Here is a 42,164-nt window from a genome sequence, read left to right as displayed (position 1 = left end):
ACATGGAGTATTTTAAGCTTAAAATAATGCAAAAAGTTGGCTACCTAAACAGCCGTTTTGCCCTGCAATGGAAGTATGACCCTGAATCCAATTAAACCCCTATCCCCACAAAAAGAAGAAAGAGGCTTTTATTTGTCATCATTTTAGACAGTAACCAGTGACAATTCGCTATCTTATATCCCATCAAAAATTCAAATAAGACTTCTGTTCGAGCCTATTTACAATGAAACTTTCCATTTATTTAAATTATTTCATATAGATGGACAATTCTGAAAGAAATTTGAAATTAAAATTAATTTTATTTTTAGGGTTAGTCTTTAACGGTATCAGTTATGCAAATGATATTAATTCGAGTGATATTAATTATAAGTTTAGACTGAATGATTCACTTTGATTTAAGTTTTTAACAATTATTTTAATAACCATAGGAGACTAACCATGAAGAATTATAATTATTTGCTAAGTATTATAATTGGAATTTCGAGTTTTAATCTGCATGCGGCAGATATTAAGTCACAAGATAGGATTTTAATATATTCCTATGCTCATATTGATAAAAATAATAGTTACCAAGCTTATAAAGATTTAACTACTTCCTCTGACGAAGCAATAACGTATAAAGTACCAAGCTTAAACTTAAGTGGAGGTAGAATTGTCCCTAGCACAATTTCTGCGCAGACGTCTTGTTTTATTGAACCGGATGGCAAATATTTTAACCCACAGACATTTCCCTCAAATGATATCTCAAAAGTGAACCGTGTCGTTATAACACCAAAGGTTTTAGAAATTAGAGATATTGTAATTAATGGGGATATAAAATATGCAAATTTACACGACTTTAATACTCAGGTTTCTGAAAATCAAATAGTTGATTATAAACTTATCTGCGTTAAATTTAATTCTAAATCAAGAGCATTAGAATACACGTTAGATACTTCAGAAATTCAAACCGCTCTTAAAATTAACGATAGTTCAGGAACATTAAAAGTAATTGCTGAATTCTTGGAGCAAAGTAAATATGATAATAAAATAATAAATGACATCTTGAACAGAAGGGATGATAAAACATTCTCAAATCCCAATCAAAATGGTCCTTTAAGTAATTTCGCACCCTACTTCTTCAAAAACCTATACCTCTAACCTGATTTATTTAACAACGATATTCACTAACTTGTCTGGAACGATGATCACTTTAAGGATCGTCGTTCCTGCGATCAGATCCCCCAAAGTCTCCTTGGCAATCTTCTCTAAGGCTTCCTTGTTTGTTCCTCGCGCCACCTGGGCTCGCTTTCTGGGTTTACCATTAACTGAAATCACTAGCTCGAAATCGGTATCTTCAAGAAATGCAGGATTAAGTTGAGGCCACGATTCATAATCAATTACTTTCTGATGTCCTAATTCCTGCCAAATTTCGGCAGCCAAGTGAGGACAAAATGGCGACAGAACTTTAAGAAAGTTTTCTGCTTGCTGACGATTCATCGCGCTTGATTTTTCAACGGCCGTATTTAAAAACTCCATAAAGCTTGCAATAGCCGTGTTGAAATTAAAATTGATGAAAGAATCATTCACTCGTTTTAAGCACCGATGAAAAGCTCGCTCAAGAATTAACCGATCCGTAGACATTTGGTCATCGTGTTTTAAAAATTGCTTTTTCAGGGTATCATTTTCTTCATGAAAAAAATTCCAAACGCGCTTTAAAAACCTCTCACATCCAGGAAGGCCCTCATCTGTCCAGGGTTTTTCATCATCGAGAGGGCCCATAAACATTTCATAGGCTCGTAAGACATCGCACCCGTGGGACTCAATCACTTCATCTGGGTTTACCACATTCCGAAGGGACTTGGACATTTTGGTGATAAACCTTTCCACTTTTTCGCCGGTGGATTTTCGAATCCATTCCGCACCAGAAGCTTGCACCTCATCGGAGGTTACCAAACGTCCGGTAGAATCTTTAAAGGCAAAGGCGGTGACCATGCCTTGATTGAAAAGTTTTTTGAAGGGCTCAGGATGGGGAACTAATTTTAAATCATAAAAAACTTTGTGCCAAAATCGAGCGTACAACAAATGCATGACCGCATGGGAAGTTCCTCCCACATAAAGATCCACCATTCCCCAATACTTAACTGCTTCTTGAGAAAAAGGTGCTTTGTCATTATTCGGGTCCATAAATCGAAGGTAGTACCAACAAGACCCTGCCCAACCAGGCATGGTGTCTGTGGTGCGCAATAGAGGCACTCCAGGCAATGATTTGGAAGTATGTTGCACCCATTCAGGAACCCGAGCTAGCGGAGCCGAGCCATCCTCATTTGGTTTGAAATCTTTCATATCTGGTAATTCCACCGGGAGCTCTGATTCATGAACGGGAACGATCGATCCATCAGGAGCGAAGGACAAAGGGAACGGTTCACCCCAATAACGTTGTCGTGAAAAAACCCAGTCCTTCAATTTATAAGTGATTTTCTTTTCTCCTAGTCCCACCTTTTCTAATTCTGAGGTGATTTGCAAACGCGCCACCTCTGAGGTCAAACCTGAAAACTGAGCTGAGTTTTGCAACTTTCCATCCTCAGTAAAGCAAGCTTGTTCGTCACTGCAAGCAACCCCTGATGACTGCGTCCCTTCACTCACGACGACACGAATCTGTGGCAAGCCCTGAGTTTTGGCAAAGAGATGATCGCGTTCATCATGGGCAGGAACGGACATCACCGCTCCTGTTCCATATTCAGCAATCACATAGTCTGCAATATAGATTGGAATCTTTTTCTGAGGCAAAAGAGGATGGAATGCGTAGCTCCCCGTAAAAACCCCAGTGATTTCTTTGGCCTCAGCTTTTCTTTCTCGATCGGATTTTGAAGTCGCCTTGAAAATATAACCCTCAACCACAGGCTTTTGGGCTTGAGTGGTTAATTCTCGACTCCAGGGATGCTCGGGGGAAAGCACCACGGCCGTCACTCCGTACAAGGTATCAGGTCTGGTGGTGAAAACTCGAATCTTTTTTTCAGAAGCTTCAACAGGAAAATCGACCTCAGCGCCCTCTGACCGGCCGATCCAATCTACCTGCATTTTCTTGACACTTTCTGGCCAGTCCAAGAGATCCAAATCAGAAATCAGTCGGTCAGCATATTCCGTGATTTTTAAAACCCACTGTTTTAAGGGCCGACGCACACAAGGATGATTTCCTCTTTCGGAGCGTCCCCCGATGACTTCCTCATTCGCTAAGACGGTTTTTAAATCCTCACACCACCACACAGCGACTTCTTTTTGGTAGACTAATCCTTTTTCATATAATTTTAAAAAAAGCCATTGAGTCCATTGATAGTACTCTGGAGTGCTGGTATCGATTTCACGATCCCAGTCATAACTCAATCCTAAATTCTTCAATTGCTTGCGAAAGGTCTGCGCGTTTTGCTCTGTCGTCACTCTGGGATGCTGCCCCGTCTGAATCGCATACTGCTCGGCGGGCAGGCCAAAGGCATCCCAACCCATCGGATGCAAAACATTAAAACCATCCATCCGTTTCCGTCGCGCGATAATATCAGTACCTATATAACCACTTGCATGCCCTACATGAAGACCCGAACCTGAAGGATAGGGGAACATATCAAGGATGTAATAAGAAGGCTTCTGAGGATCAAATCCAAGCTCTCCAGGGTTTTTTGTTTGATAAACCTTTTCTTGTTCCCATCGAGTCTGCCATTTTTTTTCAAAACGTTGAGGGTTGTACTTGGCCATTTGTTATCCTCCAGATGAATCAGATATTATCTAAGCGCGAGTTTGCTGAATTGAGATTAAATCCAATACCCTCTAAAATGCAAGATCAACGATATTCCAACGCGTTGATCCGATTCAGCTCTCTATTGATTCTTCTATACTTTAACAAAAATCATTTTACAGAGGATTTTTCTTAAAGTATATATTGCTCTGTATTTTAACAAAAATCATTTTACAGAGGATTTATTAAATGTCATTTTTAGGAAGAAAATCTGAATTAGCTCTGCTTGAAGAAATTTATTCTCGACCTCATTTTGGCCTTGTAACAGTACAGGGACGCCGAAGAATCGGCAAAAGCACATTGATCCATTTTTTTGCCAAAAAAATGGATTGTAGACTCTATGAGTTTCAGGGCCTGTCCCCGAGGGAGGGACAGACGAATAAAGACCAACTAAATCATTTTGCAAAATCCTATGCAAAATATCTAGGAATAAAATCTATTCAGTTTTCAGACTGGAGCGAGGGGCTTGGGCAATTAGAAAAACTTTGCCAGAAAGATAAGATCATTATTCTATTAGATGAGATTTCATGGCTAGGAGGAAAAGATCCTGACTTCCCTGGAAAGCTTAAAAATACCTGCGATCTATTGAACCGAAAAAACGCTTCCATTTTACTTATTCTCTGTGGCTCTGTTTCTAGTTGGATTCAAAGAAATATCCTTAACAATACAGGTTTTGTCGGCAGAATCTCCAGCGAAATTTTCCTCAAAGAATTAAGCTTATTTGAGGCAAAAAAATTCTTAGTTGAAAGAAATAAGAAAATTAAAACGACTGAAATTATAAAATTTTTGAGTCTCACGGGAGGGGTACCAAAATATCTTGAAGAGATTAACCCCAAAGAATCAGCTGAACACACGATTAATTATTTCTTTATGAATGTGAATGGCTTTTTTTTCACAGAATTTGAAACTATTTTTAATGATATTTTTGGCAAGAGAAATGATCTCTATAAAAAAATTCTTTTGCAACTTAATAAAAAACCAATGACTTTAAATGAAATTACTAAATCATTAAATCTGCCTTTAAATGGTGATTCCACCGATTATCTATTCGATCTAGAACAGGCTGGTTTTATTAAAAAATTTTATTCTTGGAACTTTAAAGGGGGAAATTCGAAAAATTACAAATACCGGATTATAGACAATTACACCCGATTTTACTTAAAATATGTATACCCCAAAAAGAATAGAATTCAGGGCCTGCCACACAAACTTAACAATAAAGAAATCATTCAATGGCCCATTATCTTCGCCTTACAATTAGAAAACCTTATCATCAACAATTTATCCAGTCTGATGAACGTGCTCAAAATTGATGTAAATACCATTGAAAATCTAGGGCCTTATTTCCAGACACAAACTAAAATTAAAAACGGACTTCAAATTGATTTATTAATTCAATGTAAGCGTGGAGTGCTTCATCTCTGCGAGATTAAATCTGGATCTGCAATTGAATTATCCGTTGTTGATGAGGTTAAATTAAAAAATAAAAATCTTAAAAAACCCAAGGGCTTTACTATCTTCAACCACCTTATTCACTTGGGAGCGGTTTCAAATTCAGTCATTGAAAGTGATTTCTTTGATAAAATAATTCCCGTAGAAAAATTACTAGATATAGGTGACGAAGCTTGATAGGTCTAGATTTGAAAGAGACCATAAACGTCTTTGGAAGCGTACTTAATCGTCTAACAATGTTACCAAGGAGCATTGAGTTATTCTTCATTATCAAGAGACCCCCTTTTTATGAGTATTTTCGGTTGATTTAATTATTTCATGAACTTGATTTAGCTTTTTTTCTAAATTTTTCTTAAGTTCAAATGGGTCGAGTGTTTTGTACTGCTCTAGTAAGTCTTGCTTGGTTTGCTCTGTAATGGACTCACAGTCTAATAATCTCTGATAAGGTGTGATTGGTTTGGAATACTTTCTCTTGTACTTTGATCCAACTCTTGTTTTTTGGGTTAACTTGATTTGGGGTACAAAAAAGTTTTGCAATAATCTCCATTCATTTTGATAAATATCGTTCATTAGGAAAACTAAAACCTTTTTTTCAAATCGCTCATATCCAAAAAGTTCTCTAACGTGAGTATAATTTTTTTGCTCTACATAGCATTGATCATTCTTTTTATAAGGTCGCCCTCTCTGTATTTTGATGGTGTTTTTTCCGCGAATTTCTTCGCTTCCAAAATTATCAATTAAAACATTATTCAAAAACTCATTCCCATTATCCACACTTGCCGTGAGGATTTTGAATGGAAGCTTCAGTTCCACTTCCTTTACTATTTCCAATACCCCTCTGCCATATTTTCCCCACATCGAGCCATTTTCAGTCCAGCCGCTAAAAACATCTGTTATCGTCAAACTCCACACAAATATCCCACTCATCGAGTACCCACAGTGGGCTACCGTGTCCATCTCCGTATGACCTGGCTCTGTGACCGTCCAATCAAACGTCTTTAGTGGCACCACCTTCTTTAACAAAGGATTACTCAGAATCATAAAGAATCTTCGAAAGTGACTTAAATGAAGACTTTGTTTGTATTTTAGACAGTTTTATTTGTCAGAAAAATTTTATAGGTCGCCAGCTTGGCCCTAAATTCGAATAGATCTGATTCATATAGATCTGGAAAGCTGAGGTGATTCGATGAACCCTATCCTTACATTCTTTTTATTATTCTCGATAAACGTTTTATCCCAAGATTTGTCTAAAAATTTCTCACCTGGTTTTTCAACAGAGAAGCCCATTTTGAAGCCAGATCCAATTCCTGCTGATGGGCTTGATGGCATTTGGGAAAAGCATGAACTCTATTGCAGGCAACGAAACAACCAAGGTAAAACATTTGAATATTTTCGTGCTCAATTAATTGACTCAGATCCTCAGGTTTTTTATCCTGATGTGGAACTAAAAATCTCTTCTAAAATGAATAGAGATTCTTTGAATAGAGATTCTTCGCCTGGAGGAATTATTCCTGAACGTTATCTTGAAAAAGCTGTGTTAGGTAGCAGTTGCAAATTAAATAAAAACACCCTTCAATCCCCTATTATTTGGTTTAAATCGAAAATACAACTTTTAGAAAAGATTTCAGAAAATGGAATTGTTTATTACACAATGAAAGGCTCCTTGGTTGATAAAAAAATTAATTATCAAGAAATCCTTCGTTGCGGAGAAAATGAAAATGATATTTTAAATTATAAATTTTCGATTCCGGGAATGGTTGGATTAATGGCAGCTCTAGGAACTTTCATTAAAAATGATTTGCCTGAATATTTTAATAGCTCCGGCTATCTCCAAAAGGAGAATCAACGTGACTACGCCGTTTACCATTTTATAGACAACAATCATCAAGATAGACTTCTTCTTGAATTTAAAGAAGAGGAAATTTGTAAAAGCCAAGGGACAGCGGTCATGATCTTTACTAAGAAAAAAGAATAGAATCCGCAACGCTACTAAGTAATTTCAACACATTAATGATTTAAATCATACCCCCACTTCTTACTTAAAAAGTAAGCTTCCTTTTTTGAGGGAGGGTGGCAAATGGATACTGTTTTAGACTTTCGTGCCTTTGATCGTTTGATAAAGCAAAAATTCCAAATTCAAACTGGACCTCTAAACAATTATCAACTGATTTGTGGGAAGTTTTTATTACAAAAAAATCGATACCTCAACATTCTAATTGCTGTGGTATTTGCGGAAACGAGTAGGTAAAATATGTTATCAAAATCACAAGCTAAAGCTTTTTTTCTATTTGGTACGGCACTTTGTTCGGCTGCTTTTATTGGATTAACGCTGGATACATTTCAGCGCCTTCCGGCTCAGACAAAGTCTGAAAATCTCACTCCCGAAGTGATCAGAGGGAAACACTTGTGGGATAAAAATAATTGCATGGGTTGCCACACTCTTTTAGGGGAAGGGGCCTACTATGCGCCGGAACTCACTAAAGTCTATGAAAGACGTGGTGAGAATTTCATTAAGCTCATACTGAAAGACCCTCAAAAGATGTACCCCAATGATCGAAAAATGGTGAACTATCATTTTTCTGATCAAGAAATTTCGGATCTCACTTTGTTTTTAAAATGGATTGGCGAAATGGACTTAAATGGCTTTCCTCCAAAACCCACATTGACCGCCATGAACGGACCTTCTAAGGAAAATACCTCCGCCATGAAACCTGTGGTGTTCACTCAGATATGTGTGGCTTGCCATGCAGTTCAAGAGCAAGGTGGCAAAGTTGGCCCAGCACTTGATGGCGTCGGCAGCAAATTTGATTCCGATTATTTGAGGAAATGGATCTCTGATCCTCAAGCTGTAAAGCCTGATAGCAAAATGCCCAAACTGCCTCTGACCGAAACCGAAATCTCTGAACTGGTTCAATATCTATCTCAACTTAAAGAAGGAGGAAAATAGTTATGAAATTCAAATCCCAAAAAGTCGCCTATTGGTTTTTTGCCGTTTGCATGCTGCTGTTTTCATTGCAATTAGTTTATGGCTTTTTGATGGGCTTTGCCCACATGGGTTTTGATGGTCTCCATGCCATTATCCCCTTCAATGCCGCCAGAGCAACCCACACTAATTTATTAGTTATGTGGCTGCTCGCTGGGTTTATGGGCGCTGCCTATTATATTATCCCTGAAGAAGCGGATCGAGAATTAATTTCCGTGAAGTGGGCCTACGTTCAATTGATTGCCCTTGTGGTTGTGGGTGTGACTGCGATTATTGGTTTTCACTTTAATTGGTGGGAAGGTCGCAAATTTTTGGAAATTCCAAGACCCTTAGATTACCTTGTGGTTGTGGATGTTTTGTTATTCATAGGATTGATCGGCGGAACTATTTTGAAAGGAAAAAGATACACAACAACCAGTTCCGTTCTTTTCTTTGGGCTCTTAATGACTGCCCTTTTGTATTTGCCTGGAATGATAAATACAGACCACCAGTCCATGGATTCTTACTGGCGCTGGTGGGTAGTGCATCTTTGGGTTGAAGGTGTTTGGGAGTTAATTATGGGAGCCATCCTGTCGTTCCTATTGATTAAACTGACAGGGGTTGACAGAGAAATTATTGAAAAATGGCTCTACATCATTGTGGGTTTCACTTTTCTTTCTGGAATCCTCGGCACGGGTCATCACTATTATTATATTGGAACTCCCAGATATTGGCTGATGATTGGTGGCGTTTTTAGTGCTCTGGAACCCATCGCTTTTTTTGCCATGGCTATCTACGCCGTCTCTATGGCTAAAAAAGGTGGCAGAATGCCGGAAAATAAAACGGCACTTCTGTGGACCTTAGGTTGTGCTATCATGTCCTTTGTGGGTGCCGGTCTCCTCGGTTTTGCTCATACCATACCCCAGGTGAATCTGTACACCCATGGAACCCTTGTCACGGCCATGCATGGACATATGGCCTTTTGGGGAGCCTATGCCTGTTTGGTTTTAGCTATTATTACCTACTCCATGCCTCTCATGACAGGCCGAAAATTACAAGATTCGGCAATGAATATTTTTGCCTTTTGGACTTCTAATATTGGAATGACCGCCATGACTGTCGCGCTCGGTATTGCCGGAGTGGCACAGGTCTACCTTGAAAGACGCATTGGCATGGATTTTCTGAGTGTTCAAAAAGAAGTTGAAGTGCATTTTTTGGGCTTAGTTTTGGCTGCCTCTTTATTTACTCTTGGAATTATGGCCTATATTTGGAACTTTATCCGATTTGGCAAACCCGTTGGGGAAGTCAGTCATAAATGACGAGTCCTTTATCTTTAACTGACTCTTTTTATTCCCTTCATCATGAGATCGAAATTTTTGAAAGATGCTTTCGCTCTCGGTTACCTTTGCTTTTAAAGGGACCTACGGGATGTGGAAAATCTCAATTAGTTAGCTATATGGCAAAAAAATTAGAACTTCCTTTGGTTAAAGTGGCCTGTAATGAGGATACCAGCAGTGCGGATTTATTGGGACGTTTTCTTTTAAAAGGCTCGGAAATGATTTGGCAAGATGGCCCCGTCACAAGAGCTGTTCGTCAAGGGGCCTTGCTCTATTTAGATGAGTTGGCAGAAGCAAGAGAAGATGTGATCGTTGCCTTGCACCCCCTCACGGACCATCGAAGAGAAATCTATTTAGATCGAGTGAACGAAGTGGTTTCAGCGTCGAATTCTTTTATGTGTGTTGCAAGCTTTAATCCAGGTTATCAGAAAGGTTTTAAGGAATTAAAACCTTCTACCCGGCAACGATTTATTAATTTAGTGATGACCTATTTAGACCGCGACACTGAAGTCAAACTTCTCTGCGAAAGAACCGGATTATCTGAAGACCTTTCATTAAAACTCATTAAACTCGCTGAAAAAATCAGGAACCTGAGTGAGTTAAACTTAAGAGAAACTGTTTCGACACGCTTGTTGGTCTACGCAGCTATTTTGATAAGAGATGGCATGAACCCTCGGCGGGCTTGTTACTCAAGCATCGCAGAAGTTCTTAGCGATGACCCAGAGGTGATTCAAACCCTCAAAGATCTTGTTGACCTGAGCCTTTAATGGATCTCTTAGAAAAACTTTTTGAAAAAGTATTAAATCGTTATCAACGTCAAAACAAAAACAGTCGCTCCCAATTTGATCTTTGCAAGCACGGCAAGTACCTAAGCGCCATAGCAAGCGCTGTATTTGGAAGCAATCAAGTCCCTTTCCTTTCTGCCTCTAAAGATTTTATTGGTTTGAATCAGAATACTTTATTTTTACCAGAAAAAGTTGATCTCTTTGGCCACGTTGAGGCAAATAAAAAAGTTTATCTAAATTTAATCCTACTCTCCGCTACGGCAAAGAGATTAAATTTAAAACACTCTCCCTCTTTCAGTTCTACCTCCAGCCCTCTGACTTTGAGATTTGAAACACTTCAAAAAATAGGGATTCTCAATAGTTATTTAGATCAGGAATTTGCCAATTTTCATAAACTGCAAAATGAAATTTTCGACGACATGAGCTCCCTCGAAAAAACGGCACATTTTCACCTTTGGCAAGCCAACTTTCTCAAAAGAAATAAGGACTCTGAATTAAATTTTTCCATCCCAAAAACAATTAAAACAAATGAAAAAATCCCTGATTTTATTTTTTACACCCTACCCTGTTTGGAACTTGAGGAAACTCGCAATGCCTTTGCTTTCTCAAACCTAACGACAGAGTCCCCTGCAAAAAACCATTACGATCAGGCCACCACAGAACTCAAAAAGAAAAACAGTGGGGTGACTGAATATGTAGACATAAAAAAGGAAAAAGCCAATCCGGTAACTCATTCTTTTGAAAAACTAGAAACAGCTGATGAATACCAGGGTGGTTACCGATTTGACTCTGGCGAGGATCAATTGAAAGAACATCATCACGCCCTCGATGAGTTGTCTTTATCAAAGGTCACCCGAGGCGGCGAAGCTGCCAAGTCTGTCTACTCTGCGGAAGGTTTGCTGATGATACCCGATAACCTCCCAACGACGCCCGTCTCGGGATTAAAACATTTTTCCTATCCCGAATGGAATTTAAAAGCTGGCAACTATTTGCCAAACCATTGCTTGCTCATTGAACAAAAAGAAAGAACTCAGGCCACCTCTAAAACAACTCCACACTTTGAAAAAAATTTAACAAAAACTCATCAAAGAGAAATTTCTCATTGGAAAAAAATGTTGGCCAGTCTTATAAATTATCCCCTATGGAAAAACCGTTTATACGAAGGCGAAGAGATTGATTTTGATAGTTTTTTACATGACTTTGCTAGCCTCAAAGCAAGTACTTCCGTAAATCAAAGATGGTACTCCAAAAAATGGAAGTCCCAGCAGGAACTGGCTATTTTGATTCTCTTTGATCAATCCATGTCAACCGATTCCTGGGTTCAAAATAAAAGAGTTCTTGATGTCATCATTGATTCCGTCGGCTTAATGGGTTTGATTTTTGATGAGCTGATTCCTCATATCCAAGTCGCAGGAACCTATAGTGAGACTCGCCACCATTGTTATTACCAAATCTACAAAGAAGAAGATCAACCATGGTCAGATTATTTTGGTTCTGCAGATCAAATTCAAGCAAAGGGGTACACACGTCTTGGGCCAGCCATAAGACACGCTATATCAAAACTTCATAACTATAAAGCAGAGAAAAAATTATTGATCCTCATTACCGATGGCAAACCGACGGATCTTGATGGCTACGAAGGAAGATATGGGGTCTCTGATATAAAAAAATCTTGTACCGAAGCCGAAAATTCGGGAATTCTCCCCTTTGCTTTAACCATAGATAAAGAGTCAAAAGAGTTCTTTCCAAAGATGTTTAATTATTATACGGTGTTGAGCTCTCCTGAAAAATTACCTCAGGAATTATACCGTCTTATTTTTAAACTGATGAGGAGCTTAAAATCATGAATGCCATTGAAGCCGCATTGAATGAACTGGCAGGTTTTGAACTGTTCGCTGATTATGAAAAACATCAAATCTTAGAGTTATGTCATTCAGGTCAAATCATCAGCTCTAACCACAGAGAGTTATTATTTCAATACGGCAAAGAGGCCCATTTTTTTGGAATTATTTTAAGTGGTGCCTACAAACTAACAAAACCTTCACCTCTTGGTGAAGATGTTATCGTTCACTTTGCCACCCCCGGAGAAGCTCTGGCTGCTTTTATTATGGCTCAGCCGTCACCGCTCTATCCTGTTTCTGCTATCGCCATGGGACCTTCTCGGTTTTTAAAAATTCCAAAGATAAACTATATCACTTTATGGAAAAAAAATTCGGAATTAATTTTAAGAGTGCAAAATATGCTATCGAACCGAATGAATCTGTTACAAGAACAAAAAGTCATGTCGAAATCCCCATTATCACACAAGATCGCTTCCTTGCTCATTCACCTCATTGATAAAGACCCAGAAAAAGGGATCGCCACAAACGATGTCAAAAGCAATGCTTTAGTTAAATTACCCATGACTCGAAAAGAGATTGCTGATTCTTTGGGTGCCTCTGTCGAATCAGTGATTCGCATTATGAGTGATTGGTCCAAGCAGGGAGTTATTCAAACCGTTGATCAACAAATTTTTATTTTGAAAGTTGATAAAATCATAGAACACTTGAATGAAATTCCTTAGAGAGCCAACCCCCAAAAGGTCATCTACTTCGTTGGACCTTTTGGGGATAGGCTCTTAGAGCACAGTTGAAAATTCTAATATTCAATTCAGAGGTTCATGATGACATAGATCATAAACGATTCTCCTTAACAGACCGTAAAGTGAACTGTTCAAAACAAGGAGTTTTTTATGAAAGCTATCAAACTAGGATTTTTCGTTTTATTTTTGTCTTTAGCGGGACTAACCGAGGCTCCCATTAAAGGCGAAGAAAATGCCGTCTTAACTTCTCCACCGGAAGTGCCACCCCCCATCACGAGGACTCATAATTCCAAAGTGATTGTTAAATTAGAAGTCGTCGAAAAAAAGATGAAAATTGCTGAGGGCGTGGAATACACTTTTTGGACCTATGGTGGAACCGTGCCTGGAAGTTTTATTAGAATAAAAGAAGGGGATCAGGTTGAGTTTCACTTGATGAATCACCCCGCAAACAAAATGCCTCACAATATTGACTTGCATGCAGTGACAGGCCAAGGGGGCGGTGCGGCTGCTTCTTTTACTTCTCCAGGACATGAAAGTGTTTTTTCATTTAAGGCCTTAAACAAAGGGTTGTACGTCTATCACTGCGCTACGGCCCCTGTTGGAATGCATATTGCGAATGGGATGTACGGATTAATTCTGGTTGAACCCAAAGAGGGTCTTTCTAAAGTGGACCGTGAATACTATGTCATGCAGGGAGATTTCTACACAAAAGGAAGCTATGGAAAACAAGGCTATCAGCCCTTTGATATGGAAAAAGCCATAGATGAAAAACCTACCTATGTCTTATTCAATGGCTCTGTCGGATCCCTCACTGGCGAGAAAGCGCTACAGGCAAAGGTTGGGGAGTCAGTGCGTTTATTTGTTGGAAACGGTGGACCAAATTTAGTTTCCTCTTTCCATGTTATCGGAGAAATCTTTGACAAAGTTTATACAGAGGGTGGGGATAAATTTCAGACCAATGTACAAACAACTCTTGTACCTGCCGGCGGTTCTGCCATTGTAGAGTATAAAATAGACGTCCCAGGAAATTATATTTTAGTGGATCACTCCATCTTTAGAACTTTCAATAAAGGTTCTTTGGGTATTATGAAAGCTATAGGCGCTGAAGATAAAACCATATTCTCTGGCAAAACTGCTGATAATGTTTATCTTCCTGAAGGTGGTGCTATTCAACAAGTTAAAGAAAAAGAAGAGCCAACCACAGCAAAAACCCTGGAGGATCGAATCTCTATGGGGAAAAATGTCTACACGCAAAACTGCGCGGCCTGCCACCAACCTGATGGCAAAGGGGTTTCTGGAGCTTTCCCTCCTTTGGCCGGCTCTGATTATTTAAAGAATGATGTCAATAAAGTTATTTCTGTAGTTAAAAAAGGCCTCAGTGGAAGTATCAAAGTCAACGGAGATAAATACGATGGAGTGATGCCTTCCTTAAGCTTAAGTGACGAAGACATTGCCAATGTGTTAACTTACGTTTATCATTCTTGGGGAAATTCAAAAAAGACGATTTTACCTAAACAAGTGAGTTCTGTTAAATAATAATGACTTAAAGTAACTGAGAATTGAGAATTGAGAACAAAGTGAAACCATCTGTTAAAATTTTATTTTTAATATTTTTTCAGGTGGTTTATTCATTTTCAGAAGCTGTTAAAAATGGGACTTTTGAAATGGTTGCTATTCCTGGCGGAAAGCTTGAACCCTTTTGGCAAAGTTCACTTTCTTCAAAGAAAAACAAAACAAGTAACCCAGCTGATAAAACTAAATGGCTCATTCCCATTAAAAGATTTGAAACCATGATTTCACAGGTCACAGTGGGTCAGTTCGAAACGTTTTTAGAAAAAAATCCTGAATGGAAAAAAGAAAACGTCCCCTCTTTGTATACGGATGATAGTTATTTAAAATCAATTCATTCTGAAAATAAATTAGCACCCATCACTTGGGTCTCTTGGTTTGCGGCTAAGGCCTATTGTGGCTCTTTGAAAATGCGTCTTCCCACAATCAACGAATGGGAATTTATGGCCCAAGCTTCGGAAACGAAAAAATCTGCATTTAAAGATAAACTTTTTTTAAAAAGAATTCTAGATTGGTACGGCGAACCTCAAAATGGAAATTTAAAGACTACAAAGAGTATTTATAAGAATGTCTACGGCGTTTGGGATTTACATGGCCTTGTTTGGGAATGGACCGAAGATTTTAATTCCATTTTTGTTACCGGAGAAAGCCGCGAGGACACCTCATTTAATAAAGACCTGTTTTGTGGCGCGGGAGGGATGAACAGCAATGATCAAGAAAATTATTCATCTTTTATGAGATTTGCATTTCGCTCTAGTTTAAAAGCAAAATCTTCAATCTGGAATTTAGGTTTCAGATGCGTAAAGCAGGAAATAGGATTAAACAAATGAATAACACAATGAGTATTTTGATTTTTCTTTTTTTATTTATTTCTTCAATTAGTTTTGGAGGGGAAAATGGAGAGGAAAAATTGAGTCAGGATTCCATCTACCAATTAAATAGCACCTGGGCAGATCATACGGGCAAAGAGAGAAAACTAAATACCTTTAAAGGGAAACTCGTCTTAATCACCATGGGGTATACCGGCTGCGCCCATTCGTGCCCCTTGATTATTTCAAAAATGAAAACAATAGAAACCGAACTCAAATTAAAAAAAATATTGAATTATCAAATTGTTTTTGCCTCTTTTGATACCAAAAAAGACCGGCCAAAAGATTTAAATAAATATATTCAAAAAAAGGAATTAGATCCTCAAATCTGGACAATGATTTCAACCTCAGATGAGGCTAATGTCAGAGAACTGGCTAATGTATTAGGGGTCAACTATAAAGATATCGGTGATGGCGACTTTGTCCACTCGAATGTGATCACCGCCTTGGATATTCAAGGGAATATTATTTCTAGACTTGGAAGCCTGAATGAAGACACCTCTCTCTTCATGAAAAAAATGGAAGAGAGCCATGGAAAATAAAAAACTCGAGCCCTATTCGATATTTTTTTCCATGGGGTTACTTTCGGCTCTCTTTGGAGTTTTGCTTTGGCTGGGATTTCAAACTCGATTCATTTCCTTTTTTCCAAGACAGGCCCATGGAAATTTAATGTTTTTTAGTTTTATCTGGTCCTATGTTGCTGGCTTTTTAATGACCGCGATTCCTAAAATGACCCGAACGGAAAGTCCAAAAACAGTTGAATTATTTTTTGCGATATTCATGGTGATTCTTCAATGGGTCTTAAATTTAAGAAACGAAACTCTCCTTTCGATTTACCTCTACCTGATACAAATTCTGTTTTTATTATTCTTTATTTTAAGAAGAATTCGACACCGGCAACAAATACCCTTCGAAGGTTTTGTTTTTATTCCTTTTGCCTTTCTTTCAGCTTTTGTCGGAGCTTGGTTCTTTATCTCTAGCCAAAATCAAAACTACCAGCTCTTCTATTTCTTTTCAGGACAAGCTTTTATTTTGAATTTAATATGTGGACTTGGATCCAGACTGATTCCCGTCATCACCAGGGTTCCAGCCGCTATCCCTCCTGACGTGAACACTGTAAAAACAAAATACCTTGAATTCTTTATTATGGCGGTTTTACTCAACTCTAGTTTTTACATAGAATTTTTAGTCAATCCTCAAATTGGTAATTTCTTAAAAGCCCTCGTCCTCATTTTTATTGCCATCAAAAACTTTAAACTCCTGCTCCCTCCAGCCACCAGATCCTTTCTTGGCTGGGGAATCAGAAGCTCTGTTTTACTTATGATCCTAGGCTATGTTGGATTAGGTTTAACATCGGAAATTTCTTTGCCATTGTTACATTTAGTTTATATTGGTGGTTTTGCTTTGATCACTCTCATGATCTCAACGAGGGTCACCTTGGCCCACGGTCCACAGAATACGGCTCCAGAACTTGACTCTAAAGCCATCGTCATGACCTTCTTATTTTTTGGTCTTGCTGCCCTTTTCAGAGTTTTCGCTGGAACTTCTTTGACTAGCCTGTTCCTGAGTCTCTCAATTTTCTTATTTATTGCTGCCCTTTTGACTTGGTCGATTCGATTTTTAAAGGAACTCTTACGATTCTGATCGTGAACAGGGGTCCCAGAAGTTACGCTCGTTTTATGAGATTTTACACCATGACTCAAATAGGAGAGCAACCACTGACCTGGCCCTAAGAGCAGAAACCCCCCAGACCCTTGCCACTTTGTTGAGTCAAAGGTAAATTTAGGGGATGCACTTCAACCTTAAGAGAATCCTTCTTGTTGTTTTTTTCCCCCTATTCACTCCCGATATTTCTCAGTCTCAAGTAGTGGAGAAAATCATTCTTACCGAGGAAGAAGTCAGGCAACAGATGATTGTGATTTCAAGACAATTAGGTGTTACCTGTACAGAATGCCATGTCTTAAATAACTTTTCTGATTCCTTAAAAAAATCTTATCAAATTTCTAAAAAACATTTCAAAATAGTTGAGTTATTAAAATTAAACGGATTAAGTGGCACCAATGGTGAGCCAGAAGCCAGTTGTTTTACTTGCCATAAGGGTCAGTTAAAATTTCCTCATAAGGAATCTCTGAATGACCACAATCGGCACGATACCCTTTTAAAAAAGAAGACCAAAGAAAAAGAGGAAATCGTTTCTGAGAAACCTCAAGAATAACAAATAAAATAAAAACCAAATTTGTATTATGGACTACATATTATGGACTACATATTATGGACTACATATTATGGATTATATTTAACCCGAATTGAATTGTAGGCCTCTTCCAAAAACTTTCTTTGCCCCGAATCTGATTTGACATGAAGAGATTCGAATTGTTGTCTCACCTTATCCATCGAAGACCCTGCAGCGAGTCCTAAAACTTCAAAGGCATCCCAAGTATGCCCATTCCACATAAAAATGACATTAAGGGACTTTGGTGGCGAGCCCTCTATTTTTTTGACATTTCTCAACTCTTTCTGGACTTCTAGATCTTTTTCTAAATTCAATACCGTCGGATGAGGCGTTCGTCCTCGCTTTGACAAAAACCACCAAATAAAAATTAATGAAAATATAAATTGTATAATCAACAGTACTTGATTATTCATCCTACTGATATTATCACCATTTTGCGTTATTTTTTCAAGAGTCGGATAGCTCTTTTTAACAGAAAGGTACCTATGACCACACCTCACTCTACAGCCTCATCGTCCCCAAACCCTTTTGATCAACAAAAAAAGATTCCCAATGTGAAACACATTATTGCAGTGAGCTCTGGCAAGGGCGGCGTTGGGAAATCTACCGTGAGTGCTCACCTAGCGCTTGCTTTATCAAAAAAATTCAAGGTGGGCTTATTAGACGCTGATATCTACGGTCCAAGCCTGCCAAGAATGATAGGGTGTCTTAATCAAAAGCCAGCCATCACACCCGAGCAAAAACTCATTCCTATTGAACGGTATAAAATAAAACTCATGAGTATCGGGTTCTTGATTGACGAAGGTTCTGCCGTAGTATGGCGTGGTCCTATGCTTTTTAAAGCCATGGACCAGTTCCTCCGTGATGTCGACTGGGGTGAACTTGATTATTTGATTGTCGATCTACCTCCAGGAACAGGCGATGTCCAACTGAGCTTGGCACAAAAAGTTCCCTTAAGCGGGGCCGTTGTGGTCACCACCCCGCAAAATATTTCTCTTATTGACGTTAAGAAAGCGATCGATATGTTTCAACGACTTCAAGTTCCTATTTTAGGTATCGTAGAAAATATGAGCTACATGCTCAACCCTCTTAATGGAGAAAAAATTCAACTTTTTCCAAAAGGTGAGTTAACTTCGTATATGGATGCCAAACATATCAAAAAAATTGGAGAGGTTCCCTTTAACCCTTCCATCGGCATGGCCTCTGAAGCGGGGATCCCTGTGATAGAAACCCACCCTGAAAGCGCCGAAAGCAAAGAATTTGAAGCCATAGCCATCAGGATTTCAGAGCTTGTTAGCAAATAATTTAACAAAGCACTTTCTATTTCAGAAGTGCTAATTATACGAGCCTTTCAGATACTGAAAAATACTTTTTATCTCGGCGAGTAATTACCCATACTTCTGCTGATCATTTGTTAGGGAGGTCTTTTCGTTTTTCTTTTTTTATTAAGTTGAATGCTTCTCTGATTGGAGAATTTTTTGGTAAGTAACTATCTAAGTATTGTCCCAGAGCTGAATTCGGGTTGAATCTTTCAGATAGACCTTCGCGATGCGTTTGGACAGGGGTTAAACCGAGATCAAGAGCCGTCGTGAGGGCCATCAGTATTCGCGACATTCGAGCAGCGAAAAAATGAACCGCCATCCGTCGATACTCTTCTGGGCTGACTTTCATTTTCGGGGACCAACTGTGTTCCATATAATAAAGGGTTGTCGAGAGAGATCTCGAATTGCGTAATTCTGGAAATCCAGTTTCTAGATCGCGAAGATAACCTATCAAAGAATCAGTTGATACACGTCGTGGACTTAAGAGATTTACTTCAGGGTCCGGCGGAACCTGAATTCCATTTTCTTCCAACATGACATTATGCAAGCTAAAATGTGCATGATTTTCATAAAAACCGTAGCTGTCGCGGCTCGCGCCACCCTGACGGTAAATAAGCGGAGAGACGTTTTTTGCAAAAGCTTCAACAGTGGTCAACATTTCACTTTGGGGTAGAGCTGATAATTTATTTGAAATGGATTTAACCAAAGTCTCTAAAGTGGCACCCTTAGAAAAGCCGTATTGCCGTGCTAATTTTTCAATTTGATCAGATTTCGTAATTTCAGGTAAGGCGAAAAATTCAAAGAGTAGAGATTCTCGAAATTTCTTTTTTTCATCAATTGTTTTTTTCTGCCTTTGCCGATAACCATATTGACGAATTTGGGCGATCAACGAATCTTTTCCTTGGGCAGATTGAGAAAGAAGTTCGGTTAGATGGGCTACCTCGTGATCGAAGAAAACTCCGCCGGGCACTTGAAATAAACCTCTACTAAACAGTTCAATAAAAACATTGGGAGGTAACTGTGAATTAAAGTAGGAATCAGAAATATTTTTATAGAGGGCAGGATCTGGCCATACTCCTGGCTTATGAGCTTCGCTGGCTCTAACAATGAGGTAGTCGTCAAATTTGGTTGGGAGACGATTCAGGTTGGACTTGATGAAGATAAACACTAGTTCCAGATTATCTTCAGGTTTTATTTGAATTTCCTTTTTCCATTTTTCAAAATTTTTAATAAAGAGAGCTAGACTCTTTGGTGGACGCATCACCACAGAGCTATATTTATCTTTCAAAAGTTCAAAACCCAAATGCTTTTGGGCCAGTACAGCGTGGTCTTCCCCTGCTGCATGGCGCACGGCTAAGCGGTATGCCCATTTGTGATACGGGTCTGGTGATTCAGGCCAAAAAGAGTTTATTTGGTACAAGGAATCTCGAGCGTTTCGATACTTTTCTTCAATATCGACTAACCAGTGTCTGTCAAATTGAGTCGAACGAGTAGAATATATTTTCGTGCAAGAGTTCTCCGCAGATGCCGGTACAACAGTCCCAATAACCAAGCTTAAAATGAAAACCATCAATTGAAGATACAATTTTATCATATAATTTGATTGAGCAAAGAGCATGCCTTTTTTTATTGAGAGTATTGAACGTTGCAGGAGGGTTTTACGGAGAGTAGGATAGATTGGCGCAGGGGTGTATTTAAAGTAGACAGATGTAACTACATTAAAGTAGATGAATTGATTAAAAAACTTCGGAGTAAAATAGAAACAGAAAAGGTGGAAATGCTTGAACAAGCGATACTTGGCTTGTGTGCAGCTTTGGAATTAAAAATAAAAAAATCATTATGGATTTTCTCTAAAAGAATTTCTACCAAAATTAAGACGCCATCCCCTTGAGGATCAAGTTGATGGCTAACAACCATCAACAGAATTATCAAAATGATACAACTATATGATATTACAGTCTATTTATAATTTTTTTATGGATTTTTTCTCTACTTATAGTATGATGAACTCATATCCTATCAATGATGATAGAACGTAAGCGATAAGATTCTGAAATATTGGATCTGAAAGTCAAACGGAAGACGACGCCCAAATAAAGGAGGTTTCCTAGAGGTAAATAACCTTAATTGGTTTTACCTTCCTTTGCCTCAAGGCAAATTTATCGAAAGATAAAGACGCAAAGCTATAGGGGCTAATGTTTATTCAAAGCCAGCCAGCTACCAAAGGTAAGAACCCGAGGGAAATTCGGAGTGACAAATGGAAGGATCAAAACAAAAAAACATATTCATGGATTGGTTTCATTCCCCTTAGTCTACAGAATATCATGAAGGATAACTGTAGACTTTTTATTTTCAAAATACCTTCGAAGTATCTTCTTTAAATTAAAATTTTTATCTTTTAACAATTTTAAGATGGGTTTTCTTTACTTTTTTCTGTGACGAATCTAAAGTGTTTACTACTGGTTCTACTTTATCTTTTGATTCTTTTTCAGAAGCTACATTTGGAAGTTTTAATTTAATTCCCACTTTTAATACTCTTCCTCTACGAATTTGATTTATTTTTTTTAAAGTCTGTACAGAGGTATTGTACTTTTGAGCAATACTAAATAATGAATCTCCATTTTGAACTATATAGTATTTAACCAAACCGTCAGATAAAATTTCCGTTTTCGCCTGAGCTGGATGTTCTTGTTTGGCCGCTTGACTTACTGCCACTTGAGTTCGCTGTTGAGCTCTCGAACGATCTGGGACAAAAATGCGTGATCCTGCTCGTAATTTCTTTTTTCTTGGAAGATCATTTAGATCTCGTAAATAGGCTACCGTGGTTCTAAATTTCCTAGCAATCGTGTGAAGCGAGTCTCCACCTCTAATTTTGTAAACTTGAGTATTTCCTGTGTCTGCAATGAATTCTACTTTATCAACTTTCGATTCAGCTGCCGCTATTTTGGCCTGCTCCATGGAACCAACGGGAATTCTTAAACTCAATTTATTATTTGAAAGAGTTGCCACTTCTCCTTTGAATTTTGGATTTAATGCTTTCAAATCTTCATAATTATAATTCATTTTCTCTGCCATCTGTTTTAGGTTTATGGGAGCATCAAATGTCATCGAATCAAACTCGATAGGCGGCATGTAATCTATGCCATCAAAGCCATATTTATCAGGATTCTTAGCAATCATCCTGGCGGCAATGTATTTAGGAATATAGTTCACTGTTTCCTTAGGTAACCGTTTCTTTTTGGCAATTTCCCAAAAATCTCTGGTATCATTTTTTACAGACTCACGTCGGACTTTTCCTTCGCCTACATTGTAAGAAGCCATTGCAAGGTACCAAGATCCAAACATTTTATAAAGTTCACGGAAGTAATCTGCGGCCGCTTGAGTGGCCACCACGGGGTCTCTGCGTTCATCCACAAATTTATTAATTTCCAGGCCATATCTTTTTCCCGTGCCTCTGATAAATTGCCAATAACCAACTGCCGACGCATGGCTAGTGGCGCTGGAGGTAAAGCCTGATTCAATAAGGGCTATGTAAAATAAATCTTCCGGCAAACCATTATCTCTTAAAACTTTTTTCATTAAAAGTTCGTAACGAGTGGAACGTGCCAAATATCTTTCCATGTGAGGACGACCACGCCCCTGAAAGTAGGCAATCCATTTATCCACCAAAGGATTTACCTCCGAGGGAATGGAATCAAATTCAGCAACAGGAGGTGCTGTGGATTTATCTTCGTTAAGGTGAAAAGAAGTTAAGCCTTTATTTGAATCCACACCGGGTCCAGATGGATCCACTTTGGTGGGTTCAGCGGCAGGCACTGTTGTACTTGCTTTGCTAACATCAACGGCTGTTGGTGTCGTGGTTGGAACTTCTTTACTTGATTCCATCAAATGAGAACAGGAAACTAACCACAACGATATAAGAGAAAGACAAAGTAATTGATTTTTTTTGACGTTGATAATTTTTATACTTTTCATATTCAAAATTTAGAATATTAATTTTCGTTTTTCAACGCAAATATCTCGTTCGCAAAATTCATTTATTGAGTAATGACTACTAAATCTCGCCAAAAGTCAGGCTCTTTACTTAGAGATTTTCCTTGGATTAGCTGATAAATCAGCGAGTTTCTGAGAATAGATTTAACGTACCCTGTAGTTTCAGACCAAGGCATTTCATCTATCCATAAATCACTAGAAAGAGCATCTAACTTTTCATTCATGATCTTTCTTGTTTCATCTCTTAAACTAACAAATATTTTAATTTTATGGGGTCCAGCATTGTAACCCGCAAGAGCTAAGGGGACATGGTTATTAAACTCTTTTAATACCTCACCGTAATAAAATACACCCATTGGGATATTGATTTCAGGTCGATAGAGATCTTCAGGAAATTGAATTTTTAATTTGAGTTTCCCAGCTACCTCTAAGGCTGTGGGTTGAATCATTTGCATGAGGCCGGCGGCTTGCGAACTAGATAAAGCCCGCAATCCAAACGCACTCTCCTGGCGAATCAAACTCATGATGAGAACAGGATTAATCTTGTACTTTTCAGACTCAATTTTAATTTTTTGAGAATAGGTCAAAGGGTAAATGCTTTTTAGCATCTCTATATTTCTAATATCGTGAGTGTGCTCTAACAATTGATTCATCAACTTAACTGAAAGCGGATGTTGAAAGGCCTTCGACATCAGAACACTAAAATAATAAATATTTACAGGATTTGTTGGAACTGGAATGTTAGCGGCTTCACTTTGTGCCTCTATAAGCCAGCCTCTTTGACTTAACTCCCTAAAACGGTTCCAACCCTGTTCGACCTCTCCAAGAACCTCCCATTTTGAATTTGGAATTTTCGAGACATCTTTAAAAACACTTGATGTCTCTTCTTCGGCTCCAATTTGAAGTTTGAGGCCATAATATGAATAAGGATAATCAAATACAAAACTCTTCTTCTCTGATAAAAACCTTGGATCATCTGTTAGCTCCAAAGACTTTAACCACCAGTACCTTCCCGTAATGTCGTATCTGTCTAATTTTAATGAATTCAAAGTTTCAAAAAATCGTTTGGCCTCTTTATAATTTTTAAGCCGCATGTAAACTAAACCAGAGCGAAACAAAGCCTCTTGAGTTTCGTCGGCTTCAGCATAATCATTTATTATTTTTTGAAAATAATAAATTGCCTGTTCATAGCCACCCGTAAATTGATGAGACCTTCCCAACATCAGCAGAAAATTTGGATAGGAATGGGAAAATTGAATATACTTATCAATTTGACTGGAAACCTGAATTAAATTTAGATATTCCATTTTTTTGTAAGATTGATTTAACAGTTCCATAAGAACTTCTTTATCTACCTTAAAGGAGTCTATGTTTTGATTTTTCAAAAAAGGATCCAGGTTTAAAAGTTTCTCTTTTGCTTTTAAAGGTATTATATTTTCTGAATTGAATTTTTCTTCTTTTTTAGCTTTTGGATTTAAACCAGGGAATTCTTTTTCTGTTTGATTGTGTGCCCATTTTTTCAATTCCCCATTAAATGAGACGTATTTATTAAAAATAAAATTCTTAATTCTTGGATAAAAAAATTCTGACTTAGTTTTATCCTCAGAATTAATTATCCAAAGAAAAATCTTTTGGCTAAGACTTTGTAAGGAATTTTTCCATGGACCAGAATCAAGCAACTCTTGATTCTTTTCTAAAGTACTTAAAAAGGAATTAAAAAATTTTAAATCTTTTTGAATCTCTAATTCTTTTAATTGACACTGGGCCCAAACCGCCATGATCCATCCTTGCAATTTCTTATTTTTTTGAAAAAGCGACGGGGCTTTTTTGAGACACTCCGAATAGTTTCTTTCAATCTCCAAAATTCGCCAGGCGCTCAAGGGATGTAATTTCTTTTTACTCTCTAGCTCGTATAAATTCAAAAATTTTATGTGGTTCAAATCTCTTGGAAACTCTAACACTTCCGCTGGTGCCGGAGTGACACTTAAAAAGATCAAAGCGCTACTTACCAAGGCATGATAGATGAAGGCACAAAAGTCTACCTTAATTGGTATCATGTTTTGTTTTGCCTGGCTTCCGCGCATAGGGACAGCAGCACTTTTACTTTTTCAAATTGTTTTTTTACATCCGAATTCTTTTCAACCTCTGCGATGACATGATCTGGGGCAAAACTTAAAGTTTGAAAATATTCAAAAAGCTCTATGAGCTCTTTACCATATTGGCGCCTCATACTTGATGGCATTTTGTCCATCAATTTTGTCATTTCTTGAGTTCCTCCAGCTTCTCCGGCAAGAACCCCTAAAGCAAAATAAAATAGATTGGTCACCTCAACATAATTTTGCTTAGTAGAAGACTTATCCCATTTTATTTCTATTTGATTAATTTTTCTCTGCAATTCTTTTTTAAAACTTCTTTTCTGATTCCACCAACCAAAAGAAAGAACTGAATAGCTGATAAAAAACACTAAAATTAAAAGATAAATCCCCATCCAAATAATTCCCATTGGGAAATCTCTACGATCAAACCCCTGTAAATCCTGTATCGGATCTGGTAAAGTCTGCTTATGTACCTCTTTTGCCCCTTCTGCTTTTTTCCCCATGCGATAAGTATTTTCATTGTTTTGTGGATTGCCAGGTTGGACTTGTAAGGGGATCACTTCTGATTTTTCGGTATAATATTTTCCAGTTTCAGGGTTAAAAAAACTCGCCTCAATGGCTGGTATCGTGAGGGATCCTTCTTTTCTTGGAATTAAAATCACATCAAACTCTTTAAAACTTTGCCCATTTTTTAAAAATTTTGAATCACTCTTGACTTCAAATAATTCCAATCCCTCGGGCCAAACGATAGGTGGCAATTCTAATCCCTTTGCATTTCCACTACCCTCAAATCTAATTTTTAAATTAATTGGCTGATGGGCTATCGGTTCAGACCCCTGAATGTTTGATTTAATTTGAAACTTACCAACTGCACCGGTGAAATTGGCGGGGCGACCTTCTGACGGCAAAGGCTTAACAGAAATTTTGACCCGTTGTGAAGACTTGGTAAACTCATAGGATTTAGTATTTAACCCCCATCCTTGCTGAGGGAGTCGAACCTTCGACTTGATTTTAAATTCATCAATAAATGTTTCCCCAGCTTTAAATGGAAATAAAGCATGACGAGCCAACATGGCTTTTTTAAATGGAACACCATTGATGACCTCTTGGTAAAATTGGATCGCAGGAACTTCCTCAATAATTTCTTTCCAGAATCCTTTTAAATCAGGAAATTTAGTTCTGTCTAAGCTTTCTAACTGCCCACGAGTCAGTAAGTACCAACTCACAAGAATCTGCTCTCCCTCATAAACTTCAGTTTTATCAACTTCGACTTGAATAAAAAAAGCCTCGTCATTATTTTTGGGCATTGAACGAAATTGAGGTTCTTTTTCGTTTCCTTGAAAAGTTGGCTCATCCTCTTGACGGAGGGGGTTTTGCATTCCTCTTCGTCTTAATAATTGGTTAAACATTTCTTCTTCCATGCGGTCCATTTGCATGAAGGGATCCTGCTCCTCATCAAACGGAGATGGCTGCCCACGGCGATTTTGACCTTGCTTTAATTGTGGTTTCCCTTGCATTGACTGACTCACCTCAATTTGGATAGGCGAGGTCTTGTACTTCTTTCCATCGACCTCCACTTCAAAAGACCCAATGACACTTTTTCCTAATTTGGTGGGGACTAAAACATAATTGTATTGAACTGTTTTTTGCGTGACATACTCCATCCCATTCGCACCAGCTTGCATCCGAGTTGAAATTTGAGTGCGTTGATTGGATCCTTGAACCTCTACTTCCTTCATTTGCGGAGGCGTTGGTTTGCCAATATCTGCCTGTGATGTCGTCGTCACGCTCAGCTCTAATTCAAAGGCTTGATTTATACCGACTTTATCTTGCGAAATCTGAGCTTGAACAATAACTTGTGCGTGCGCCTTTTTGACGAAAAAAAAAGTCATTGCAAAAAGAATAAAGAGAATACGACAAAAGCTCTTCTTCATCCCAGGTCTCATTAAGCCGCTCAAACTCACCGACTGAGTTAGGAACTGTCTACCAATCTTTATCACGAGGTGGCTCCTTAGATTGACTTTGTTTTGAAAATTGAGATCTCATCTTTTTTTCCTGTTGAGATATTTCTCCAAAAATCTTTTGCACACTTTCTTTATTCAGTTCACCCTTAAACTCCCTGGGTTTGTACTTAGGTGACGTCGAATACTCCTTTTTATCCTGATCCTTTTGATTTTTATTGTCCTTACTGTCCTTATTATCTTTATTATCCTTATTATCTTTATTTTGATCTTTTTGATCTTTATCTTCAGAGTTACCCTCGCCCGATTGATTTTGCTTTTGCTGCAGTAACAATTCAATATTCGTTTTGACTTCCTTAGAAGCAGGATTAATTTCTAAAGCTTGCTGATATTTTTCGAGGGCTTCATCTATTTTATTTTCACGAGCAAGCAACTGAGCTTGGTTAAATAAGGCAATAAACAAAATTTCAGGATGGTGAGACGGATTGAAAAGACGCAACAATTGATTTTCAAATACCGGTTTTTTCTTTAAAAAAAGGTCTTCCGCATTTTTGTACAAACGCAAGGCTTTATCTGAATCTTTCAATACGTCGTAGGTTGTCCCTAAGTTCAAATGAATTTCTTCTTGAAGGGGCTCTCTCCTCATGGCTTCCAAGAAGCCTCCCTGACTCTCTTCCAGGCTCTGATCCTTAAACTTTGAAACCGTCAAATTATTAACTCGTATAGCTCTCAAATCAGGAAGTCCCGATTCACATGCCGATAACAGAAAAATACAGAGTCCTAGAAGATATCTACTTTTTTTGCGTAACATATCTCCCTCTCCAGAAAGTAAATTTAGTTTGCCTTTCACCCAACATAAGTTCCATCATTGAAAGGATCACTCCTATAAATAAAAACAATTGAAATTTTTCGTCATAATCAACAGTGGCTTTAGAATCAAATTCTGCTTTTTCAAAATTGGAAAAATCTTGAACCAAGTCTTTTAAATGATTCCCACCAAACACTGAAAAATAAAACGACCCTTTTCCTTCGATTGCTAATTTCTTTAAAAAATCTCCCTTAACTGTGGTAATCACTGTTTTTCCCTGATGGTCTAATTTATTGCCCGTCATGTAACCCAAACGATCTCTTTGAGGTATCGTCCCTCCTTTTTCAGTTCCATAGGCGATGCTAAAAATACGAATTCCTTTTTGAGCCAGCTCCTGTGCTGCCTTAAGAGCTCCTTCCTCGTGATCTTCTCCATCCGAAGCAATCAAGATCACTTTAGTCACCTTGGTAGAGGCATCGCTCGCGACCCCTCCTCTATCAAAACTTTCCTGTGCATATTTAAGAGCCGACTCAAAATTGGTTCCTTGATTAGAAATCATTTGTGGGCTCAAGGAATCTAGATACATTTTAATGGCTGAGGTATCATTCGTTAATGGAGATATTAGCGCCGAGGACCCAGCAAAGGCAATCAATCCAATTTTATTTCCAGGCATTAAATCTAACAAGCGATTCAGCTCAAGCTTAGCTTGCTCCAATCGTGAAGGTTTGACATCTTCAGCCATCATGCTTTCAGAAACATCCACCGCTAATATGATTTCAAAGCCTACGGACTTAATCGTTATTTGTTTTTCACCTATTTGAGGTCGAGCTAAAGCTATCGTAAAAAAAACGAGGGTCATGGCTTGTAAAAACCACTTCCATTTTCTCCTGCTAAAACTTAATGACTGGGTCAAAAAGGGAGTTAATTTCTTCCCAATATACTGAAAATATTTTTTCTCTGCTCTCTTATGAAAAAGATAGCTAACGCCAAGTAAGATCAAAACAACAACTAAATTAAAAAATGCAGAGGGATTTTCAAATCTCATATTTAAGGACCTCTCCTCAGCCAAGTAACACCTAAAAGCCAAGACAGACAATAAAGAAAAAGACTCCATTTCAGGAAGGGCTGAAAAAGCTCGGTATATTTTGTATACTTATTAATGTCCATCTTCGTTTTCTCTAATTTATCAATATCCTCAAAAATTCCTTTCAGAGAATCTTCTTGGCTCGCTCGGTAATATTTCCCACCAGTTTCGCTAGCCATTCTTTTCAAGAGGTCCTCATTGACTGTGGACTCAAATGGTTGATAGCTTTTGATCTTATTTCCCATAAAGTCTTTTGTATAGACTGGAATCCTGGTGGGCCCATCTTTACCGATACCCACCGTATATATTTTTAAACCAAATCCTTTGGCCAATTCCAAGCCCGTTTCTGGATCAATTGTTCCACTGTTATTCTCACCATCCGTCATAAAAATAACCACTCGGGTTTTTGCCTGGGAATCCTTCAGTCTGGCAACGGCATTGGCCATTCCAACACCCAGAGCTGTGCCTTCCTTAATCCTTGCACTTTGGGCCGTTATTATTTCAGAGACTCGCGCTATTAGCAAATCATAATCTAAGGTTGGCGGCACTAAGGTAAACGCTTCGCCGGCAAAAATAACCACTCCAATTTTATCTGAAGTTCTTTTAGAAACAAACTCTTTAATTTTCTCTTTGGCCGATTCCAAGCGATTCAGTGGCTTCATATCCTCAATCAACATGCTGTCAGAAATATCCAAGGCAATAATGATATCAATTCCCTCAATATTTTTTTTTATTTTTGTGTCAGCTTGCTGGGGACGTACCAGAGCCAGTATAGCTAAAATAATGGCTATTGATTTCAGCAACAAAGGAAAGTGTTGCAAATAAACCCGCAGAGATTTGGCCGTGTTCTTAAGTGCCGCCAGTGAAGAAAATTGCAAGGTAGCTGTTTTGCTTTTTAAGGTCCACAAGTAATAACCAATGGCCAAGGCCAAAGGGAAAAGTAAAGCCAAAAACTCTAGGTTTTTCCAACTCATACTTTTAGACTCCTCAGTTTTTTTAATTGGCCACGGTCTTTTCGATCAATGGCGTCCTTAAGCTTCTCCGAAAACTCAATAAATAATCTTATTTTCTCGGATATCTGAACCATGTCTTTCGTTGTTAAATGCTGTAAAGAAGACCTGGCTTTTTCTATTTCTTTTATAATATCTTTCAAGTCTAAGTACTGAAAGGACATATAGTCACCATGGTATTTTTGCAAATCTTTTAAGGTATAATTCCAATTTTTACTCAGAGCTGGTGTTTTGAATTTTCTTACCAAAAACAATTTTAAAGCTGATTCTAATTCATTCAAAACAGGACTTATTTTTAATTTTTCTTCATCCCTCAATACTTCATTTAGCATTTCATTTCGATAAAAAAAAGGATTCTCTCTTTGTACTTTTCTATGCGTGGCATAGAACTGCTGTAAAGCACTTGTGGAAGTTTCGTAGTCTTCGAGTTTTTCTAACAGTTTTTTCCTTTTCCACTTTAAAATAAAATAAGAAGAAATCCCAGAAACCATTGAAAAAATTAAAATCACTAGCAAGGTCCAATACAAGAGAGGTATCTCCATTTTGATTCCAGAAAAAGGACCAAAGGGCTCCGTTTTTTCCTGAGGATTGAGTATGGAGTTTACTTTAAACTCCAGGGATCCCAAATTGTAGACCTCTTTGTCTTTTTCCAACGCCAGTTCGGGAAAGCTGACTGGCCCCACTTGATAGGATGTAAATTTAAACACCCATTTGTTATCTTGATTCTCCGTAGAGATCAGTTTTAAGGTATATTTTTGATTCTCATTTAGTTTTAGGATTTTAAAATTTGAAATAGAATTCGATTTCACGATGGCAACGTCTGGCGGCGAAGAACAAGTCGCATAAAAAACGTCCCCCACCGTTATCTCTCTGTTTTTTGATAAAGGAAAAATGTACTCACAATGCAAATCCATCATCATTTCTTTCTTCGAAAGTACTCTAACAAAGGTTGGACGTAATCGCCTTTGGTAGAAATATTGACTCTAGCAATTTGAGATTTTTTAAGAAAAATATCGCGAGCTTCATTTTGCAAAAAAAAGTTTTTACGCATCGTCTCTTGAAAAGCCCTCGAAGAGGTATCGACTAATTTAATCTCTCCCGTTTCAGGGTCTTGTAGTTGAATCATACCTAAATCTGGAATCTCATTTTCTAAAGGGTCTTGAATCACACAGGCAACAAGCTCATGTTTTTTTGCTAAAAACCTTAAGCTTTGATCGTAACCCTGATCCATAAAATCGCTCATCAAAAAAATTGTCGCTTTTTTCTTTAAAAAACCTTGTAAAAAATCGGAACAAGAAGAAATTTTTGTTTTTTGATGCTTTGGCTTGAGATAAAGTAAATCCCTCAGCATTCTTTGCAGATGCCCCCGCCCTTTCTTGGGGGGGATAAAATGCTCAACATGATCCGAAAAAAGAACTAGTCCCACTTGATCCTTATTTTTTTCTGCCGCATAAGCCAACAAAGCGGTTAAATAAATAATGATTTCACCTTTGAAATTTTGACCTGAGCCGAAATCCGTGGAACCACTGATATCTGCGGCCAGAATCACTGTTAACTCACGTTCTTCTTCGAAAGTTTTAATAAACGTTTTTCCGGTTCGTGCTGTTAACGGCCACGAGATCACTCTGACATCATCTCCAGGAACATACTCCCTAAAGTCAGAAAAGGTCATTCCTTGTCCCTTAAAGTGAGTGTGATACTCCCCCGAAAAAATATTATTTACTTTTTTTCGGGTTTGAATTTCAATAAGCCTCACTCTTTTTAGAACTTCCTTTGGAATCATGCAGGCACTTCAATTTGGGTAAAGATATCTTTGATGATATCATCTGTTTTTATATTTTCTGCCTCCGCCTCATAGGTAAGAATTAAACGGTGGCGAAGCACTGGATAACCTATAGCTTTGATATCTTCGGAGGTCACGTAGCCTCTCCCTTTTAAGAAAGCATGGGCTTTGGCGGCTCGTAACAGACTAATCGTTGCTCTGGGTGAGGCCCCAACTTGAATTAAATTAGCAATACGGCTCAAGCCATATTTATTTGGTTCGCGTGATGACATGACCAGATCCACAATATAATTTTTAATTTTTTGATCTACATAAATCATATCCGCTTTTTCACAAGACCTTAAAAGATCTTCCTTACTGATAACGGCATTTATTTTTGGCTTATCATTTTTCCCCATTCGATTTAAAATTTCAAGCTCGTCTCCTTTGGATGGATAAACCACATTGATCTTAAACATGAATCGGTCCATTTGTGCTTCGGGCAACGGATAAGTGCCCTCCTGCTCTAAAGGGTTTTGCGTTGCTAGAACTAAAAATGGATTTTCCAATTTATAGGATTGCTCGCCAATGGTCACTTGCTTTTCTGCCATAGCCTCTAACAAGGCACTTTGAACTTTTGCAGGAGCGCGATTGATCTCGTCTGCCAGAACGATATTTGTAAAAACAGGCCCCTTCTTGGGAGCAAATTCTCCAGACTTAGGATTAAAAATCATAGTACCAATTAAATCTGTAGGCAAAAGATCCGGTGTAAATTGGATTCTTTGAAATCCCAGTAAAATCGATTGTGCGACTGACGAGATGGTTAACGTCTTTGCCAATCCAGGAACACCTTCGAGCAATATATGCCCCCCCGTCAACAAGCCCATCAAAATACCATCAATCATGTCGCTTTGGCCAACAATCACTTTATTTATTTCAGTCTTCATCTTTTCGATAAATTGACTTTCTTGTTTGATTGCCGCATTCAATGCAAAAATATCCGCTTCCATTGATACTCCATCCTCGCTAGGTAAAACCCTAACTCCAAAAGTTTACCCTCTTAAACATTGTTTTATTACTGAAATTCCGTTTGACGCCAGATAAAAAAATATTGCTTAAACTATTATATTTAACAATAATCAGATTCGGTATGTTTTCAATTACAGGTTCGACCAAAGTCTGGTTATTTATCCTTCTTACAAGTTTATCCATTTTAATAATGGGTTATCATTTTGCTGAACGCCTGGGACTTATCTTTGGATTTCTTATTTCCATTGCTGTTAACCTTTTAATTTTTATTTACGGAGACTACAAACTCCAAAACAATTTTATAAGCAAAGAGCTGGAAGGGCAAGACCCCTACGGCGCCAATAAAATTTTAACTTCTTATGTTAAACAACTTCATTTTCCTCTTCCCAAATTAAGAATTTATGACTCTGAATCAGCCAATGCCTTCACCCTGGGATTATTTTGGAACCAACCATCTATTTTCCTTTCAAAAAAACTTCTTAATCTCCTCACTCAAGATGAACTTCGTTGCGTGATTTTATTATCCTTAAACCAAATTAAAAGAATGGATACGTTCTCCTTTGGAGTGGTGAGCCTTCTTGCAAATACTCTTATAGGGTTTGGACATTTTTTGGATCATATTTTTTTATTTCATCTCTACTTTAAAAAAACTCACGGCCCCTTTACTTATTTTTTCAATTCTCTTTGCTGGTTTCTACTAAAATCCATAGCCAATCCAGACACTTATTTTAGAACTGATAAATCCAGCTGCGAGACCCTAGGAGACAAAAGAAAATACTGTGAACTTTTATGGAAACTGAATGGCTATTCTCAAACAATTCCCCAATCCATTCCCCACGGTACAACCCATTTATTTATTATTCCACCATCTCAATCAAATTTATTATGGTTTGATAAAATTCAACCCTCTATTCCAAAAAGAATCATCAAACTTATTGGACACAGCCCTTTATAAAGAAGGAGACCCTATGGAAAACCTAAGTGCTAACTTTTCAACTTTAATTATGTCAATGGCTTCCAGCGCTGCCATGTCCTTGGGACTAGCACCGGATCCTCACACTGGTAAAATTCATAAGGATAAAAATATTGCCAAATTTAATATTGATTTGCTGATCATGTTAAAAGAAAAAACCAAAAACAATCTCAATGAAGAAGAAAACAAATTAATCACAAGTCTTGTGAGTGACCTCCAAGTTCACTTTCTTAAAATGTAATCTCTTAAAACTCAACACAACCAGATTGGCGCATCGTAGCTCCGCATTGCTATGACGAAAAAAATGTTGTAATTTTGCTTTCCAGAGGTGAACCATGCCAATTTATAAAAAATTTATTCATTTTTTTATTGTTCCGTTCATATTGATAGGGCTTTTGTCTTATTTTTTTTCTGGACAAGAAATCCAAGCGCAATTTGTTTCCAAACCACCGCCCCCACTTAAACTCAGCGACCCTCTTCCCTCTAACTTGTTTGTTGAACTTGCTAAAAATATTAATCCAACCATTGTGAATATTTCTTCAAGTGCTTTGATCCGAGGCCAACGCTATCGCGATCCCATGATGGAAATGTTCGAGCAATTTTATGGTGTACGCCCTCAGCTACGTCCCAACAAGCCACAAAAAATTTCCCTTGGAACTGGATTTATCATCAGAGAAGATGGACTCATTTTAACCAATAATCATGTCATTCAAGGTGCCGATTTAGTTGAAGTTCAACTCTCTGAAAAATCTGAAAAACTTTATAGAGCAAAAATCATCGGAGCTGATGCTCGAATCGATGTAGCACTTATTAAGATTGATGTTCCTCAAAAATTAATAGCCGCCTCCCTAGGTAGCAGTAAAGATTTAGAAGTTGGAGAATGGGTAGCTGCTTTTGGAAATCCCTTTGGTCATGGGCATTCTGTGAGTAAAGGAATTATCTCTTCCATCGGCAGAGACCTTGAGGAGATTAACAAAGTTCCCCTCCTTCAAACCGATGCCAGCATTAACCCAGGCAACTCAGGTGGACCTTTAGTTAATACAAAAGGTTATGTTATCGGCGTCAATCAAGCTATTGATGCAAGAGCTCAAGGAATTGGTTTTGCCATACCTATCGACGAAGTTAAAAAAATTATTCCTGAGTTAGAATCCAGGGGTTCCATCAGAAAAGGCTATATTGGCATTCAATTGGGCGATCTGGACCCAAACGCAGCCGAACATGTAGGGCTCGAGGAAGGCTCTAGCGGAGCCGTGATCGTGGGAGTTGAAAGGGGCGGCCCCGCAGCTAAAGCCGGATTTAAGGCCTATGATATCGTTCTCAATTTTAATGGAAAAAAAATTAAAAACTCAACGGACTTGATGGATGCCGTGTCTGATGGTCAAATCGGCGATAAATTAAAAGCCCTCGTTTTAAGAGGCGGTAAAAAAACTAATTTAACCGTTCAAATTGCCGAACGACCCAGCGATATGAAGCTAACTCAAAAAACCATGGACCCAAGAAGCTCAGAAGCTAGGAAAGCTCCAAATAATATGGGATTTGTTGTTACGGATCTTACCGACAACCTTCGTGAACAATGGAACTATCCTGAGGAAGTTGTTAAACCTATCATTTTAAGCGTCGAGGTAGGTTCTTTAGCTTACCTTGCAGGTTTAAAAGCAGGAGATTTGATTTTAGATGTTAACAAAACAGAAGTTACAACAGCTAAAGAGGTTTTTGATAAATTAGATAAAAAATCAAATACTTTTCGTATAGCCCGAGGTAACCGTATCATCGTCGTAACTATTTCTGAATAGTTTTTAAGCAATTAAAGAAAAGACTTGATAATCTCTATTTTTTTCTTTAATTCTTAATTCGATTGTATTGTATTCAATATTTTTATATTGGGGTATAGCCAAGTTGGTAAGGCAATAGATTTTGATTCTATCATTCCATGGTTCGAGTCCATGTACCCCATCCAATTTCACCCGCCTAACAAGCGGGTTTCGTTTTTCTGGGATAACCCCAAAACATTTAATAACTTAGCAAGAAAGCTTTCGCGGGCATCGATTTTCGTCAATCACGTTTAATCACGTTCTCACACGCTGGTTGCAATACTTTGTAGTCATCTCGCGTAGTCACAAATCTATCTGACTACGAAAATGACTACAGCGCTTTGATGCTCAACGGTTTGACCTATTTCTAAAATAATTTATAACTGATCGCAGGTTTGGGAAGACCTGCCGGTCGCGGCTGTAAAGCTAAGGTGAATTTCCCGTCGTCAAAAGAAGTCATAACAACTTTTTTTAAGGACTGAATCTTTAGTGCGACCACTAGAAGATCAGCAGTCCAATAAAAGGAGTTGTGCTATGCAAGCACCAACAAAAGAACAATTGAAAGAACGCGCAAAACATCTTTGCGAAATCATGCTGGAAAAATACAGCGTGAAGGTCAAACACGGCCATTCTCTGGAGATCGTCTCCAGGCTTTTTGGAGTCAAAGACTGGAATACTGCTTCGGCCCTATCGGCGGAGGTAAATATTGCGAAGCCTGTTACGGAGAAATCGGTAGCGAATTCCAGCTCAGAAAAGCCGATAGCAGCCAAACTTCCAACCGCCGGTGAGTTAGCAGATTTTTTTGCGAAATTCGACCGAGATACGAAGGTTTACGTAAATGAATACAGAGGGAGCAATCTCTCTGAGGTTGACAGCCTTAGCAATTGGAACTCGCTTTCGGGCACAATGACATCCATTTGTTCGCTTACCTACGATTCCGAAATTCAAAAGGGAATCGACGTACATCTTGAGTTAAATACAGAAGATGAACGCGACTATCAGCTTAAAGATTTCGGTCATAGCGCGAATCAGTCCTTCGACAAAACAACCGCAGGGCGTTCCCAGCGTCGAGTGAAGTATCTGAACATGCTAAACGGTTTTTGGAATCCACAATTCCGACGGGACCAAGGAACAAATTCTAAATCGTAAGCCCGCCACCCTAACACCTCCGTGATTACATCGCGGAGGTAATTTAGAAACCGTGGAGCCAAGAAAGGTATAAAGTATTGCAAAGAACTAGCGAGCAAATCATCGCCGAACTAAAAGATCTTCTGAGATCAAAGGGATATATCTACTCCCTTTGTCTCCTTTTATTTGATGAATTTCACATCATTATCGACCAAATACATGAGCAAAGTCCGCATCAGCACCTCAGCATGAACGAAGCTTTATTGATAGTCGGTTTTCTAGCTCAAAATGACATCGACTTTTCACTCCCTGAGTCACCGCAAGCTCTGATGAAGATGAAACAAAAGACAAAAGATTTACTCGATGAGCTGCATAGTTCATATCACCTCCCATTTATGAACGAGTTGGAGAAGTTGCATAAAGGAACTTCAACGCCCCCTGGGGAAAAGGAATTATTTGGCCGTGGTGATATGCTTGTAGAACCGATTCACTATGCTGGCACAGGCGCATATGATTTTCAGTTGATCAGATTAATTGAGCACAAGTACAAATTCGATCTCGATTGGCTAATTCAAAAGAGAGGATACAGTCCCCAGAGCGCAGCTGACTTTTTTTCGTGTGTTAAAAAGCGACTGGAAGAAAAAGGCAAGCGCGTAAATCTTTTTGTTCGTCAAATGTCGAAAGAACTAAGAGAGCAAATCGAAACGTCTCACCCAAAAGAAGAGGTTGAGCAGTTTTTTGAAGCATCTGAGATTTTTCAATACGCAGATCTTTTTGAGTTGGAAAAGATCGCTGAGAAAGAAGCAGACACCATTCGCGAGAAAGGTTTTGAGAATTTTTGTAAAAACCTTCTTGATCTCTTTGTTATCACTCGTGAAGACGTATCTTCTGTTGCCGGTGGCAACATTCTTTTGGAGCTATTCTCATGCAAGCCATCAGCATCAACCAACGAAAGATTGCAATCAATAGGATCATACAACAAGTGCCGGTCTCATCCATTTTTGAAGATTGATCAGGATCGTTTTTTCTTACCAGTTACATTTATTTTGGCCGAAGCCTTATACGAGAGCCCTTACTATTGGATGGCTGAAGATAAAGACTACCGTAACAATCTAGCAAAGCATCGCGGAGACGCCGGCGAATTGCTTGCTTTTCGATTTCTTGCTGATGTCTTCGGAAAAGATCTAGTTTACAAATCTGTAAAAGTTGAAATTAAGAAAGGACATACCGAAACAGATATCGATGTTCTTTGTATTCTCGGCAACAAAGGTTTGTGTGTTCAAATCAAGTCAAAAAAACTCACTGAGCTTTCAAGACTTGGCGACGACAAACAACTCCAAAAGGATTTTCAAGCAGGCGTTCAGGATGCGTTCAATCAAGGTAAGCTCGCACGGAAATGCATTCTTGATCGCAAAGCAACTTTCGTAGACGACAGAGGGCGAGCCGTTAAAGGAATTGAGTCCGTAGAGGAGGTATATGTTCTGGTTGTTACCACTGAGAACTATCCATCTCTAGCTCATCAGTCTAGGGTACTTTTACAAAAAGAAGAGGCTGATCCCCTCCCGATGATTTTGACTATCTTCGACTTAGAGATCGTAGCCCATTATCTTAAAAATCCGTATGAATTTCTTTACTACGTTCGCCAGCGGATTGCGCTTGCAGACCAAGTAATTGCCGACGAGGAATCAGTATTTTTAACGTATCACCTTCAAAATAAGCTATGGAAAGAACCTGAGGTAGATCGAATTGCGCTCGACGGTGGTTTGGCAGAAATTCTCAGTCAAGACTACTTACCGAAAACTTTAGGGATTGAAGTTGATCCAAAACACAATCCACTTGCTAGCAGATGGAAAGACGAAGAATTTGATTTGTTTGTTGAACAGCTTGCGACTCATGACCATCCTAAAATCACCGACGTCGTTTTCCATTTGCTCGATTTAAGTGGTGATATGCGCAAAGGCTTCATGAAATTAATCAAAGAAACGAAGGCTAAGTCCGAGCAAGACGGCAAAATGCACAGTTTCTCTATACCTCCTGATGAAGACTATTCACCCCGTTTAGGAATAACGTTTATGTCTATTAAGCATGACGACTACATTGGGCCTGAGAAACGGATTTCAGTTCATGCTGAGTTATCCAAGTACAAGCACAAGGGAGACATCTGGGTAGGCTTCTGTGGATTTATAGGTAGCAAGAAACCTTTGGACTTCCTCGTGGTCATTCAACGACCTTGGCAATACGACGAGAAACTAGAAGAACACGCCGCCCATCTTGGAGGAACTGTGGTTAAAACAGATATTCGCGAGAAAAAGTAATCTCCCTTGTCGCGTGGGAAATTACCAAAAGCCCGGAACACTTCCTCTTGGAGTAGGCTTTAGGTCGGCATCACATTCTGAAATTGGACATATCTGACCCGCGTTTAGTTCCTTCAGCCAATCAAGTGCCTGAGCTAAACTTTTTCCGGCGATTTCAGAGCGCCTTTTGTCGGGAAAGCTCTTTTCAATTCTCTGAAGACACCAACATTTGCTTTCATTTGGCTTCGTAGCCTGACTTCCGAAGAGTTGCCTCTGACCGATATTAACCAGGTATCGATCAATCCCCAGAGCCATCATACGCTCCTGAGATTTGTCTCCAAGCTCTACGCCTCGTCTCGACCAGATGAATGTTTGATAGAAATGGTCTGGCGCATCGCCATGTTGATAAACAAGCGCAGCGGCCGCATAGTCTTCAGCCTTTGAGAAACAGCCTTCGCCAAAAATTTCACCAACACGTTTGCGCCTCGAAACATCATTATCTGCAACTTTCATCATCTCTTCAGGCGTCTTACTTTGCCAGTTATGACGTTCATCCTGATCAGCCTTTACTATTTCGGCCAATTCCTTCGAACGCGCTTCAAGACGCTTACTATCTTCGAGGCAAGAAAAGTGTCGCTCTAATGCCTGTGCACTGGGGACGCTCGCACAACCATTTAGCATTAGAGCAATTGCCAGAATTGTTTTCCTCATTAAGATTCCTTCCTTGCGAGCACTACCGAATTTCATCGTCGCCCATTTCGTACCGTTGAATTAAATAACTCAACCGTTTCGTTTGAATCGAATCCAATTTATTCTTCAACTTGAAATCCTTTAGTCGTTTCAATGTTGCCTTTTTGATGACCTCGCCCCAATTCGACTCTTTGCCTCTGGTACGCATGTAGAAATAGAAATCATAATGTACTGCGGGGTGCTTGAAAAAAGCCTTTTCCATAGCCGCATTGACATCGACGTCAATAGCCAGATCCTTAAGTGCTTCGTTAAAACGTCTTTCTCCAGAGAAAATGTCAACTTTAATGCCTTTCGAAGCGCCTTGAATCATCTCCGCTTTGATTTCTTTTTTAACTTTTTCCGATCGCCGTTTCTGCAACTCTTTGAAGTAAGGCTCAAGGACAGTTCTTTCTTCTTGAGTTCTGAAATCCCATGACAAATCAGAAAGAGTTTCGCCGTCGAACTTGGTTGAATCGATAAACTTCTCTAAAGCAGCCTTCGCATCGTCTGAGTTCCGTCCCAAGATTTGGTCGAGCTTTACAATCCCGTTGAAAATACCCAGAGCATATCGACTTCCTAGCTTCTTTTCGGTCTTGAGGACTTTAATGGCATCAGCTCGAAGCGTCTTCGCACGCTTATCGTCTTCAAAAAGCCACTCTTGTTGCGTTAGTTTCGTCGTTGTTTTATAGGCCTTTGTCTTTTTACTTGGAGGATCAATCTCGTTGAGAATGAATTCAGCGTCTATGTAGTTTGAGTCAACCATCTTGTACAGTCCGACCGATGAGGGATTGTTACGGTTCTTAAAAAAGTTATCGTAAATTAGAAGCGATTCTCGGTCTTCGTCGCTCAATTCTTTAGCCGCCTGATTCTTAGATTTCGATTTCTCGATGGCTTCCGTTAAATGATAGCCGTTCCCGAAAGAGTAAATTTTTGGATCGCTAAGTAATCTACCCTTAGTTGATTTAATAATTGTTAGAGCTGCCAGATAAGAGGCGTATTCATGCGCTAATTCGATTTTTAATTCATGCAGATCAGATATCCATCGTAAACATTGATTTAGAGTTCTGATATTTTTGTGATCGAACGCTCGAAATGTTTCCAACAAACTTTTCTTGTGACTTGCGACACTCTTCCGTGCCGACTTTGAAACATACTTATCGATTGACACGTCAAAAGCCTCATTGAGGTCTGACCGGAAACGAACTGTCTTCCAAAAAACCTTTTCGATATAAGGGGTATCAGTTAATTTTTTCGCCAACGCCTCTTGGCTTGAAAGAGCTACAACCTTACATTGGCGTTCTTCAGTCAAAAACGAAATAAGTCCTAAAATTTCAACTATCAGCTCTGGAGAACATCGCTCTAAATCATCAATGCAAATTACTAAATTTGACGGAAGGAACTCTAATGGATCAACGTCTGGGACAATCTTCGAAAACAGATCAATTGGATTTATACCGATTTGGTTTTCAGCTACCTTGCCTACGGCACTTGCAACTTGCTTACTGACACCCGTAATTATCTTTGTAAAACTTCCGAGGGAATCGTCGAGTTTCTTTCCCACTGGATTTGCAAGTAGGTTGCGCGCAACCAGATCAGACTTGATCTGTCTGATGGAGCTAAGTCCAAATACGGATAAGTAAACTGGATGCACACCTTTTAGGGCAGGCACTACACTGTGATTCCAAAAATACGTTTTTCCTGAACCCCAATCACCCGAAAGTAATATGGCGCCTGGCAACCGCTCGGCTGACTTCAAGTCTTTAATTATTTGTTCGTTCATAGCATAACCTTTGTAACGCACTTACGAAACATCGTCGAGTCGTTTGCAATAGTGCCATTTCTGGGTCCTTCCCTGCCATTTCTTCCTTGCACCCGGCACGGCGCGCAGAAATCGCCTAGTTTTTGGATTAAAATGACGCCTTGTCATTCATGACTAGGACCTGTCATTCATTCTACTAAAAAAGCGGGTCTAGATTCTTCCAGGCCCGAGCATTCACCAAGCCTTGAATTCGTTTAAACTCGACAGACCGGCCAACTAGAGATGAGGCGGCGTGAATCAAAAAAGTGTCTCTGACTAGGTTAATATGCTCTAAAGCTTCGTCGAATTGCAGAACGTCATTTCCTAGAATTTGCCAAAAATCTACTGCATCGACAGTAACATTTCGAAGGTACTGCCGGCCAAATCTCTCAAGTTCTTCGAGCGCGCGAAGTAACTTTTCATCGCCTACAGGGCGCCCACGTTTTAACGTTTTTCGCTGTGTTTGCAGGAAGTTTGACGCCGCCACAACAGCCAGCTGCGCTTTCTTTAAATGATCGTTTGGAGCGAGACCGTCGATCTTTGCACTGAACCAAGTTGTAGGTAGCCTCCCTCCAAGGTTGGCACCTTCATCAAATTCCTTAATTGTTCGCAGGATGGTTTCAAGCCTCTTTTGCGCCGAACGAAGATCGTCACGATTTGACGAGTGGAAGCTCATCATCGCAAGGATGGCGTCCCGTTTCTGGTAGAAACTTTTTAGAAATACTCCAGAATGATTTTTTATTTTTATTTTCTAAGCTGCATACAAGTCAAGTTCTAGTTGTTGAATCATGTCTACTTTTTCAAGTTTA

35 protein-coding genes, 1 tRNA gene and 1 riboswitch are annotated in these 42,164 nt (G+C 38.8%); of the genes, 20 read left to right on the top strand and 16 right to left on the bottom strand.

Features of this window, described 5'->3' with window-relative positions:
• Positions 1–438: 438 nt before the first annotated feature.
• Positions 439–1,140 (top strand): hypothetical protein, encoded by a 702-nt coding sequence (locus tag J0M15_16165; GenBank protein MBN8538584.1) that lies wholly within the window; start codon positions 439–441, stop codon positions 1,138–1,140.
• Between the two features lie 6 nt (positions 1,141–1,146).
• On the opposite strand, the gene J0M15_16160 is transcribed toward J0M15_16165, so the two are convergent.
• On the bottom strand, positions 1,147–3,729 hold the full coding sequence (locus J0M15_16160; GenBank protein ID MBN8538583.1) for a leucine--tRNA ligase: 2,583 nt from the start codon (positions 3,727–3,729) through the stop codon (positions 1,147–1,149).
• A 229-nt stretch (positions 3,730–3,958) separates the two neighbouring features.
• Here J0M15_16160 and J0M15_16155 point away from each other — a divergent pair, with 229 nt between their 5' ends.
• On the top strand, positions 3,959–5,398 hold the full coding sequence (locus J0M15_16155; GenBank protein MBN8538582.1) for an ATP-binding protein: 1,440 nt from the start codon (positions 3,959–3,961) through the stop codon (positions 5,396–5,398).
• 93 nt (positions 5,399–5,491) lie between these two features.
• Here J0M15_16155 and J0M15_16150 read toward each other — a convergent pair whose 3' ends face one another.
• Positions 5,492–6,262, bottom strand: coding sequence for a hypothetical protein (locus tag J0M15_16150; GenBank protein ID MBN8538581.1), 771 nt, complete (start codon positions 6,260–6,262; stop codon positions 5,492–5,494).
• 145 nt (positions 6,263–6,407) lie between these two features.
• Here J0M15_16150 and J0M15_16145 point away from each other — a divergent pair, with 145 nt between their 5' ends.
• From J0M15_16145 to J0M15_16095, 11 genes are all read left to right on the top strand, one after another.
• Positions 6,408–7,196, top strand: a complete 789-nt coding sequence (locus tag J0M15_16145) for a hypothetical protein (protein ID MBN8538580.1) — start codon at positions 6,408–6,410, stop codon at positions 7,194–7,196.
• A 276-nt stretch (positions 7,197–7,472) separates the two neighbouring features.
• Positions 7,473–8,168, top strand: a complete 696-nt coding sequence (locus tag J0M15_16140; protein MBN8538579.1) for a c-type cytochrome — start codon at positions 7,473–7,475, stop codon at positions 8,166–8,168.
• Positions 8,169–8,170: 2 nt separating this feature from the next.
• Positions 8,171–9,502: a cbb3-type cytochrome c oxidase subunit I gene (locus J0M15_16135; GenBank protein ID MBN8538578.1), complete on the top strand. Its 1,332-nt coding sequence runs from the start codon at positions 8,171–8,173 to the stop codon at positions 9,500–9,502.
• Positions 9,499–10,287 carry a CbbQ/NirQ/NorQ/GpvN family protein gene (locus J0M15_16130; protein ID MBN8538577.1) on the top strand — a complete coding sequence of 263 codons (789 nt, stop codon included), beginning with the start codon at positions 9,499–9,501 and terminating at the stop codon, positions 10,285–10,287. Before J0M15_16135 ends, J0M15_16130 begins: the two co-directional genes overlap by 4 nt.
• Positions 10,287–12,152, top strand: coding sequence for a VWA domain-containing protein (locus J0M15_16125; GenBank protein MBN8538576.1), 1,866 nt, complete (start codon positions 10,287–10,289; stop codon positions 12,150–12,152). Before J0M15_16130 ends, J0M15_16125 begins: the two co-directional genes overlap by 1 nt.
• Positions 12,149–12,868: a Crp/Fnr family transcriptional regulator gene (locus J0M15_16120; GenBank protein MBN8538575.1), complete on the top strand. Its 720-nt coding sequence runs from the start codon at positions 12,149–12,151 to the stop codon at positions 12,866–12,868. The genes J0M15_16125 and J0M15_16120 overlap by 4 nt, the downstream gene beginning before the upstream one ends.
• Positions 12,869–13,036: 168 nt before the next feature.
• Positions 13,037–14,422, top strand: a complete 1,386-nt coding sequence (nirK, locus tag J0M15_16115) for a nitrite reductase, copper-containing (protein ID MBN8538574.1) — start codon at positions 13,037–13,039, stop codon at positions 14,420–14,422.
• A gap of 41 nt (positions 14,423–14,463) precedes the next feature.
• Positions 14,464–15,285, top strand: coding sequence for a formylglycine-generating enzyme family protein (locus J0M15_16110; GenBank protein MBN8538573.1), 822 nt, complete (start codon positions 14,464–14,466; stop codon positions 15,283–15,285).
• The gene (locus J0M15_16105) at positions 15,282–15,866 is read left to right on the top strand and encodes an SCO family protein (GenBank protein ID MBN8538572.1); all 585 of its coding nucleotides are present in this window, start codon (positions 15,282–15,284) and stop codon (positions 15,864–15,866) included. The genes J0M15_16110 and J0M15_16105 overlap by 4 nt, the downstream gene beginning before the upstream one ends.
• Positions 15,856–16,968, top strand: a complete 1,113-nt coding sequence (locus tag J0M15_16100; GenBank protein ID MBN8538571.1) for an NnrS family protein — start codon at positions 15,856–15,858, stop codon at positions 16,966–16,968. The genes J0M15_16105 and J0M15_16100 overlap by 11 nt, the downstream gene beginning before the upstream one ends.
• A 145-nt stretch (positions 16,969–17,113) precedes the next feature.
• Positions 17,114–17,539, top strand: a complete 426-nt coding sequence (locus J0M15_16095; GenBank protein ID MBN8538570.1) for a hypothetical protein — start codon at positions 17,114–17,116, stop codon at positions 17,537–17,539.
• Between the two features lie 68 nt (positions 17,540–17,607).
• On the opposite strand, the gene J0M15_16090 is transcribed toward J0M15_16095, so the two are convergent.
• Positions 17,608–17,970, bottom strand: coding sequence for a hypothetical protein (locus J0M15_16090; GenBank protein MBN8538569.1), 363 nt, complete (start codon positions 17,968–17,970; stop codon positions 17,608–17,610).
• Between the two features lie 72 nt (positions 17,971–18,042).
• Between J0M15_16090 and J0M15_16085 the strand changes: the two genes are divergently transcribed.
• On the top strand, positions 18,043–18,861 hold the full coding sequence (locus J0M15_16085; GenBank protein MBN8538568.1) for an Mrp/NBP35 family ATP-binding protein: 819 nt from the start codon (positions 18,043–18,045) through the stop codon (positions 18,859–18,861).
• A 103-nt stretch (positions 18,862–18,964) separates the two neighbouring features.
• On the opposite strand, the gene J0M15_16080 is transcribed toward J0M15_16085, so the two are convergent.
• From J0M15_16080 to J0M15_16035, 10 genes are all read right to left on the bottom strand, one after another.
• Positions 18,965–20,473 (bottom strand): hypothetical protein, encoded by a 1,509-nt coding sequence (locus J0M15_16080; GenBank protein ID MBN8538567.1) that lies wholly within the window; start codon positions 20,471–20,473, stop codon positions 18,965–18,967.
• A gap of 548 nt (positions 20,474–21,021) precedes the next feature.
• Positions 21,022–21,104: riboswitch (cyclic di-GMP riboswitch) on the top strand.
• Between the two features lie 166 nt (positions 21,105–21,270).
• Entirely contained in the window at positions 21,271–22,764 is a 1,494-nt protein-coding gene (locus J0M15_16075) for a transglycosylase SLT domain-containing protein (GenBank protein ID MBN8538566.1), read from the bottom strand.
• 152 nt (positions 22,765–22,916) lie between these two features.
• Positions 22,917–24,929, bottom strand: coding sequence for a transglycosylase SLT domain-containing protein (locus J0M15_16070; protein ID MBN8538565.1), 2,013 nt, complete (start codon positions 24,927–24,929; stop codon positions 22,917–22,919).
• A complete protein-coding gene (locus J0M15_16065) occupies positions 24,926–26,902 on the bottom strand; it encodes a protein BatD (protein MBN8538564.1) in 1,977 nt (658 codons plus the stop codon). Before J0M15_16065 ends, J0M15_16070 begins: the two co-directional genes overlap by 4 nt.
• A 49-nt stretch (positions 26,903–26,951) precedes the next feature.
• Complete coding sequence (locus J0M15_16060) at positions 26,952–27,740, bottom strand: tetratricopeptide repeat protein (protein ID MBN8538563.1); 789 nt, start codon at positions 27,738–27,740, stop codon at positions 26,952–26,954.
• Positions 27,721–28,782, bottom strand: coding sequence for a VWA domain-containing protein (locus J0M15_16055; protein ID MBN8538562.1), 1,062 nt, complete (start codon positions 28,780–28,782; stop codon positions 27,721–27,723). Before J0M15_16055 ends, J0M15_16060 begins: the two co-directional genes overlap by 20 nt.
• A gap of 2 nt (positions 28,783–28,784) precedes the next feature.
• Complete coding sequence (locus J0M15_16050) at positions 28,785–29,795, bottom strand: VWA domain-containing protein (protein MBN8538561.1); 1,011 nt, start codon at positions 29,793–29,795, stop codon at positions 28,785–28,787.
• On the bottom strand, positions 29,792–30,751 hold the full coding sequence (locus J0M15_16045; GenBank protein MBN8538560.1) for a hypothetical protein: 960 nt from the start codon (positions 30,749–30,751) through the stop codon (positions 29,792–29,794). The genes J0M15_16050 and J0M15_16045 overlap by 4 nt, the downstream gene beginning before the upstream one ends.
• Positions 30,748–31,614: a DUF58 domain-containing protein gene (locus tag J0M15_16040; protein ID MBN8538559.1), complete on the bottom strand. Its 867-nt coding sequence runs from the start codon at positions 31,612–31,614 to the stop codon at positions 30,748–30,750. The genes J0M15_16045 and J0M15_16040 overlap by 4 nt, the downstream gene beginning before the upstream one ends.
• Positions 31,611–32,603: a MoxR family ATPase gene (locus J0M15_16035; GenBank protein MBN8538558.1), complete on the bottom strand. Its 993-nt coding sequence runs from the start codon at positions 32,601–32,603 to the stop codon at positions 31,611–31,613. Before J0M15_16035 ends, J0M15_16040 begins: the two co-directional genes overlap by 4 nt.
• Before the next feature lie 140 nt (positions 32,604–32,743).
• On the opposite strand from J0M15_16035, the gene J0M15_16030 reads away from it, so the two are divergent.
• The 6 genes from J0M15_16030 to J0M15_16005 all read left to right on the top strand — a co-directional run bounded on the left by J0M15_16030 (position 32,744) and on the right by J0M15_16005 (position 38,849).
• A complete protein-coding gene (locus J0M15_16030; protein MBN8538557.1) occupies positions 32,744–33,577 on the top strand; it encodes a M48 family metalloprotease in 834 nt (277 codons plus the stop codon).
• Between the two features lie 13 nt (positions 33,578–33,590).
• The gene (locus J0M15_16025) at positions 33,591–33,836 is read left to right on the top strand and encodes a DUF1844 domain-containing protein (GenBank protein ID MBN8538556.1); all 246 of its coding nucleotides are present in this window, start codon (positions 33,591–33,593) and stop codon (positions 33,834–33,836) included.
• A gap of 94 nt (positions 33,837–33,930) precedes the next feature.
• Positions 33,931–35,388, top strand: a complete 1,458-nt coding sequence (locus J0M15_16020) for a trypsin-like peptidase domain-containing protein (protein MBN8538555.1) — start codon at positions 33,931–33,933, stop codon at positions 35,386–35,388.
• Between the two features lie 88 nt (positions 35,389–35,476).
• Positions 35,477–35,552: transfer RNA gene (locus J0M15_16015), tRNA-Gln, on the top strand.
• A 388-nt stretch (positions 35,553–35,940) separates the two neighbouring features.
• Positions 35,941–36,555: a hypothetical protein gene (locus J0M15_16010; GenBank protein MBN8538554.1), complete on the top strand. Its 615-nt coding sequence runs from the start codon at positions 35,941–35,943 to the stop codon at positions 36,553–36,555.
• 77 nt (positions 36,556–36,632) lie between these two features.
• The gene (locus J0M15_16005; protein MBN8538553.1) at positions 36,633–38,849 is read left to right on the top strand and encodes a hypothetical protein; all 2,217 of its coding nucleotides are present in this window, start codon (positions 36,633–36,635) and stop codon (positions 38,847–38,849) included.
• Between the two features lie 21 nt (positions 38,850–38,870).
• On the opposite strand, the gene J0M15_16000 is transcribed toward J0M15_16005, so the two are convergent.
• The 3 genes from J0M15_16000 to J0M15_15990 form a co-directional block, all read right to left on the bottom strand.
• Positions 38,871–39,539 (bottom strand): hypothetical protein, encoded by a 669-nt coding sequence (locus J0M15_16000; protein ID MBN8538552.1) that lies wholly within the window; start codon positions 39,537–39,539, stop codon positions 38,871–38,873.
• Positions 39,540–39,561: 22 nt separating this feature from the next.
• Positions 39,562–41,337, bottom strand: coding sequence for a hypothetical protein (locus J0M15_15995; GenBank protein MBN8538551.1), 1,776 nt, complete (start codon positions 41,335–41,337; stop codon positions 39,562–39,564).
• A 175-nt stretch (positions 41,338–41,512) separates the two neighbouring features.
• Positions 41,513–42,031 (bottom strand): hypothetical protein, encoded by a 519-nt coding sequence (locus J0M15_15990; GenBank protein ID MBN8538550.1) that lies wholly within the window; start codon positions 42,029–42,031, stop codon positions 41,513–41,515.
• Between the last annotated feature and the right edge of the window lie 133 nt (positions 42,032–42,164).

Source organism: Deltaproteobacteria bacterium, from assembly GCA_017302835.1.
In the GTDB taxonomy this organism is placed as follows: domain Bacteria; phylum Bdellovibrionota; class Bdellovibrionia; order Bdellovibrionales; family Bdellovibrionaceae; genus UBA2316.
This window is presented reverse-complemented; position numbering and strand designations above follow the sequence as displayed.

Excerpts from the sequence above, each read along its gene's own strand:
- J0M15_16050 (MBN8538561.1), bottom strand. The coding sequence starts at position 29,795 with ATGAGTTGGAAAAACCTAGAGTTTTTGGCTTTACTTTTCCCTTTGGCC.
- J0M15_16025 (MBN8538556.1), top strand. The coding sequence starts at position 33,591 with ATGGAAAACCTAAGTGCTAACTTTTCAACTTTAATTATGTCAATGGCT.
- J0M15_16010 (MBN8538554.1), top strand. The coding sequence starts at position 35,941 with ATGCAAGCACCAACAAAAGAACAATTGAAAGAACGCGCAAAACATCTT.
- nirK (MBN8538574.1), top strand. The coding sequence starts at position 13,037 with ATGAAAGCTATCAAACTAGGATTTTTCGTTTTATTTTTGTCTTTAGCG.
- J0M15_16000 (MBN8538552.1), bottom strand. The coding sequence starts at position 39,539 with ATGAGGAAAACAATTCTGGCAATTGCTCTAATGCTAAATGGTTGTGCG.
- J0M15_16055 (MBN8538562.1), bottom strand. The coding sequence starts at position 28,782 with ATGAGATTTGAAAATCCCTCTGCATTTTTTAATTTAGTTGTTGTTTTG.
- J0M15_16090 (MBN8538569.1), bottom strand. The coding sequence starts at position 17,970 with ATGAATAATCAAGTACTGTTGATTATACAATTTATATTTTCATTAATT.
- J0M15_16165 (MBN8538584.1), top strand. The coding sequence starts at position 439 with ATGAAGAATTATAATTATTTGCTAAGTATTATAATTGGAATTTCGAGT.
- J0M15_16045 (MBN8538560.1), bottom strand. The coding sequence starts at position 30,751 with ATGATGATGGATTTGCATTGTGAGTACATTTTTCCTTTATCAAAAAAC.
- J0M15_16095 (MBN8538570.1), top strand. The coding sequence starts at position 17,114 with ATGCACTTCAACCTTAAGAGAATCCTTCTTGTTGTTTTTTTCCCCCTA.
- J0M15_16120 (MBN8538575.1), top strand. The coding sequence starts at position 12,149 with ATGAATGCCATTGAAGCCGCATTGAATGAACTGGCAGGTTTTGAACTG.
- J0M15_16145 (MBN8538580.1), top strand. The coding sequence starts at position 6,408 with ATGAACCCTATCCTTACATTCTTTTTATTATTCTCGATAAACGTTTTA.
- J0M15_16065 (MBN8538564.1), bottom strand. The coding sequence starts at position 26,902 with ATGAAGAAGAGCTTTTGTCGTATTCTCTTTATTCTTTTTGCAATGACT.
- J0M15_16040 (MBN8538559.1), bottom strand. The coding sequence starts at position 31,614 with ATGATTCCAAAGGAAGTTCTAAAAAGAGTGAGGCTTATTGAAATTCAA.
- J0M15_16130 (MBN8538577.1), top strand. The coding sequence starts at position 9,499 with ATGACGAGTCCTTTATCTTTAACTGACTCTTTTTATTCCCTTCATCAT.
- J0M15_16080 (MBN8538567.1), bottom strand. The coding sequence starts at position 20,473 with ATGATAAAATTGTATCTTCAATTGATGGTTTTCATTTTAAGCTTGGTT.
- J0M15_16030 (MBN8538557.1), top strand. The coding sequence starts at position 32,744 with ATGTTTTCAATTACAGGTTCGACCAAAGTCTGGTTATTTATCCTTCTT.
- J0M15_16075 (MBN8538566.1), bottom strand. The coding sequence starts at position 22,764 with ATGGAATCAAGTAAAGAAGTTCCAACCACGACACCAACAGCCGTTGAT.
- J0M15_15995 (MBN8538551.1), bottom strand. The coding sequence starts at position 41,337 with ATGAACGAACAAATAATTAAAGACTTGAAGTCAGCCGAGCGGTTGCCA.
- J0M15_16155 (MBN8538582.1), top strand. The coding sequence starts at position 3,959 with ATGTCATTTTTAGGAAGAAAATCTGAATTAGCTCTGCTTGAAGAAATT.
- J0M15_16105 (MBN8538572.1), top strand. The coding sequence starts at position 15,282 with ATGAATAACACAATGAGTATTTTGATTTTTCTTTTTTTATTTATTTCT.
- J0M15_16070 (MBN8538565.1), bottom strand. The coding sequence starts at position 24,929 with ATGATACCAATTAAGGTAGACTTTTGTGCCTTCATCTATCATGCCTTG.
- J0M15_16140 (MBN8538579.1), top strand. The coding sequence starts at position 7,473 with ATGTTATCAAAATCACAAGCTAAAGCTTTTTTTCTATTTGGTACGGCA.
- J0M15_16035 (MBN8538558.1), bottom strand. The coding sequence starts at position 32,603 with ATGGAAGCGGATATTTTTGCATTGAATGCGGCAATCAAACAAGAAAGT.
- J0M15_16020 (MBN8538555.1), top strand. The coding sequence starts at position 33,931 with ATGCCAATTTATAAAAAATTTATTCATTTTTTTATTGTTCCGTTCATA.
- J0M15_16150 (MBN8538581.1), bottom strand. The coding sequence starts at position 6,262 with ATGATTCTGAGTAATCCTTTGTTAAAGAAGGTGGTGCCACTAAAGACG.
- J0M15_16125 (MBN8538576.1), top strand. The coding sequence starts at position 10,287 with ATGGATCTCTTAGAAAAACTTTTTGAAAAAGTATTAAATCGTTATCAA.
- J0M15_15990 (MBN8538550.1), bottom strand. The coding sequence starts at position 42,031 with ATGAGCTTCCACTCGTCAAATCGTGACGATCTTCGTTCGGCGCAAAAG.
- J0M15_16135 (MBN8538578.1), top strand. The coding sequence starts at position 8,171 with ATGAAATTCAAATCCCAAAAAGTCGCCTATTGGTTTTTTGCCGTTTGC.
- J0M15_16100 (MBN8538571.1), top strand. The coding sequence starts at position 15,856 with ATGGAAAATAAAAAACTCGAGCCCTATTCGATATTTTTTTCCATGGGG.
- J0M15_16085 (MBN8538568.1), top strand. The coding sequence starts at position 18,043 with ATGACCACACCTCACTCTACAGCCTCATCGTCCCCAAACCCTTTTGAT.
- J0M15_16060 (MBN8538563.1), bottom strand. The coding sequence starts at position 27,740 with ATGTTACGCAAAAAAAGTAGATATCTTCTAGGACTCTGTATTTTTCTG.
- J0M15_16160 (MBN8538583.1), bottom strand. The coding sequence starts at position 3,729 with ATGGCCAAGTACAACCCTCAACGTTTTGAAAAAAAATGGCAGACTCGA.